The organism is Paenibacillus sp. FSL R5-0713 (genome assembly GCF_037973325.1).
GTDB lineage: Bacteria > Bacillota > Bacilli > Paenibacillales > Paenibacillaceae > Paenibacillus.
Genome location: NZ_CP150229.1, coordinates 6,053,849 through 6,111,519 on the forward strand (window position 1 = coordinate 6,053,849; position 57,671 = coordinate 6,111,519).

Genomic DNA, 57,671 nt, shown 5'->3' on the forward strand with positions numbered 1-57,671 from the left:
ATGTATTGATACAGTGCGGGTCTTTAACGTATTCAAAACCTTTAATGCAGTTGAATTCATGACCTATTTTCCGAAATCACCCTGTGTAAGGAATGCTGTGGACGTTTATTTATACCCGTTATTTTCCACAATGAAGCGACAAATTCTACAATACTGAAAATAAAAAAAAGGGCCCTCAGGGCCCTCTTCTTAGCTAAGTGACTATAATTTAGCGAATCTTCATCGCCAGCTCAATAATTTGAGCACGCATATTGGGATCACTATTCAATCTCAGATACATATCGTCAATTGGTTGTCTGTTCTCCCGGTATGTCTTCTCGTGCTTCATCGTAGTATGAGACCATTCAATCAATTCATTTTCAGCCAGAACCAGATTGTTATACGCATCATGGAAGCCGGTGGACTGTACGAGTCCTTCCATGACTTCCTGAGAGATCTCTTCTGTCTTACGTGTATCTTCCAACTTTTTCTCCAGAATGACTGCCTGCTTCTCGAATTGTGTCTTTGCCTTCATGTAGCCCAGCTGGGCTCTCGAATAAATCGGTTTCATTAGCTAACTTCACCCTCTAGATCATTGTGTATTTACCGTTATTGTATCTTAATCTCTAGCAAATTACAAAAATAGTTATTGGTAATAAACAGATTTCTTCTATTATAAATGAATTCTATATAAGCTGTTCTACAGTCATAAAAAGAACCCGCCCCTTTTAGCAAAAGGGACAGGTCCTTCCTAAAATTAACTCAGCTCAATTAGATTAGCTCAATGTTTTAGGGAATAGTTTCGTGCTCTTCTTAAGCAGTTCTACAGCAATCTTGGCTGCTTCTGCACGAGTCATATTACCTTTTGGATTGAACTGGAATTGCGTTTTGGCTGCACCTGGAATGTTTACAGGGCTTCCTTCCATGATTTTTGCTTTGGTAACCGCCACAATGGCTGGTCGTGCATAGAAATCGATCGATGTTGAATCCAGGAACGATTTGGCCAACGTAGCCGTCAGCTTACTGTCATTGGCTGCAAGCTTGGCATTCATCGCCCGTGCAATCATAACAGCTGCCTGCTCCCGTGTAACGGGCTGATCTGGTCCAAAGAAACCATCACTAAGTCCTTGAACAATACCTGCGCGTGCTGCTGTTTCGATCGCTTCATATGTCCAACGATCCGATTTGGTGTTCTCCGAAACGTCGGTGAAGGTTGTTTTACTTGGTTTAACCAATTGAATGTCCATACCTTTAACAAGCAAAGTAGCAAATTCACCACGAGTTGTCTGATCATCTGCACCAAATGCATTGGTTCTCAGCGGATTCATGATTCCTTTGGAATACATTGCATTCAGCAAGTTCCGTGCCCATGGATGATTCGTGATATCCGGGTAGCTTTGACTTTGCTTCATGACTTTGTAATAACCAAATTCATCAAACGGTACGGTAATGGTGTGACTCTTCGTATCCACTGCACCACCTATGGAAACCCATTTGCCTACATTAGAGTCATCCGAGTAACGATATACCGTAATCGTAGACCCTACGTCGTCGACAATGGATGGATCATAGCTCAGCGTTAACGTTCCGCGCTGGGATGGGGTCAGAATACGCTCTTGAGCATATCTCGTAAACTCTCCATCAATGGAATACGGCGTAATTCCGTTCGTTCCTGCCTTGTATCCGTTCGTACCACGATCACCCAGTTCACCCAGACCACCGTTGATCCAGTAAATATCAGATACTTGAGTGAAGTTGGCTGTATTAATCACCGAGGCGAAGAAACTCGACAACTCGGTAGGAATACGGATTACGCTGGCACCATTGGTGCTTCTGTCATCTGCATTAACACCGATAACATTACCGTAGTCATTCTTACGTTCTACAACGCCATCTTTTGGATCAGCGATACCAAACAGCAGTTTATTGTCTGGATAGAACTTCACCATGCCACTTGTTGTTGTCGATTGCAGTACTGTTCCTTTCGGGAATGAAAGCACCACATTTTTGTTAAACACAGTATATTTGTTGGCTACCTTAGGAGCCATGAACTGTGAATCAATCGCGATCGCACCTGTATAATACACATTGACTGTATCGTTAATCGTGCCGCCCTCACGTATAATCTGAATCTTGATTGCATTATTCTTGTCTGCTTTGAGTCCTACATAATCCAATACAAAACGGTTATTCATATCCGTACGTTTAACAGCTGGCTCTTTGCCAATTAATACTTGAGAAGCTCCTTCAGCTTCAATATCGAATCGAACAAAGTTTTTGTTCACCACGATGTTGTTACCTACCGTAGGTTGTGGAGACAAAATGCGGTAAGAGGAAGGTTCGCGTACAATCTCAAGACGTTGTGTCGTTCTCGCACCTGTGCTGTTGATCAGTTCGAGTGTGTACACATGTGTTCCGGGTACATCAAACTTCAGATTCTGAATCCGTGCGATAAACAGGTCACTATTACCTGTAATATCATAGCTAGGCAAGCCAGTTGTAGCTGGTTGATTCACTTCGAAAATCGTTGTACTTGTCAGTTCTTTAGTGAAAATTTTATCGGAACCAAAGTAGACGTTCACAATATCTGCACCACCGCCATTAATGACGAGGTCATAATTCTCTTCACTTGTTACATACTTGTCTTCTTTGAACGCAAATTCAGGTGTAACCGAGAAAATGCGCTTCATCTCGTCATCTTCATATTGCGTAATTGGTTTGTTAATAAATTGCTGACGTGAGTCCTTAGGAATCAGCGCAGGCATGAATGATGTCACTGTTGATTGATTCTGGTCAATGACATTAATCTTCAACGTCGTCGAGATGGTGATTGGAAGTTTGTTCGCATCCTCATCTGTAGCACGAATTAAAATTGTGTTCTCACCATAGACAATCGGTCCTGATTTCAAGACCGGAAGATCTACACTGAACGTTCCATCCTCTTTTTTCGGGAATGTGGTTGAAGGTGTGAATTTTTTACCATTTACAAGTATTTCCGCGACAAAATTATCCCCGTCTAGGGTTTTGAAACCAATGAAACGTCCTTTTAACGTAAGCTTCTGTTCGTTGCTCTTGGAGTTAAATGTATATGTCTGTCCATTCTGAAGACTTTCCACATAGATCGAACTTGCAGTTACATAAGAAATTTTCACGACCTTAGGCAAATTGGTCGGACTACCATAATAAAAACGTACTTGTTGATCTCCACCAAGGAAACCCGATATTTTATAGATTTTTTGGTTATCTTTCAGTTTCATCTCATCCACAGTATTGACAGGGTCAATTGTAAGCTTTGTAGTACCTGTTGGTAAGTATTCACCTACAAGCGTCCCTGAGATAGGTTCACTGGATTCTACCAAGATGTAGAATTCATCGCTTTGCAGCTTAGTGCCATCAAGCTTCGTTTGCGAATCAATGGCTTCGCCTTCTTTATAATCAGGCAAATAGTAGATCTCTGTGATATCCTGTGCCCCTGGAGAGAAGGTATAGCTCGCATTATATCCTGCACTGAAATTACCATATGCAAGACGAAGACGAAGCGTTTGATCCTTCTTCGGATCTGCGCCATCCATCTCCAAGTTGTAAGGGGTTGTAACCTTGAATTTCACCAATCGATACTCGATGGTTACACCATCCGATCCCGTGATTAGTACTTCTTCAGTCGGGTCCGTATCAAACACAAAATTAGTTGGTTGCGTCAGGTTGCCATTAGACAGCGTGATCTGACCATTTGTCGGACTAAATGGATTAGGGCTGGCTGAGTAAGGAAGCAGCACCTGTCCAGTCAAGGTTGCCGTGGTTTGACTAGCACCTGTAAAGGTAGGATTGCTCCCCAAAATAGACTTGTCCTGTCCACCCAATTGTACTTTCAAATCTGTAAAAGGTTGATCTTTATCAAAATAATAAATGGAACGTTCTGTTTCAATAGCATTGGATGCGCTTGAAATTTTAAACTTCAAATTGTTCAGTCCTGCTTTCAATGCTAGCTGAGGCAAGAAGAATGATCCATCTTGCAGCATGGAGGCATTGATTTCATCCCCGCCGTTCACTTTCACGCTTACAAGCGTAGAGTTCTGTACTTTACCTTGAATAGATACACGTTGGGTATCTACAACCGTGTTGGAACCTTCATTCAAGTTATAGGACTTGTTACCGCCAGTAGCGGAACTGTCCGTAAATACTTGGAAGCTCTCAATAAATGGAGCCTGATCGTACAATACATAGAATGTATCTGAGCGCTCAACTGATCCCTGGTTACCCGAGAAAGTAACCCGGTTGAATCCCGGGAACAGATTCAGGTTATTGGCTGTGAATTTGTTATTGCCACTTGGATCAGCAGTAACAGCAGTTGTGATTGATTTAGTGGAGTCCGGTACCCATTTGCTATCTGAACCAGATGTAACCAAATTCAGTTGTTCAACCTTAACCTTCAAGCTCGTATTGGATACAAACGCATAAGAACCTGTAATTGTAATTGATGAAGTTGAGGTTGTGTATGCATTCGAACGTGTCAAGAAGGCCTTGGTTGCATCTTGAACTATAGATAGAGCAGCGGTCTCCCGCAATGTTCTAAGATCTGGCGTAAAATATGTGGTATAAGCATTAGATCCTGGAGTTACCGGATCACCGTCTGCAGCTGAAGCAACAGCCCCACCGAATAGACCTTGTGGGAACAATGAGAACACCATGGTGACCAACATGATCCAGACCAACGGCCGTTTCTTTTGTTGCATTACGTATCATCTCTCCTCTTTTTAAGTCAGTTACCTTTATATATCGGCAAAAGGTTCCAATTATTTAGTAAAAATCTCAAAATAAACAAAAAACCTTATCCACGAGGGATAAGGTTGGGTCTGGAATAATATTCAAGAATAGCTATAAGCATTACATTTATCTATTTATGATTTCGAACGAGTCTCCGGATTCAGCTTGACGCGCATGCGCATCAGGAAGTTGATAACCGGTCTTCTCGTTTTGCTAACAAGTCCGATGACTTCTGCTCCCACTTGAAGGAAGAACATCATGATACAGATGACCACAAAAGTTACCCAGTTTGCTTCAAACATGGCAGCGGAAGATTGAATAATCGCCAGAACTCCGAAGAATGCGGCAATTCCGTATATGATCAGCACCGTCTGACGGTGACTGAATCCAAGTTCACGCAAGCAATGATGCAGGTGACCTTTATCCGGTGCGAAAATCGGTTTCCGTTGTACCGCACGACGAATGATCGCGAAGAAGGTATCCGAGAGCGGCACACCGATAATAATCAGCGGTGTAATAAAGGACACGATAGCAATTTGTTTGAATCCGAGCATGGACAGCATCGCCAGAGAGAAACCAAGGAATAGTGATCCCGTATCCCCCATGAAGATCTTGGCTGGGTGGAAGTTGAAGAACAGGAATCCGATAATACTACCCAGCAATACAAGACACATCAAGGCGATCATCATGTTACCCATCAGGAAGGACATCACGGCAATGGTACCAATCGCAATACCGGATACACCGGCTGCCAGACCATCCAGACCATCAATCAGGTTAATCGCATTGGTTACACCAACGATCCACAAGATCGTCAGCGGAATGGATACCCAAGCTTCGAGTGAAGAATAGGAATCCTGAAAAGGAATGTTAACGAAATCTACCCGGATATTAAATCCGAATACAACGACAGAAGCAGCAACGATCTGACCAAGCAACTTCACTTTGGCTGAGAGCTCAAACCGATCATCAAGTGCTCCAATCAATACGATAATTGTTCCACCAATCAGAAACGCACTGACAAAACTCATATCCCGAGTTGTGAACCATGCCGATACAAACGGAAGCAATGCAGCAACTGTAATAATAAAGGCCAGGAATATCCCCAGACCGCCAAGACGCGGCATGATCCGTGTGTGTACTTTACGTGCATTCGGCGTATCCATCGCGCCAATGCGGACTGCGAACTTTTTGACAAGCGGTGTCAGGGCAAGAGCCAGTCCCATTGACACGATAAATCCAATGATAAAGATCGCTACCATTTGAACATTCGACCCCCAATTATAATACCTGTACGAAATTATAAATCCCCTGATCTCTTTTTATATATAAAAATTATTGTTAGTCACTTTTGATGAAAAATGCCATTTGCACCAGAACGGAGAGGGCAGAAATAACCTGTAGAAGCGAAGCGTTCGCCTTTATCACGGGATTTCAACCTTGTAAAGGTTAGAAAAAGAAATCCAGGGATAACAGCGATCAAAAGGTTATTCTGACATCGAAGTGGCAACGTGCAACTTAAAGTTTCATTTGAGTGGCACACATGTAATCCGGAATGAATTATACGCCGATCCCACCCGAAAAGCTATCCTCAATTTCTAGCATAAACAAGCATTTATCTCTTAATTACCTGTTTTTAACGGGCTTTTGTCACGTTTTCTTTGTCACGCATCACCTTAACAGCGAATTTCGGAAGCGCAAGCATCCGGCCAGCCCGGCTTGGTTCACGCAATAAGCGATAGAACCACTCCAGTCTTAACTTTTGGAACAGCATAGGCGCACGTTTGGTTTTACCCGAAATCACATCGAAGCTGCCGCCAACGCCCATGGTTACGGGAACCTGCAGTGCATCTTTGTGTTTGTGAATCCAAGGTTCCTGTGTATCGGCCCCACGTGCTACAAACAACAGATCAGGTGAAGCTTCCCGAATAGAAGCAATAACCTGTTCATCCTCAGCCGGACCAAAATAACCGTCGCGATAACCCACAATACGAATCGCCGGATATTGCTGTTGTAACCGAACTGCCGTTTCTTGAATCACCTCAGGGGTGGAACCGAGTAAATATACACCCCATCGATAGTTTTCTCCAACACGCAGCAATTCATGTAAAAGCTCAAATCCCGGCACTCGCTCAGCTACTGGATCTCCACAATAGTTCGCCGCCCATACAACCCCTGTTCCATCAGGAACAATTAATTCCGCAGATTGCATGACTTCCATGATTGCGGGATTTTCCAGTGCAGCCATAACCATAATCGGATTGGCTGTAATGACTTGATGTGGTTGCTTGGACAGCACAGCTTCCTGGAGAACCTTTACCGTTTCTTTCATCGTCAGTTTGGAAAAAGGAATGCCGTAGATCGAAACGGTAGGTATGGATCCGGTCTGACTCATCTTTATCTCATCCTTTGCGGCCTAAATAGTTAATAATCTGCTGTGCAGGCACTCTGGCTTCCTGCTTCAATTCGGTGATGCCATCTTCATGTTCCTTCAGCCACTGTGATCGTTGATCCAGCAATCCAACGACAGTCTTGGCGAGTTTGTCGCCATCGAGTGAGCTCGTATCTCCTGCTGGTTCACTATCCAGTCGAAGCAAGAATTGATCGATTTTCGGATCATACGAGATGCCCACCGGTGGCACATATTGCGAAGCTGCATAGATCAGACTGTGCAGACGCATACCAATGACAAGATCACACTTGCTGACTTCCTCCAGCATAAGCTGAGGGTCGGTCAGATCCTGTGCGATGCTGATCTCACTGCCTTTACTGGTCACATCACCGAGCATTTCCATAAGGAATCGTGATGCCTGTTCATCTACTGGCAGATGAAATGGTAGAAAACGCAAGTGTACGGCTCTTTTGGAGCACAGCTTTTTCAATCCTGCGGCAATAGCCGTTAGCTCTTTACGATCAGACTCCCAGAACCGAACGGATATGCCGATCACAGGAAGCTCGGTATGTCCTCCAGGTAGGGGTTCCACTCGATTCGTCTGAGAAGTATCATTTGCTGAAACTGCAGCTGCTCCACTCTTTACTTTTGTCTCAGGTAATGGCAAGCCCATTACGGGGTCGGGTACTACATGGATCTGATTCCACTGTAGCCCAAGTCCACGCAGGTAATCCGCGGATTGTTCATCCCGAACAGATACATAGGTGCAGCCCTTAAAGACTGATTTGATCATCGGGTTAAAAATTTTTCGATTCACAGGGCCAATACCCTGTGCATAGATAAACGTTGGTTTTTTCAGCATCTGAGCCAGCTTGATCACACCCAGATAATAAGGAATGGATTTCAGTCCAGTTGCATCCTGCAATAGACTTCCTCCGCCACTGATTAGTCCGTCACTCTCCTTGAGTGCTTCACGGACTTCCTTCAATTTCATGCGATTCACGGAGCGCACACCGTACATGGCGGTTGTCGACTCGGGATCACCCGAAAGAACAATAGGTTCAATCGTAATGTTCGACCTTTGGCTTTCCTCTTCCAGCGCTGTCAAAATCGACTTTAGCACCGCTTCGTCTCCGCTATTGCGGAATCCGTAATACCCCGAGATGACTAACTTTTGAGAAGTGGTGACCATTTTTTCCAACATCCTTCCGCTACTTGCCACACACCCACAGCAATGATACCGAAGATTAAGCCAAGTCCCAATCCCATCACTCCACGAATGAGTGACAATACAGCCGGCGTATGGATATGCGCGAACGTATCCACCATGGACAACTGTCCAATCGCTGCAATAATGAGCACAAAGATGACTTTACGATATTTTAAAGCGGCGAACACGCCAACGATAAATAGCGGGTGTCCCAGCATAAATTCTTTGAATCTCGGACGTACACCGAACGTATCTTCCAGCGTAGTACGCAGGAACATCTCGAATGGTGTTACTGATCCCGAGTTGCCTGTACGGCTCAAGTAATAGTATCCAACAACGGCAGCAACGAGTGCCAATACAACCATTAACACATTAATTGGCATACGAAGCATTTCTTTAATTTTCTTAATAGAGAACGATCCAGAACCACGATAAAACACAATGTAGATCGCTACCAGTGCCATAGGTGCAAAGTGCAACAGACTTACGCCGCGGAACTGGTTAATGACCAGACTGTACGTAATGCTGTTAAGCAACGCAATGACAAATGGTACGGCCAGGAACGAAATAATTGACGTTCTTACATATAAAACTACAGTCTGTTTCAAACGACGACCCGCAGATGCGTCGGGTTGACGCTGTTGCTGATAGTTCACGGTACGAACGGCCAGCACCATCGCTATGGTCGGCGCCGCTATGGCCACAAGCAAGGCTATTCCTTGCTCCAGCAGCGTTGGTTTCAAGAGGAACAATCCTGCACTGCCCACCAAAGCAACCACAAATGCGATCAAGGTCAGTAGTGGGATAAAATAAGAAACCATAAGTGCAATCATCGCAATCGCACCAACGAGAGCAACCAGCTTGGCATAACGTTGAATCGACGAATCCTTCACTGTGAATGCTTCAGCTTGTCCGAGTTCGAAGCCATGCTTCGCCATACGTTCTATCGCATGACCCGGCTCACCTAGGCTGTTGATCAGATTCTCAATTGGATCTGTAATCATGGCCTTGGCTGTATTCCGACTTGGCGATGCATTCATATAAAGCATACGAATGTTGCGGTCTTTGGTTGCCAGTACAAAACGGTCAGCGATCGTGTCTACGTCCAGATTGGCATCGCCATCACTAAGCGAGTACAGACGCGTAACGTTGTAATCCGTTTTATAAGCAAGGGTCTGGAATCCAGACTGCGGTTTCTTCAAGTTCTCAATGGCTGCAAGACCAATATTGTGCTTGTTCAGCAACTGTGCGAATTGATCGAGACTTCTCATCTCTGCATTATCATTGTACCCTTTCACAGCATCACCATCAAACAAGATGCGCTTTACGCCATTCTCTTCGAAGAAGGTAAGCAAGCGCTCCATCGATTCCTGGCTGTATGGCACACTGTCTGAGATCCGCGGCAAAATGTAAAAACCTTTATCACGCAGCATCTTCACGGCAACCGGATCGGGCTGCAAAGGCTGCATGTTGGCATTCTCTGGAGGAGTCTGCAATATTAAGCCGCTACGACCTTCATATTCCCATGGTTGTACCGGAATCTGCCGATCAGCGAACGTTTGTTCAATAATAGGGGTATACGTCCGTGCGTTTTCCTCTGATGTAAATAACACATACGTGTAATTTGCGTTAGAAGGGATCACATCTTTGGTCAGGTTGGCGAGATCCTGGCCGTTGTATACCATCAGTCGGCGTGTCTTTCTCAGCTCGTCCAATGTACTTTCGAACACTGCCATCGTTGTTACGCCTGCGTCTTTTAGACGAGTCAATTGTTCATTCATGAAATCTTGCGGATGTGCCTGATACGCGGAGATATCCAGCAGACCCCGATAGTTGAAAACAAGCTCTACCTTTTTGGCAGAAGATTCTGTCTGCACCCGATCACTGATTACAGGGATGGACGCAACCAGACCGATAATAACGACGAGCCACAACCACTTCCGAGAAGCGTTATTCCAATAAAGCCATTTTTGACGCACTACATGTACCTCCTCAAGTGTTGGAACCAAATGCACGTTCAGCTCAAGTAATTCGTTCATTTAACATTCATACAATAGGTTACAAACAGCTTGTGTCAACAAGCCCTGATATATGCCAGTCTATCTACACTTTTATTTCAAAGAAAAACCCCTCCGCCAACCAACCTTACGGTGCGGAGAGGCCTTCTCATGTTCTTGCTCATTGTTGCATTCGTATTATTGTGCGTCTACACGCGACATTACGTTGGTCACCAGACGCTCGATCCGGCTTTCCGCATCTTCCAAACTCTCTCCACGAACGGCGAAGTATACTTTGATCTTCGGTTCTGTTCCTGAAGGACGCAAGCAGAACCATGAACCGTCTGCCAAAATGAACTTCAGTACGTTTTCCTTCGGAAGACCGTCCAGACCAAGGGAGTAGTCCAATACATCTTGTACAGCAATTCCCGCTACTTCTTGTGGCGGATTGGAACGCCAGTCCGTCATTTTGGCCTGAATCTGAGCTACGCCGTCTTTGCCTTTCAGCGTACGGGACTCCAGCTTCTCCAGGAAGTATCCGAATTGGTTGTACAGCTCTTGCAAGACATCATAGAGTGTCTTGCCTTGACTCTTATAATAAGCAGCAGCTTCAGCAATCAGCATCGAGGCAAGAACAGCATCCTTGTCGCGGGCATAGTTGCCTGAAAGGTAGCCATAACTCTCTTCATATCCGAACAAGAAGGTATGACTGCCTGTTGCTTCGAACTGGTTCATTTTTTCACCAATATATTTGAAGCCTGTCAGTGTGTTCATCACTTGTGCACCGTAATGTTCAGCAATAACAGCACCCATCTCACTAGTTACGATCGTTTTGACAACTGCGCCATTGCTTGGCAGTGTTCCTGTCTCTTGCAGGCGACTCAGCAGATAATGTACCATAATGGCACCAGACTGGTTACCAGACAAGACGAAATATTTGCCATCGTTGTCTTTCACGACAGCACCCATACGGTCTGCATCCGGATCTGTTCCGATCAAAATGTCAGCGCCCACGGATTCTCCCAGCTTCATTGCAAGCGTAAACGCTTCGCGTTCTTCCGGGTTGGGGGATTTCACAGTAGAGAACTCAGCATCTGGCTGTTCTTGTTCGGCTACAATGTGCACCTGCTCGAATCCGATCTGCTCCAATACACGACGTACAGGGATGTTGCCTGTTCCGTGCAGCGGTGTGTATACAATTTTGAAATCACGACCAATGCCCGATTGGATCAGTTCGCGGCTCAGACTGCGGCTTGCTACGGTATCCACGAATGCTTGGTCTTGGTCTTCACCCAACCAGATCAGGAGCCCCTGCGCTTCTGCTTCTTCTTGCGTCAGCTTCTTCACGTCAGCAAGGGAAGGCACTTCCTGGATGTACTGAATGACTTTTTCCGCTTCAGCTGGTACCAATTGACCACCCTCATGATTGTAGACCTTGTATCCGTTGTATTCCGGTGGGTTATGGCTCGCTGTTACAACGATTCCGCCAGTAGCCTTCTGATTACGCACTGCAAATGACAACTCTGGAGTTGAACGCAGGGATGGGAACAGCTTGGCTACAATGCCGTTTCCAGCCAGTACAAGCGCAGCATCCAGTGTGAATTCAGGTGAGAAATGACGGGAATCATGAGCAATGACCACAGAAGGTTTGCCTTCTTGGTCACCATGCTGCTCAAGCAAATAACGCGCAAATCCTTGCGTCGCCCGACCTACGGTGTAACGGTTCATCCGGTTGCTTCCTGCACCAATGACCCCGCGCAATCCCCCTGTACCAAACTCCAGGTTTCTGTAAAAACGTTCCTCTAGCTCTTTCGGCTGATCCTGCAAGTCACGAAGCTCCTGTTTCGTTGCTTCATCAATCGAAGCATCCTCCAACCATTGCTGCAACGTCTCTGATGCTGCTGTGCTTAACTGTTCCATTTCTGATAAACCCCTTCCGTCTATATAAATTCAGGTGTGCTGAGTTACTTCAGCATCGTGCATCATTCGGCCCGTCTATGTTCCGAAATGATGTCAATGCTCACGTATGTAATCAGCTTGGGTCAGACAGTGCAAACATAATCTCGCCTTCAGCGACTACTTTATCGTCCACTCGGGCAGTTGCCTTACCTTTACCAATGGAACCCTTCAAACGTGTAATCTCCACTTCCAGGATCAACGTATCTCCGGGCACGACTTGTCCACGGAATCGGAAGTTGTCCAGTCCCGCCAAAAAGCCGATTTTGCCTTTATTGCCTTCCATATTCAGAATGGCTACTGCACCAACTTGAGCCAGCGCTTCAGTAATCAGTACACCCGGCATTACCGGATACTCTGGAAAATGACCAATAAAGAATGGTTCGTTAATGGTTACGTTCTTCAGACCAACGGCACGTTTGCCATCCTCAATCTCTAGAATCTTGTCCACCAGCAAAAACGGGGGACGGTGCGGGATGATTTCTTGAATCTGTTTGATATCGAGCACAGTGTAATCTCCTCTCGGGATGTTTATATGAGCGTTCTTCATCGTAAAATTCTCATGTGCGCATAGGTGACCGTTACGGTTACGGATCGTTCTTTCGATCACTGTTGTTTCCTAATGTTTCTGAACTATATCTCAGATGGATAACATTAGGAAACAGCTTATGCTTTCGAAGCAGCTTTCTTTACAGTAAGCTTTTAGGCGAGCGCTTCGCTTCTTCTGAACGATTCCGTTCCCTCCACTTACTTCGGTGTTGCAAGGTCAACCCCCACATGACAAAGGCGAAGCTCATATAAAATGTTTTAATTTAAATTTTGTATGGAAAGCATATTTTCGGTTAACACTAGTTATATCCTTCATGACTGCAGTAGTGAAGGTTAAGATAAGGGGTCTCTCTTCGCGATGACGAATGTCTTTCGCAGGGGAGGCCTCTTTTGACGTCAAACGTCATCCATCATTATACTGTTTTCAACGTCAAAAAGAAAACTCCTGCCTACGCAGGAGTTTTCGCTTAACTCGTTACATTATGGAGCGAACACTAGATTATATACATGTTCCCATGTACTCCATTGCCATACGGAACCGATATCCTGTTTGCCCAGTACCACATATCCAGCTACCATTCCGCCAGCGAGGGCAAGAACAAGCAGGGCCGGGACCAGGAACCATCTAGCGATGCGCCATCCACTCTTCTTCTTCTTGACTTCCTTTTTCTCTGGCTTACTGTTCTGCTGCTGTGTTTCTGTCATCACATTCACCTTTTATGCTCTCATATTGTTGGCGAGACCCAACATGGAATCACTTGAAGTTAGCGCCTTGGCCGCCAGTTGATATGTCCGCTGTCCTTGCATAAGCAGAGTCATCTCCTGTGTCATATCCACATTGGATTGCTCCAGAAATCCTGGACGGATTAAGGCAGCTGCTTGACGTGTAGCTGCATTCGCGCCAAATACATCATCCTCGGTTAATCCCGCATCCAGGCCGAACAGGTTATCCGCATATTGTACCAGACCTTCAGGGCGTTCAATGTCTACCACTTGGAGTTGTGCCCCAATGATTGCGTTCGCCTCATTACCGCGTCGGATTAACAGGTTGCCATTTTCATCAAAAGCAACTTTGCTATTATTCGGTGCCGTAATGCGATTACCTTGACGATCCAGAGCAAAGTGACCTTCACCATTGACCATCACCATCATATCTGGTGCATTTGGATTAGCTTTTGGTCTTGTATCCGGTACAAAATGAAATGCACCCTGACGTGTCCACATTTTCTCCCCGTTCGCTTCAACTGCAAACATGGCATTTCCTTCAATGGCCAGATCAGTCGGAAGACCGGTCTCGTTCAAGGGGCCTTGAGACATATCCTTCGTCACATCCGCCAAACGAGCACCAAAACCGAGGTTATATCCCATCGGTGTGGAGCGTCCATCCAGTTTGTACTTGTCCGGTTGTTGTTGCACCCGGGTCAGCACATCCTCGAAGGCCGCTTGCTTGCTCTTATAGCCTGCCGTATTCACGTTGGCAATATTATCGGCAATGACATCCAGTCGTTGCTGTATGGCAGTCATGGAAACCTTGGCACTAATCATCGAATTATTCATCGGTGGTTACCCTCCCGCTGCGCGGTTATATTTAAACGTCGGCGTTATACACGCCCGACTTCATTGACGGCTTTATCCAAACTGCGGTCGTAGAACTGTACGACCTTCTGATTCGCTTCATACGCCCGGAATGCGGCGTTCATATCGACTGTTGCCTGTGAAGCATCAACATTGGAGCCTTCCAGATAACCCTGACGGATCTGCACATTATCACCAGCAGCCATCATCCGGGCAGTTGCCCCATTTTCATCACTGAGACTGAAATTGCCATCACCTTGACGAACCAGTTGATTCGGCTGGTCAATGACACTAATGCCGAGAGTAACCCCTGTCGGTGCACCGGTTGCTGCATCCACCAAACGACCTTGCTCATCCACTTTAAATTGCTCTACGGAACCTGTCAACACTACAGGTTGTCCATTATTATCCAACACTTGTGAACCTGTTGAGCTCAGCAGTTGTCCCGTTCCTGTAATCTCGAAGTGACCATCACGTGTATAACCGGTGTTACCTTCTGCATCCTGAACTGTAAAATACGCCTGAGGCTGATAAGTTACCGTGCCATCGGCCCGTACAAATTTGCCTGATGCATCAAAAGGGACAGGTTGTCCAGTCTGCGGATCATTGACCGTCATATTGGATGAAATGGAAAAATCATTTTTCTGCCCCGTCTCCATAATGGTCCCCTGCAAATTCATGGACAAACTCTCTTCCGCGAACACCCCCGTGTTCAGCTTGCCCAGCCGCTTTGTCGGGAGATTTGCATCTCCGCCTACCAAGGTAATGAGCATTTCCGGGAAGGAACGGCTTACGCTGTTGACCTGTTTATATCCCGTGGTGTTCATATTTACGATATTCTGTGTTGCTGTGTCATGGCGGCGTTGTTGCGTAATCATCCCCGCAGTAGCGGTGTACAGACCTCTTAACATGTATTAACCCCTCTCCTCAAGCGCTTGCACTGCATCGCAGGTTGGCTGCTTGTCCGTTCTGCTTTCCGAGCATGGCGAACCTTTGCTTTTTATATCGGCAGATTAGAACTTTTTCTTAACCACCTGATCCAAATTATTAAGCATTATGCCTGTCCCCTTCACGACACAGTGCATTGGATCTTCCGCAACCCATACCGGTACATGCAATTCATTGGACAAAAGCTCGTCCAGTCCGTTCAGCAATGCACCTCCACCTGTCAATACAACACCACGATCGATAATGTCCGCTGACAATTCAGGCGGTGTACGTTCCAATACCGACTTCGCTGCTACGATGATGGATTGCACAGAATCCCAGAGAGCTTCCTGTACTTCATTTCCCGATACCGTTACGGTAACAGGCAGACCGGATACCATATCGCGTCCGCGAATATCCATCTCGGTTTGACGTCCACCCGGATGTACGGAACCAATCGCAATTTTGATATCTTCCGCGGTCCGTTCACCGATCATAAGCTTGTACTTGGCTTTAATAAACTTGATAATAGCTTCGTCGAACTTGTCCCCTGCGACTTTAATAGAAGAGGCGGTGACCACGTCGCCCATAGACAGGACTGCAACGTCAGTCGTACCGCCGCCGATATCCACGACCATATTGCCGCTCGGCTGAAAAATATCCATTCCCGCACCGATCGCTGCCGCTTTCGGCTCTTCTTCCAGAAACACTTCTTTGGCACCGCTGCGTTCTGCCGCCTCGCGGATGGCCTTCTGTTCCACGGAAGTAATGTTCGTTGGTGCACAGATCAAAATCCGAGGGTGGCTGTACCAGCTTCTTGCACCCACACGATTAATGAAATGTCTGAGCATCGCTTCCGTAATCTCGAAGTCCGCAATAACGCCGTCACGCAGCGGTCTAATGGCAACAATGTTACCTGGAGTACGCCCCACCATACGACGCGCTTCTTCCCCAACAGCAAGGACACGCTTCGTATCTCTTTCAATGGTCACGACGGAAGGTTCATCGAGGACAACCCCACTTCCTTTCACGTGAATAAGCACGTTTGCCGTGCCAAGATCAATACCGATATCCTTGCTAAACATAAAAGAGCCCCCAAAGTGATATTATTTGGTCAGCGTATCCTGTGAAAAAGAGTCCCTTATCACGTCACCGCTCGTTCGACAAAGTGCAACATATATATGTAAAAATCGGGCTGATAAGATGTCATAATTCGATCCTGTACCAGCTTTTAACATATCATACTTCAGGGGAGGGATTCAATGCATGTGTGAGCTTTTTGACCTACGTCTTTGTGCAGATGCTTACGATTTGGCGGAAGCCAACACCTCACGTTTCTTGCCACTCGTTTTTTTGTATTTAATTTTGGTCGCTTCACCGCCCCGCAAATGGCGGATTGATTTGTGATACTCCAAAATGTGTTTCACCTGGTCAGCAAGATCAGGGTTGATTTCCGGCAGACGCTCCGTCAGATCCTTATGCACAGTACTCTTTGACACGCCGAATTCTTTGGCTATGGTACGGACCGTATTCCTCGTCTCAACAATGCAGCGACCAATTTTGATGGTCCGTTCCTTGATGTAATCGTGCACGCTCCCGCCTCCCTACTGTGTGGATAGTTTGGTACATTATATGAGGAGCATGCCTATATATTCGCGGTTTAGAGGTGTGACAAGCTTCGAAGGTCCCATTATTTTCTGAAAAGCACAAAAAGAGCAGAGGTTGAACCCTCTGCCCATCATGTTGCTGCGGTAAAAATCATTTATTTTTCCGGAAGATATCCTTGCGGGTTAACCGGCTGTCCATCTTCGTACACTTCAAAGTGAAGGTGGTTGCCAAGCGTTTTACCCAATTCATTGACACCAGCAGATGCAATCGCATCTCCCTGTTTCACTTCGTCGTCCTGTTTCACTTTGACGTCTGCCAAGCTTTGGTATACCGTTTTCAGGTTATCACTGTGTGTGATTTCCACAACTTGACCTGTGAGCGGATTTTGCTCAACCCGGGTAACTTTACCGGCAAGCGCTGCTTTGACTTCAAACGTTTTGTTATCCCCACGTGCCAGATCCACACCCGTGTTCGGGATGAATGTATCATTGTACTGCACCATTGCCGCTTCATGTTCCTCGGTTGAAGCTTCGCTATCATAGAAAGGTTTTACGACCGAAATTTCGGACGGTACCGCTACCGGCCATACAAAATTCTCCGACTTGGCAACAACTTCCACACTTTCTTCTTCTCCGCCTGCTGCTGTTCCTTCTGTACCCGCCGATGCACCTGTTTCTACTACCCCGCTAGCAGAGTCCGGGTTCATAGCTTTGTCGCCTGTTCCCTGATAGACCCACACTAAGGTTAGTATAATGCCTGCTGCTGCGATGTAGGCTGCCGGGAAGACCCAGCGTTTGGACATTGCTCTTTTCCATGAAGAGGGCTGGCTAGCCGGTACTCCTTGAGTTGTTTTAGGAGTTTCTTCTTGGACTGTTTTTTTGTTTTGTTCATTCATCTTGATCACCTCAGTAACAAGTGTTACCGGGTGCAACTCTTTTATACACGCGCGACTCTAATTATTTTCACGGAGGTTTCAAAGAGTGCTATATATGTGTGTGGGGGGAGTGATTAGTGCGTGCGCCGCTTCGGGGCCAGAAAACCTTTCGACCGCTGGTTACTACCGGATTTCTTCTATCACCTTCCTTCAAAGGTGAAATCCAGTAGTAAAGGCGGACACTTCGTTTCTTCAGGTCTTTTCTGTCCCCTGCGCTCTCCATACGTTAGCACTCTCCGCATATATAGCCAAGTCTTAAAACCTCCGGAAAGGGCGGTTGGTAGACTGGTCTGGATTGGCTGTAGAGACCAATCCTTCTATGAAGTGCATTTATCGGCTAAAGGCGAAATGATATAGGATGTGACTGGATACCGGCCGACTAAGGCTTTCCTGACGTCCTCATATGTCAAAGCATTTATCTATCCATCCTTGTTCATCTCACCTACTTCGATGCAAGCATCTTGGATGCCTGTCCGAATGAGATGCCGGTATAGTAGTGTTTGAGAATCTGGGTGGCTGTGTGTCCCTCCTGCGCCATGCCGTTTGCTCCCCATTGGCTCATGCCAACACCATGCCCGTATCCATACGTTGTAATCTGGACCTCATCACCTGTGGTCTTCCAACTGAACTGGCTAGATCTTAATCCAAGTAGCTTGCGCACCTCTGGACCACTGAAGGTTTCACCTGCAATCTGCATTTCCTTAATCCGATGTCCTTTGGTTGTAGACAATACCTCCATCCACGACCCACTCTTCTGGGTGGTAACCGGAATGGCATCCAGGTTCAGCTTCTGCAGAATCTCGTTACGTTTCATGGTAACGGTCTGTTTGTAGCCTGGGGCAAGGTTTTTGTCCCATGGACTGTCCACACTTTGCAGATACGGTACAGCGTTACCCCACACATCCTCCGCATTCTCGGTATACCCATTACTTGTGGAAAAAAAGGATGCGGTGATCGCCTTGCCCTGATATGTCATCACCGTATCTCGACTTTCGCGCACAGCCTGTTGCAGCTTCTCCCATTCCTTCGCCTTCCCTAGGCGAGTCCAATCTGCTTTTACCTGATCTGGCGGAATAAACACCTGATGGCTGACCGTATCCGTCACATCCGCCGCACCTGATGGAACACCGCTTGTATCACTAGCAGCAAGCCTTCGCACGATAAACGTGCGAGCCGCTATCGCCTGCGCCTTTAACGCCTCCAGCCTGAATTCCGCCGGCATCTCAGCAGCCACAACCCCCGTAACATAGTCTTCCAGCGGCAGATTCATTGTTGTGCCCGTTGCAGACAGGTATACGCGTACCTGGGGTTCTGGATAGGTAACAGGAACTGCTGGCACAGGAGCTGGAGTTTTTGTACTGCTGGCATCTGTTGGAGCAGGGTTCGGCTTGGGTGATTCGGTTGTCCGTGGCCATACCAGAATGACCGGAATCAGCAAAGCCATTGCCAATAAGGCAGATACAGCGGCAGCAGGTTGCCATCGTGTAGCGTTGCGTCCCCATCGGGGTTTTCGCCCGAATGTCCGCATTCGGCGACGCTTCACACGGCGGAATTGATCCAGCTCAATTACAGGTATATGAATATGCTCGGTTGCCTGCCGGTTCAGCTCATCTGTCGACACCCGTCCTGGGTTTGATAATCTTGCAGGCTGTGATGGAACAGTCCTCAGATTTAATGGGGCAGGCTTGTCTCTTTCCACTCCAGAAACGATATTCTCCTCCGGCTCTTGCATACCTGGACGAGGGATCAGGGGTACCTTTACCTGTACACGAGCTTCTTTCATTCGACTATAACCCTCCGTTATCTATGGCCGGTCATGTGCCGGTCGTGTTGTTCAAATCCATAGTTTAGGTTATGACCTAGCTCGATCTGATAGAACCTGATTTAAGAGAAACGAGGCCCTTTTCCTTCCATTCACTCACCTGCTTTTTTTGCCGTGTATCTCTTACAAATGCTGATTTGTCGCCATAAATAGGTGTTTATCCGTAAACCAAATTCTTAAAACAGGCGCTCTTTCATTTTGTTCAGACTTGGTACAGAATACGATGTTATGTTATATAAATTAGGACCAGCTATTAATAGAATCAGGTATCAAATTTCTCATCATCTTGTTAAAAGTAAACACAAAAAAAGCCAAGCCAGATGGCTTAGCTTTATCATTTTTTTTACAATATACGTTCCATCGCATTCATAACCACACAAGCGTGTCGTTCATCATAGAGGGACCATATTTTCACTATACAACCCAGTGTTAAGCCAAAGTTGGTTGCACCTTAAACATCGGTACTTCTTTCTCCACTTTTTCACTAGGAGCTTTGGTTGCTTCCAGCTTAGGCTCATCAACCGAGATCCGATAGATGTCAGCGCCAAGTCCGTTAAGCTTCTCAGCCAGATGTACATAACCACGGTCGATGTGATGAACACCGCCCACTTCCGTTGTACCTTCAGCAACAAGACCTGCAATAATGAGTGCGGCACCCGCACGCAAATCGGTAGCCGTTACTTTGGCACCCTTCAGTTTGGCATTACCTGTGATGATGGACGAACGTCCTTCAACTTTGATCTCCGCATTCATCAATTGGAACTCATCCACATGCATGAATCGGTTTTCAAAAACAGTCTCTGTCACAACACTTGTTCCTTCAGATGCGAGCAAGAGTGCCATCATCTGGGACTGCATATCTGTTGGGAATCCTGGGTATGGTAATGTTTTCACATCCACAGCCTTAAGAGGGCGATCTGCGATTACACGCACGCCATTCTCATCCGGTTGGATGGTTACACCCATCTCTTCAAGCTTCGCGATAACGGAGCCTAAATGATCAGAGATCGCACCTTCAATGTACACGTCACCACCAGAAATTGCAGCAGCAGCCATATACGTACCCGCTTCTACCCGATCCGGAATGACTGTGTGTGTAACGCCTGTGAGTTTCTCCACACCTTCAATGCGGATGACTCCAGTACCAGCACCACGCACGATGGCACCCATTCCGTTCAGGAAATTGGCAAGATCCACAATCTCAGGTTCTTTGGCAGCATTCTCCAGAACAGTTACGCCTTCGGCCAATGTTGCAGCCATCATAATATTTTGAGTGGCACCTACAGAAGCCACATCCAGATAAATTTTCGCGCCACGTAACCGTCCTTGGCTACGAGCTTCGATATAACCTTGGCCCAAGCTGATCTCTGCGCCCATGGCTTCAAAACCTTTCAAATGCTGATCAATAGGCCGTGTACCGATGGCACATCCACCAGGAAGTGAGATTCTTGTATGACCCATTCGAGTCAACAGAGGCCCCATGACCAGGAAAGACGCCCGCATTTTACTTACCCATTCGTACGGGGCTTCACAGGAAGTAAGCTTCTCCGCATTTACGGTAATCACTTCGTCCCGGTATGTAACTCCCGCTCCCAGCGATTCCAACACCTTGTTAATCGTCATCACATCGTCTAGAGGAGGCGCGTCAATAATAACGCTTTGTCCTTCTTCCCCTAAGAGAGAGGCAGCGATGATCGGAAGAACAGAATTTTTAGCGCCGCTAACTTTGACACTTCCGGTCAACCTTTTGCCACCGCGGACGATAAATTTGCTCATCATGGTTCCCTCCGCGCTTTTATTCCCTTTTCTTCATTCCGGAATACGTAAGCCCCACTGTGTGTAGAAAGGACTGTTGCTGTGTGTGGAATTTCGACATATTCTGGCATATTGCCACAGATGTCTGTTCAGAAAAGAATTGGTTTTTATAATCCATATCAATGATACCATGTGCCGTGCTTCTTGCTATTCAGCATGTAAAATTAGTGTCTTACAAGCCAGCAGAGCATCAGAACAGACAGAGTGGGATGGTTATTAGCCGGCATGAACCGGATATCCCGTTTATAACTACAAAATAAGTGAACAATTGTGAATTCCCTAACTTCCATCATAACATTGTTGAATTGTACGATACAAGCATTTTTACATAAAACATCTCAAATTCATCCAATTTTACGTCACATTTTTTTCTTAATTTCTTTACCGACAACTCATACTCTAATTGTTAACACAATTAATCGATGTTATTCGACAATGAGCTCCTTCAAGGGCCTAACAGATGATTAACCAACCATCTCAACATTAAAACAAATTACGCAACATTTGAGTCCATGACAAGTAGTCAATGACAAAGCCAGCAACGGCATGCCCCAGAATGATGGCGAGCAACAAATGTAACAGTCTTCCCTGAGCACCTCGTGGTTGTCTGATGATTAAATCCAGTTTGAGATTCTGCAAAGCCCACCAAGACAACGCAATACATAAAAGGGAGACGATGATTGAGACCAAGCCATTGGTGCTTAACGCCTGGTTCACCTGATTCGTCAGATCAGTATCCATATATTCTTTACCTCCACATTTGTTGCAGCGATCAGCATATCATATGCCCGGCACCCATAACTTGTTAGTATACTGGAATGTCTTGAGCACAACATACTGAGCGCACTGTCAGATTTACTCCTGCCAGGCAGGAATCTCCTGATACCCAAAGAACGAGCAGCAACAATCCGGCTGTGCAAGACTATGGAATCTACTACGCAGCTTCCTGCTTCTGCTGACTCTATGGAATATAGGCTCTTTCATCATACATTGTCAATTACATTGATTTCCACTTCTCAAATATTTTAATTTTAAATTGCCGGGATTTTGTGACTAAAACGACATAAAAGAGCGCTATTTCGATATCGATTCTGTCATTTCCTCGGAAATAATTTTAATTTTCTCATGAAAAAAATGGTTCTCTTTGTGGTAAATACGCCCACTACTTTAGTCCTATATTCTATGCAATTCCTCATCATTGGTGAATATTTTGCTTAAAATACTTCTGTTTACTGAAGGGATATGATGAGATTTTGTGGTCAGCCATTTTGATATATTCGATAAAACAATTCTATCAGACAAACTCAAAAAAGCCCGGCAGACTAAGCCGCCGGGCTTCCAAGAATCGTTTATTTGCCAAAAACGTTAATCCGGTTAACCGCTTTTTGCAGCGCAATCTCTGCACGACGGTGATCAAAGTGGTCCTGATTGCTTTGGCTTGCAAGCCGACGCTCTGCCCGCTCTTTCGCCGCACGCGCACGGTCCACATCAATGTTTTCCGGGAATTCAGCACTCTCTGCGAGTACAACAACCTTATCTTTACGTACTTCGATAAACCCGCCACCGATAGCAACTTGTTTATTTTCTTTTCCGTTACGAATATAGATTGGTGCAATCTGCAAAGGTGTAACCATAGGAATATGACCAGGCAGAATGCCCAGTTCCCCTTCAATACCACGAGCCGTGATGCTATCCACTTGTTCTGAATACACCAGACGCTCAGGTGTTACAATCTCCAACAAAAAGGTGCTCAATTCCATCCCTCCTGAAACTATCCGAAGGATAGCCCACATAAGGACAATCCTGGATTCAGACTAAACCAGTGTTTTGGCTTTCTCCACTGCCTCTTCAATTGTACCAACAAAGAGGAAAGCTGCTTCCGGAAGATCATCATACTTACCTTCGAGAATCTCTTTAAAGCTGCGCACCGTTTCTTTAACCGGAACGTATTTACCCGGAATACCGTTAAATGCTTCAGCAACGTGGAAAGGCTGGGACAAGAAACGTTGGATTTTACGAGCACGGTATACAAGCGCTCTGTCTTCCTCACTCAACTCGTCCATACCCAAGATCGCAATGATATCTTGCAATTCATTGTAACGCGCCAAGATACGTTTAACGCCTTGAGCTACGCTGTAGTGTTCTTCACCTACAACTTCAGGGGACAAGATCCGGGAGCTGGAAGCCAGTGGATCTACCGCAGGGTAGATACCCATCTCGGAAATTTTACGCTCCAGGTTCGTCGTTGCATCCAAGTGAGCAAACGTCGTTGCAGGAGCCGGGTCAGTGTAGTCATCCGCAGGCACGTAGATGGCCTGGATGGATGTTACAGAACCTTTTTTCGTTGATGTGATACGTTCTTGCAGTTGACCCATTTCTGTTGCCAGCGTAGGTTGGTAACCTACTGCGGAAGGCATACGTCCAAGCAAGGCAGATACTTCTGAACCCGCTTGGGTGAAACGGAAGATATTATCGATAAAGAGCAACACGTCACGGCCTTCTTCATCACGGAAGTATTCCGCCATGGTCAGACCTGTGAGGGCTACACGAAGACGTGCGCCTGGAGGCTCGTTCATTTGTCCGAAGACCATTGCTGTTTTGTTGATAACGCCGGAATCACTCATCTCGTGATACAAGTCATTACCTTCACGTGTACGCTCACCAACACCCGCGAATACGGAGATACCACCGTGTTCTTGTGCGATGTTGTTGATCAATTCCTGAATGGTTACCGTCTTACCTACACCGGCACCGCCGAAGAGACCGATCTTACCACCTTTAGCGTAAGGAGCAAGCAAGTCGATAACTTTGATTCCTGTCTCCAACATCTCTGCTTGGGTAGTCAGTTCATCAAATGCAGGTGCTGAACGGTGAATCGGGTTCTTGTGCTCAGCAGCTACGGCACCGCCAGTATCAATTGCTTCGCCGAGTACGTTAAATACACGACCCAGTGTTGCTTCACCGACAGGTACAGAGATTGGTGCTCCTGTATCTAAAGCTTCCATACCACGAACAAGTCCATCCGTGGAGGACATCGCAATACAACGTACTCGGTTGTCACCCAGATGTTTCGAAGCTTCGAGTGTAAGGTTTACACTAACGCCGCTCTCACTTACTGTAGTGATCGTAATGGCATTGAGGATTTCCGGCAGACCGCCGCGATCAAACTCGACGTCAACAACCGGACCCATGATGCTCACAACGCGTCCTTTGTTCATCTTAACGTTCCCCTCCTACAAGCCTGCTACTTTTGCAAAAATAATGTACCGTTCGTTTATCTTTGCTCTGCAAGCCTTCATTAATAAAAAAACGGTTAGCCTTGTGCTGCGTTGGCACCTGCCACAATTTCCGTAATCTCCTGCGTAATCGCCGCTTGGCGGGCACGGTTGTATGTCAATGACAAGTCATTAATGAGTTTAGATGCATTTTTGGTTGCATTACCCATTGCCGTCATTTTCGCACCCAGCTCACTCGCCTTACCGTTCAGAAGTGCACCATAGATCAGCGTTTCCGCATAACGCGGAAGCAAAACTTCAAGTACAGCTTCAGCAGACGGCTCGTATTCGTAGCTTGCCGTTGGTCCTTCCGCAGCAGTTACCTCAGGTGTTTCCATTGGAAGAAGTTTTTCTACCGTAGGAATCTGGGTCAACGCATTCACAAAGCGGTTATAACAAATGTACAATTCATCAAATTCAGCCAGTTCAAACCCATGAACAGCTTCGTGTGCGATGGATTTGATATCTGCAAATGAAGGCGAATCCGACAGATCCGTTGTTGTGGATGCCATCGCCATTTCACGACGTCTGAAGTAGTCGCGTCCCTTACGTCCAATGACGAACAATTCGTAGTCATCCTGGGAGTTGTGGCGCTCTTTGAGCGTCTGATTAACCTGACGCAAAACGTTCGCATTGTATCCACCCGCAAGACCACGGTCCGATGTAATGATCAGGTAAGCTGTCTTTTTGACGGGACGGCTCTCCAGCATCGGATGCTGTATGCCTTGCGTGCTAGATGCAATACTCGCTACAACTTCTTTCAGTTTCTCCGAATAAGGACGGGCTGCTTCCGCTTTTTCCTGCGCTTTACGCAGTTTTGCAGCAGCTACCATCTCCATTGCTTTGGTGATCTGCTTGGTGCTTTGTACGCTTTTAATTTGCCGCTTAATTTCGCGCATGCCTTTTGCCATGATTTCACCACCTTAAAGTTTTGACAAAGTCAAAACTACATCGTAAGCACAACCCTGTTTTGACAGAGTCAACGTATTACATGCAGACATGCGGAATCGGTTAGACAACTCCGCACCTGCAATCATTTATTTAGACAGAGACAGCAAAGCTCTTTCTGAACTTCTCGATTGCACCTTTCAGTGCATTTTCGTTGTCTGCAGTCAATTCTTTAGTATCACGGATGGATGCAAGAATCTCCGGATGGCTGCTCTCCATGAACGCAAGGAACTCACGCTCGAAACGAGTAACATCACCTGTTGGAATCTCATCCAGGAATCCTTTAACCGCAGTGTACAAGCTGACAACCTGTTGTTCTACAGGCAGAGGCTGGTTAACACCTTGCTTCAGGATTTCCATCATACGCGCACCACGATTCAGGCGGGCCTGAGTCGCTTTATCCAGATCGGAACCGAACTGGGAGAACGCTTGAAGCTCACGATATTGAGCGAGGTCGAGACGCAGGGAACCTGCAACCTTTTTCATCGCTTTGATCTGAGCAGAACCACCGACACGGGATACGGAAATACCTACGTTGATCGCCGGGCGTTGTCCAGCATTGAACAAGTCAGCTTCCAGGAAGATTTGTCCGTCCGTGATGGAGATTACGTTCGTTGGGATGTATGCAGATACGTCGGAAGCTTGTGTTTCAATGAACGGCAGTGCGGTTAAAGAACCACCACCAAGTTCATCATTCAGCTTCGCAGCACGCTCCAGCAAACGGGAGTGCAGGTAGAAGACGTCACCCGGATAAGCCTCACGGCCCGGTGGACGACGAAGCAACAAGGAAAGCTCACGGTATGCAGAGGCTTGTTTGGTCAAGTCATCATAAATGACCAGAACGTGCTCGCCTTTGTACATGAAGTACTCACCCATCGAACAACCGGAATACGGTGCGATGTACAAGAGTGGTGATGGATCGGAAGCTGCTGCAGTTACAACAATCGTGTACTCCATTGCGCCTTTACGACGAAGGGTTTCCACAACTTGAGCAACCGTAGACTGTTTCTGACCAATAGCCACATAGATACACTTCATGCCGCTACCTTTTTGGTTCAGGATCGCATCAATTGCGATGGATGTTTTACCTGTTTGACGGTCACCGATGATCAATTCACGTTGTCCACGGCCGATTGGAACCATGGCATCAATGGCTTTGATCCCTGTTTGCATCGGCTCATGAACCGATTTACGATCCATTACGCCTGGTGCTTTACCTTCAACCGGACGGAATTCCGTTGTAGCGATTGGCCCTTTGCCATCCACTGGAATACCGAGCGGGTTCACAACGCGTCCAATCAATGCTTCGCCTACAGGCACTTGCATGATTTGGCCCGTACGTTTCACTTGGTCACCTTCACGAATATCGTAGTAAGGTCCCAGGATAACGACACCGACATTGCTTTCTTCCACGTTCATGGCGAGTCCCATAACACCGCTTGGGAATTCAACCAACTCGTTGGACATGACGTTCTCAAGTCCGTAAACACGAGCGATACCATCACCAACCTCGATTACCGTTCCGACTTCGACTACATCGATATCGGTCTTGTATTGTTCGATTTGGCTCTTAATTAATGTACTGATTTCTTCTGGTTTGATACTCAAGTGTCCTCACCCCAATCTACTGTACTCGTCTGTTAAAAGACTGCTCAAGACGTTCGAGCTTGCCAGCCAAGCTGCCGTCATAGATCGTATCGCCGATGGCGACTTTCAATCCGCCCAGCAGAGTCGGATCAACAATGTTCTCGATACGAATCTTTTTATTCACACGGCCACCGAATTCACGGGCTACCGCTTCTTTTTCTTCATCATTCAACGCATAAGTCGAGTAGACACGTGCATCAGCGATGCCCAGCGACTCACCTTGGATCTTCCGATAATCATTCAGTAAGTCTCCCAGCAATTCAACGCGTCCGCGTTCAATCAACAACAAGACTGTACGAAGGACTGAATCGGATACCTTGCCATCAAGACTTGAGTGAATCACGTTCTGCTTGGCTTCATCAGAGATATTAGGGGATACGATAAATTTCTCGATATCTGCATCTCCGGTCAATGCACTGACTACTGCAACCAGTTCCTGTTCAACCTCAAGCACCTGCTGTTGCTGAAGAGCAACTTCGAACAATGCTTTCGCATAACGCTTGGCAACAATCGTATCGCGGCTCATTGTCGGCCTCCTACCTCATTGAGGTATTGGTTCACAAGCTCTTCTTGTGCAGGACCGTTCTCAACTTCTTTTTTGATCAATTTGGATGCAATCTGAACGGAAGCTGTACCCAGTTCGCTGCGAAGTGCTGCGACTGCTTTGTTCTTCTCGCTCTCGATTTCGCGTACTGCATCGTCTTTCAGACGATTAGCTTCAGCTTTCGCATCAGCCAAAATCGATTCAGCTTGTTTGCCACCCGTTTGTTTGGACTGTTCAATGATGTCGTAAGCATCTTTACGTGCTTGCTCAAGAGCTTGTTTTTGTTCCTCCACATAGGCAATGGCCTGTTCCCGAGTCTGTGCAGCCTCATTCATCTGCGTCATCACGAGTTCACGACGTTTTTCCATAATGGAGAACAAAGGCCCGAAGGCATAACGGCTAAGCAGCCAGTATAAAATTGCAAATGCAACAATCGCAAGAAGCGTATTTTCCCATATGAAACTCAATCTGTTCACTCCTTCCTGGAGGTATCCTTGAAACGTCATCCGTTAGAACGGACATTACCTAAAAAGAAGGCGCGGATGGCTATGGCCTTCCCCGCCAAACCTTTAAAATTTAATTAAGCCATACCGTAGAACATGAACGCGAGTACCACACCGATGATCGGCAATACCTCGATCAAACCTACACCGATAAACATTGTTGTTTGAAGAGTTGATTTTGCTTCCGGTTGACGGGCAATACCTTCCACCGTTTTGCTGATTACCATACCGTTACCAATACCTGCGCCAAACGCGCCCAGTCCTGCAACAATTGCTGCTGCGATTAATGCCATTGCTCCCATTTGTATATCCTCCTTAAAATGATAAATCGAATTTTTTATTGTTCAGCCTGGTGAAGAATTCTTCGTAGGGCTTGAAACTTAATGCTCGTCGTGCGTCTCGATGCTCTGTGAAATGTACACCATCATCAAGATAACAAACACAAATGCCTGGATCGCGCCGATAAAGATACTGAAGCCTTGCCACACCATTAATAGCGGAATTGCTGCGATAGCACCAAACACTTTGAATGTGGTCAGTTTCAGGATCGTTGCGATCAGTACCTCACCCGCGAAGATATTCGCGAATAGACGCATACCGTGTGTCAACAGCTTGGATGCCGTCTCAATCAAGTTGATTGGCAAGAACAAGGCGAATGGCTTAAGGTAATGCTGGAGATATCCTTTGGTGTTGCGGAACAAACCCAGTCCATGAGATACAAGGAACGCTACGAGAGCGAGTCCCATCGTTACAGACAAGTCGGCTGTCGGTGATTTCCACCAAGCCAGTTCAACGTGTGGGTGTGCTTCAGGGTCCTTGGCATGCGCTTCTTCAAACGCTTCCACCGCTGTAACAATCGGTTTACCGAACACTTGCGCATGTTCTGCGCTGTCCACTGCAGTTACCGCTTGGAACGGAAGTCCGAGCATGTTTCCTACAAAAATGAACATAATCATGGAAAGAGCGAGAGAGATAAAATGTTTACCTTTCTTCATATCCATTGTACTGGAAATCAGATTGCGGACGAATTCTACTGCCCACTCCATAAAATTTTGCAGCTTGCCGGGGTTTTCAACGGATAGTCTTCGTGTGGCCAGTACAGCAAAAATAAAAACAAGGGCACCTGTAACTACCAGCATCAACACAACCGATAGATCCAGTCGAAATCCGCCAAGCATAATAATTGGAGCTTCATGCATATTTTTCTCACCCCTTTCTCGACTTGAAAGCTGCAGCCCTTAACTTCATTCTGCTCTGCGGGAATGGACAATCCCTATAATCAGTAAGGAAAATTGTGCAATGACGAGACCGCCTGCAACCGCATATGTATTGAAGTACTGCGGAAAGCGCATCGATATGAATATACCGAGCACAGCGAGTGCCGCTCTTGTCAAAAATCCCAGGTTCACACGCTTCAAGTTACCTTCTGCCGCATCATCAGACATTTTCCTTACTTTGTAGCCCAAGTAAAATGCATTGATCCAGCTAATTCCTGTACCCAGGGCTAGTCCCAAAGCAATTGTCTCCACACGTGGCATAAAGGCCGCTGCGAGAAAACAAATCATAAGAAAGTACATGATGAAAACAGTCATCGATCTGCGGTATCTGGTTAGTTCACTCATCACTTTCCCCCATGAATTTTTTCGCGATAAAGTAGATGCTTACACCGCCAGCCGCAAGAAAAAAGAGAACGCTTACGGCGATCCATATTCCGTTACCTCCGATGGTCTTGTCCAACCAGGAGCCAGCGTAATATCCGGCAACAGCGAGAATGGCAATCTCGATCCCAAAAGCTGTCACGAGCCCCATCGCTTTCCATACATTATCGTCATGGTTACGGGATGAATTTGGTTTGTTCGAATCGGCCATTTTCCACGCCACCCTTGCAATCCCAGTTAATTTTACTGAATGATGAGAGCCTTTGTCAATTGAATGATTTTAGCGTTTTAAAGGGGAAAACGACGGGAATACAGACCCTCAAAGCCCATAAACCCGCGTAAACCGTACAGTTTAACTGTATGCTATGCCCTTTATAAATCCGTCAGAAAAATTGTATTATTTTTTGAATTTTCTGTGAAATGATTCCGGACGCTCACTATTTACACCAAAATGGTGCAGAATCGCATTGACAATTCTTTCCGAAGCATGTCCATCACCGTATGGATTAGCAGCCTGGCTCATGCTTGCATACAGGTTTTTGTCTGTAAGCAAAGCTTTGGTCCGTTCATATACACGTTCCTCTTCGGTACCTACCAGTTCCAGCGTTCCAGCTTCAATACCTTCCGGGCGCTCTGTCGTATCGCGCAATACGAGCACAGGCACACCAAACGAAGGTGCTTCTTCCTGCAAACCGCCTGAATCGGTCAAAATCAAGTGAGTATGCGGGTAAAAGTTATGCAAATCCACCACGTCTAGTGGATCAATTAATTGAATACGGGGATGATTCCCCAAAATCGCGTGAGCCGGCTCCTTCACAGCAGGACTTGGATGCACCGGGTACACGATGGCAATATCTTCAAATTCGTCGGCAATCCGTTTGACGGCCTGGAAAATGTTGCGGTGAGGCTCGCCTTGAGATTCACGGCGATGAGCTGTCATCAGCACAAGGCGTTTGCCTTGGGCCCAATCAAGTACCGGGTGTGTGTAGTCCTCCCGTACTGTATATTGAAACACATCTGTTACCGTGTTGCCTGTGACGTACGTACTAGACTCTGATTTATTTTCTTTGGCAAGATTGGAAGAAGACCAATCCGTAGGCGCAAAGTGTAGATCAGCCAGTACGCCCGTCAGCTGACGGTTCATCTCTTCCGGATATGGAGAAAGCTTGTTCCACGTCCGAAGTCCTGCTTCCACATGTCCTACCTGGATCTGCTGCAAGAATGCTGCATAGCTTGCTACAAAGGTAGTTAATGTATCCCCGTGAACCAGCACTATATCCGGCTTCGCTTCAGCCAATACCGGCTCCAGACCGCCTAATACACGAATCGTAATTTCATTCAATGTCTGACGGTCTTTCATCACATCCAGATCATAATCGGGATGAATGTCGAAAACTTCAAGAACCTGATCCAACATCTGACGATGCTGCGCAGTTACGCAAACAATAGATTCAATAGACTCGGGGTGTTTTTGCAATTCCAAAATAAGCGGAGCCATCTTGATGGCTTCCGGACGCACCCCGAAGATCGTCATGACTTTAATTTTCTTGGACATTCGAGCAAAGCCCCTTTTCTATAAGTTCCGATTACAAGCATGAGATATGCTTATTTAGTGCCGTATAGACGGTCTCCTGCATCGCCAAGTCCTGGAACGATATAACCATGATCATCCAGACGGTCGTCCAGTGCTGCGACATAGATATCCACATCAGGATGTGCATCCTGTACAGCTTTAACGCCTTCCGGTGCTGCTACCAGGTTCATCATCTTGATTTGGGTACAGCCACGTTTTTTGAGCACGTCAATAGCTGCAATCGCCGAACCGCCAGTTGCAAGCATCGGATCAATTACGATCAATTGACGCTCTGTCACGTCTGTAGGCAGTTTGGTGTAGTATTCTACCGGTTGCAGTGTTTCCGGATCACGGAACAGACCAACATGTCCAACTTTTGCGGCTGGCAACAATTTTACAACGCCATCCAGCATTCCGAGTCCTGCACGCAGAATCGGCACCAGTCCGAGCATGCGTCCAGAGATGACTTTACCTTGTGTTGCAGCTACAGGTGTCTGTACATCAATCGTTTCCAGTTCAACATCTCTTGTAATCTCATAAGCCATCAACGTTGCCACTTCATCCACCAATTCACGAAAATCTTTCGTATTCGTACGCATGTCGCGTATAAACGTCAGTTTGTGTTGAATCAAAGGGTGATCACATATTACTAATTTTCCCATCTAATTTGTCCCTCCGGTAAGTTCTTCATGTTCAGCATTTCCAAATATACCTAGCCACCATTCATGGGCTCGATAAATCCTGTATATTATATCATCACCAACAACGAATTACACCATCAAAGGGCACCCAATCATTACAGAATACCGAATCCTATAAAAAACAGGACCGGAAAATGATCCATCCGGTCCTGTTTTGCTCCTGCTGTTATGTCATTGAGTATGTTCAAAAACGTGTAAACACTAAAGATGCTCCGCAAACCGAATGACCTTCCGATCGCTGTTATCCCCTGATTTTTGTGATCTCCTATAAAAGGAGAAAATCAGGGGATAAAGGCGAGCGCTTCGCTTCTCCGGTTGCAATCTGCCAGCTTCGTCTTTTGTATTCCAATTTAAACAAACTCAAAAGAAAGCAGCATGAGCAAAGTTTTTTAGTATTTAAGGTCGGTATAGAGCGGGAATTGGTCTGTCAGTGCAGTCACTTCTGCACGAGCTTCATCCAGCTTCGCCGTATCTTTTGGATTTTTCAACGTTTTGGCAATGATCTTACCAATGGCAACCATCGCTTCTTCGTTCATACCACGGGAAGTTGCAGCAGGTGTACCAATTCGAATACCACTCGTTACAAACGGGCTTGTAGGGTCGAATGGAATTGCATTTTTGTTCACGGTAATACCGATGGAATCAAGTACATGCTCAGCTTCTTTACCTGTGATGTTCACACTGCGTGTGTCGATCAGCATCAAGTGGTTATCTGTACCACCGGATACGATGTTCAAGCCTTCAGCGATCAGTGTTTCAGCCAAAACCTGTGCGTTTTTCACAACGTTCTGTGCATATGTTTTGAACTCTGGTTGCAAAGCTTCTCCGAATGCTACCGCTTTGGAAGCAATTACGTGCATCAAAGGACCACCTTGGGAACCCGGGAATACCGCTTTATCAATCGCTGCTGCCCATGCTTTACGGCACAGAATCATACCACCACGAGGTCCACGCAACGTTTTGTGTGTTGTTGTTGTTACGAAATGCGCATGTGGAACCGGGTTTGGATGCAAACCAGCAGCAACCAATCCTGCAATATGAGCCATATCCACCATGAACAAAGCACCTACATCATTGGCGATGGAAGCCAGCTTTTCAAAATCAATGGTACGCGGATATGCACTTGCACCTGCAACGATCAGACGAGGGCGGTGTTTGAAAGCCGCTTTGCGCACTTCATCATAATCAATCAGGAATGTATCTTCCTGCACGCCGTATGCCACAAAGTTGTACAGTAAACCAGAAGCGTTAACCGGGCTACCGTGCGTGAGGTGTCCACCATGGGCAAGGTTCATACCAAGTACAGTATCACCAGGTTTCAACGCTGCAAGATATACTGCCATGTTCGCTTGTGCGCCGGAGTGAGGTTGAACATTCACGTGTTCTGCTCCGAACAATTCTTTGGCACGATCACGCGCAATGTCTTCAACTACGTCCACATGCTCACAACCGCCATAGTAACGTTTACCTGGATAGCCTTCAGCGTACTTGTTGGTCAGTACAGATCCCAATGCTTCGATTACTGCTTCACTCACGATGTTCTCGGATGCAATCAGTTCGATGTTGTTCTGTTGACGTTTCAGTTCAAGATTCATCGCTTCCAGTACTGCCGGGTCATTCTTGCGCAATTGTTCCATGATTAAATTCCTCCCAGTTATAAGTGAAGTTATAAAGCGAAACTACAGTGGTTACACTCCTCACTTCGATTGCATCACCATCTTCCGATCGCTGTTATCCCCTGATTTTTCTGAACTCCCTTATAATAAAGGGAAAATCCGGTGATAAAGGCGAACGCTTTGCTTCTTCAGATTGGTGCTGCACTCTCCGTTTTTGTGTAAAGTCTAATTTAGCTTTATATTGGTTGAAGATATCAGTCACAAAATGTTGAATCTGGTTGTTCTTCCATACGATACACCGCGCGTTCGCCGCCAATTAACTTCGGACGAGTCAACGCTGTGGTCACACGCGCATCTCCAACATAGCGGAGCGCTGTACGAAAAGGTACGGCTACATGCCGGAGATGCATGCCAATCATCGTCTCCCCAATGTCCAGTCCCGCATGGGCCTGCACATGTTCAGCCAGGCATGGATCGGTCAGCGAACGATATGCTGCGGATGCCATTGAACCTCCGGCCTTGGGCACGGGTACTGCACCAACCTCAGTCAATCCAAGACGAGTCAGCACAGAACGTTCCATGACCAGCGCACGGTTTAGATGCTCACAACATTGGAATACGGTATCAAAACCGAATTCCTCCTGCACTTCGCGTATACCCGCAAGAAGCTGTTGCGCCACTTCAATAGCACCACTCGTACCAATCCGTGCCCCTGCAACTTCACTTGTGCTTGTACCGATCACAACGATCTGTCCAGGCCCAAGCCGTCCGGCAAGCGCCAGTTCATGCAGAATGGATGCGGTCTGTTCCTGCAATCCGGGTTGTTCTGAATCTAACTCTATAGTCATCCTATCATCGCCTCCTGATAAAATCATGCCCGCTGTCTCTTGGCTGTCCTTCGTATTCTTGCACGGCATCTCAGGTACTATTATAGCGAATATTCAGATGAAAGACGAAAAAAAGAGCAGTCTGCGGGTAACGCAGAATTGCTCTTTTGCCCAGGCGACCGGCCGTTTGTTCCGGTGCTCCATCGTGGTTATGCCCACTTCGTCGCCAGTTACACCGGATCCCTGTTTTCCCCTTCATCATAAAACAACCCGCGTCTAAAATCAACGGTTAATTTACATCACGTGTCCTGTTTCTCTAACCTGCCCCGCAGGATCAGAATTATCCCAGCTTATCCAAAAGCCGGTCCAATGCCGTCCGAATCTCGGCCGCAGCGATATTATAATCATCACGACTCCCACCAAATGGATCGGAGATGTCAAAACTAGGAATTCGTTGTCTGATCTCAATGGCTCGCTCACGTTCCGATGCCAGGATCTCTTGCCCAAGGGCACGTTTCATCTCCAGCGTTGCAAACAGGCTGTCCAATTCCTGAACATCTCTTAATACCTGCTCGTCGTCCTCCACATACTCTTTCAATGTATAGGTTTTGTGGACAGAGTCGGGAAATACCTGCATGACATGCTGCTTATGACTCCGTGTTAATGTAAGAACCAGATCCGCCCAACCTACCAGGTTGGCGCTAAGTTGTGTGGAATGAGGTGGACCTTCAACGTTATGATCTCTCAGAACCGCTTCCGCATGACGGGAAATCGGCATACCAGACGTAGCTGCCACACCTGCGGAACGAACCTCTACCTGAATGCCGCGCTCCGATGCCAACTTTCGCAAAAGCCCCTCTGCCATGGGGCTGCGGCACGTATTGCCTGTACATACGAATAAAATATGTTTCATTGTGTTAGCCTCCCCATTTTACATATGATGCGAATGATAGGATATCTCAAGTTTTATTTTAAAATATAAACAAAAGTCCAAACGCAAGCAAGATTGCGCCACCAATGGCCTCACCATAATCCCCGAGATTCTGACTCACCCGACGGCCTAATAGCAGCCCCATCACCGACATCACCCCGCCACAAAAGCCAAAAGCCAGTACGGTTAAGATCAGATCACTGCTAAACATCCCTAAGGAAACGCCAACGGAGAACGAATCCACACTTACGCTGAGGGAGAACAGTATAACGCCGAGCAGGGAACGGTGGTCCACCAGCTTGGTATCGCCTTCACGGAATGCATTCAGAATCATATGACCACCCAGCAGAACAAGTAATCCACCTGCTGCATACGTCGTAATGTCACCGAGCAGCGAGCTGACGTATTTGCCCATATACATACCGATGAGCGGCATGATGATATGAAATAGCGCCGTAACTGTACTGATTCGCAATACATCCCTCAGCCGAATGCCCTTCATGCCAATTCCGATCCCGAGTGAAAACGCATCGAGGCCAAGCGCAACTGCCATGATCAAAATGGTTACCAACTGCCCTACATGGGCAGACACATCCCACATCCCCATACCCCCAAATCACGTAAAGGTTCTTGTACACGATATGCGGACAAGGACCTAAACATGACCGATGAAAGGTAAACGACGACGGATCTACTCCATCTCCATGATGCATAAGGCTAGATTGTAGGCAGGTGGATGCGATGTTTTAATTGATTTGTTTTGGAAAAGAGTGCGTAGCTCTCCTGACTGTATGATCAGGAGAGCTTAGGAGGGCTGTGGGTCGCCAACTTGGATGAGTTGGTTACCCGCGGCCTTGAGCAGCCGATTCATGACGGCTGCTCCCAGCCCTTCGCGTGAGCAGGCTTCAGCCACAATATATGTGGCGCCTTGCTCATCGCAGCTGCGCAGCGCGGCGTATAGCCTGCGCGCTGCTTCCTCCAGCTCGCTGGCGTCACCCAGCGAGAACACGGCATCGGCGCGGTACTGCTCCGCATGCTCGGCGAACGCCAGCACGGCGGTGCGCTCTCCGCGCTGCGCCGCCTCTGCGAGGGCGGCGCTGGTCCAGGCCGCCACCGCTGCGGGCGGCCCCTCCACCACGCACAGCGCCCCTGCGGGTGCGTAGTGCGTGTACTTCATGCCCGGCGAGCGCGGCGCCGGGCTTCCCACGCCAACGGCCCCCTCCGCGAGTAGCGCGGGGTCCGTGGCGACACGGGCGGCAACGGCGGACAGCTGTTCCGCCGTAATGCCGCCAGGGCGCAGGATGGTGACGGTACCGTCGTCACCGACCTGCACCACCGTGGACTCGACGCCCACCCCGGTGGGGCCGCCGTCCACGATGCCGCCGATGCGGCCATCCAGATCCTCGCGCACATGAGACGCGAGTGTTGGGCTTGGCCGCCCGGAGCGGTTGGCGCTTGGCGCAGCCACAGGGCATGCCGCCGCCGCGATCAACTGCAAGGCCACCGGGTGGTCCGGCATGCGCACGGCCACCGTATCCAGACCGGCGGTGACACGCGGGGACACCGCCCCCGGCCTAACCGGCAGCACCAGCGTCAGCGGTCCCGGCCAGAAGGCCGCCATCAGCGCTTCCGCTGTCTCATTCACTTCCGTGACCAGAGTGTCCAACTGGTCACGGTGCGCGATATGCACAATCAGTGGATTGTCGGAAGGTCGGCCTTTGGCGACAAATACAGCCTCCACAGCTGCCGTGCTACGCGCATCCGCACCCAGGCCGTAGACCGTTTCGGTCGGAAAGGCCACCGTCTGACCTTGACGAAGACAGGCTGCGGCAGCCTGCAAGTCGTCGAGCGCCCTTTGATGGGCGCTCCCCTTTTTCACATCCGCTAATTCAATATTACCCAATCCATGATCATTCTCATTGCTTAATAAAACGCGCACATCCCAATTGACTGTGACCATCTCTGCTGGAGTTCCCTTGTCATGAACCTCCATGTCATTTCTCATTTCTGAGGTGGATTGCACTTGCTCATTCTCTCTATTCATATATCCATCATTCCTAAACATCATAATAGGTTACTTGTGCACGTGAGAAATACACTTTAAACTCCATACACATCCTTGTTCACTTCGCTTCATACTCCATGTTCAATATAAGTAATTATAACATACCTGTCCCGCCTCGGATGCCCTTCATACTTCGCTCCACGCATGAGTCTCACTGTAGCTTCAACCCCAATTCATATCAAAAGGGCAGCTCCCTGAATTGAAGCCACCCACATCTATAGTATAAATCCGTTGTTATGAGAATAACCCAGTGACCCAACTCCATAGTTTCACAGCCATATCCCACAGAAAGAATCTCGCCTCCGGTGTCTCTCCCTGCACAGACGCCTCTGCATCTCCAGGTTCAGCCGCTGCGGCCGATACGTTTGAAGGTTTCGCCAGTGCATCCCCGGTCCCTGAATCAATGAAACACAGCGGCGGGAACAACACACACCACCAGTTCTGACCTTTGCCTTCGCCTAATGTAATCCGAACCGCTTCATAATCTCCAGCAGGATACACGGTGCCTCCATATAGCTTGGTTGGGAACGGAACCGAACCCAATTCCACCTGATACTCATACTTCAAACCGCGACTGGCCAACTCTTCTCCTACTCTATTTTCAATCTCGGACAAATGCTCACGAATGACATGGCGTGCTTCATCCAGACTTTGCGGATTCTCCAGTTCGGCTACCCACTCACCCATCTGAGCAACGACAGCATCCCGAATCTCGCGTTTCACCAATTGATCTCCCGGTGCATCCGAGTTTGCTAGAATACGCAAGCGAATCGATTGTTCAGGAATCGCTGTGGCCGCCACAGCTGCATCCGTTTTCTGACCTTCCCACATCATGATCATCATCATAAGACATACAATAATAAGTCCAATTTGCTTAACAATTCGTCTGTTCATTCCGTTCTCCCCCTCAGCTCTCTGATCACGCGACCTGCAACTCTCTCATGTCTATCAGTATGCCCGGGAGAGACGGAAGTAAACCTAGCATATACAATAAATCTACTAAATCGATTCTATGATATACACACGCTCACCAGTCATGTTAAAAAGGCTGATCCGCACCTGGTTACAGGGCAAATCAACCTCGTTATCCTTATGAACAATGAACAATCACGTTAGTCGCTCCACCACTGTGCTTTTCATTAAACTATTTCAGCAGTTACACAGCACTTTTCTCTTTCTTGAGCATATTCCATAAACGTTCCGACAACCGCGGTTGCTGCTCCCCCATGAGAAGTTCATCCTCCTCTTCCTGACCATATAACTTAATACTCATGACCACACCAATACAAGCCATGTTAATGAGCAGGGAGGTGCCCCCGTAACTGATGAATGGCAACGTAATTCCTGTGAGCGGCATCAGGCCGAGGAACGCCCCCACATTCTCAAACACCTGATACAACAACATTCCGATAATACCTACAATGATGACGGGTCCCGCGCGATCTCTGCAACTCAGAGCAATCCACACCATACGTTGAATCAGAATAAAGTACAACAGAATCAGTACGGATGCACCGACAAAGCCAAACTCCTCTGCGATCACGACAAAAATGGAATCCGAATACGTATAAGGGACTCGACCGCTCTGAACGGATGTTCCTTGCAAATAACCTTTGCCGATGATGCCCCCTGAACCAATGGCTAAACCTGCATTTTTCGTATGCCAGGACGCTTTGGAGGTAGCCTTTTCCGGCACAAGCCAGGGATCAATTCGCTCCGCCCAGTGCTCCCTTTTTATCTTTTCAAGAAAGGTGAATACTTCATCATGGTAGAACGTATAGGCTTTAACAAAACCAAAGAAGGTCACTCCAACAATCGTCAGTACAATTAATACGTGCTTCAGTCTCATATTTCCGATCCAGAATACCGCAGCCAGAATCACCACATACCCCAATGCATTGCCTAGATCATTCTGAGCCATAACCAGAGCAAATGGAATAAACGCCCAGCAGCCAATCGGCACAATATCTCTCCAAAATTGCAGCGTGCCTCGTTGTCTCTTCACAATTAAATGAGCAAGGAACAGAATCAGAATCATCTTGAACAGCTCTGCCGGTTGAAAAGAAAATTCCCCAAGCTTCAGCCAACCGTTGGCATTATTGATCGAACTGCCCAGGACATTAGCGAGGATCAGCAGTATAATTCCAAACCCATACAAATAAAACGCATATTTCACGTATAACTTGTAATTCACAAGCCCGATGACAAGCACCGCAATGAATCCAGCCACATAGAAATAAATCGTTTTGACATGGTGACTCGCCAGGTGAGCATCTGTTTGCGTTCCGCTGTAAATTGCAAATACACTAATAATCATGAGCAACAGCATGATGAAGAGAATCACACCATCCATCTTTTTCAACATTCTCAACATGACTCCGTCCATCCCCCTGAATCTAGCATTCTATGATTTCCAATTAAACTCAATATTTCCATTGTATATAATTGGATGATAAAATGGAAATCAGATTGCTTCAGGATGAATATCAAACAAATCAGCGGCCTATCTCCCACTGTAAAAAATAAAAACCCTGGAACAGATCATCCCTAAGTGAATAGGGCTGATCTGTTCCAGGGTTCTGTAGTTATATAAGTTAAACTAAGGATTATTTCCACTGACACTACGATAACAGAATAAACTTCCAATCGCTGTTATCCCAGATTTTTCAATTCCGAGAACGTTATTGTTCCTGCTGGGATGGCTTGCGTTTCAGCAATTTCATCACCAGATCGGTAATACTCGGTTGTTCCGCAGAGCCGAGAATATCCTCGTTTTCTTCCGTGTGAACCTTGATACTCATCACAATCCCCATACTGATCATGTTGAGCATAATGGAGGTACCACCCGAACTGATAAATGGCAGCGTAATCCCTGTAAGTGGCATCAGACCAATGAATGGACCAATATTAACAAAGATCTGGTAGAGCAGCATCGCTATAATACCTACAATAAGATAAGGTCCGGCGCGATCCTTACACTCCAGTGCAATCAGCACCAGCCTGTGAATCAGGATAAAGTATAGGAGAAGCAATACCGAGGCACCGATGAAGCCAAACTCCTCCCCGATCTGTACAAAGATCGAGTCTGCATAGGCCAGCGGCACCCGATTCGACTGAATCGTTGTGCCCTCCAGATATCCTTTGCCCGTAATACCGCCAGAACCTATCGCAAGCTTCGCATTATACGTCTGCCAGAGTACATCCCTTGAGGTCAGTTCTGGTACAAGCCAGGGGTCAAAACGATCCGCCCAGTGCGAACGTCCAATGTCATTCAGAAATTTAACGATCTCATCATGATAATGAATATATGCTTGTGTACCGCCGATAAAAGTCGCCACAGCAATAATAAAACCAATGAGGGCATGCGTAAATTTAATGTTGCCGATCCACAATAGGCCCACAAGAATGACAACATAACTTAACGCATTTCCCAAGTCATTTTGAAGCAATACCAGTAGTAACGGCGGCAGAACACAGAGTGAGATCGGAATAACATCACGTCCGAAATAGAGCGGACGATTCTTCTTTCGGGCCAAAAAGGCTGATAAAAACACAATTAGACATAACTTGAACAACTCAGCAGGTTGCAAACTGACCCCGAAGATGGACAGCCAACCTTTTGCACCGTAATACTCTTTACCAAAAAACATTACGAAAATGAGCAGCAGCATACCCACGCCATAGATATATAAATAATTTTTGATTATAAATTTATAATTGATCATCGACATTCCAAAAAAGACGATGAATCCAAAAATATAAAAAATCACTGCACTTTTCGGGAGTCCCTCCAGCTTCGGACGACCAAACGTTGTACTGTAAATCGACAAAATACTGATAACCATCAGAATAACCAGTATAAACACAATAGAATAATCTATCTTTTTAAATTTGTGCAGCATGTAATTATGTTCCCCCAAGCATTCAGAAATCTTCGGTATATCTCATTGTAGAGGATTTCACGGCAAAAAGAAAACCCGTGGAACCTTACATTTTCGTCACCTGTTCCGAAGTACGAACACCCAGGACATGCCGCTCGATTCCGGCAAGGTCCGGTACAATGATAATTTCCGGCCAATGTCCCGCCGTTTCAAGTAGAGCCGCGATGTCGCGAGCCTGCCCCTGGCCCAGCTCAAAACCAATGATCTGCGGCGGTGCAGGCAGCAGCGCCAGCTGCTCCAGCATGATCCGGTACGGTGCAAGCCCGTCCGGACCGCCGTCCAGTGCCATGCGCGGCTCATGATCGCGCACCTCTTGCTGTAACCCGGCGATATCTGCCGCCGGGATGTATGGCGGGTTGGACACCAGGATGTCCACCCGCGCCCCGGCGAACGGGGCCAGCAGATCGCCTTCACGGAAGTCGATCTGTACCCCGTTCGCGGCCGCGTTCCGCGCGGCCACTTGCAGGGCAGCCGCCGAGAGATCCCCGGCGCCGACCTGCCAGCGCGGGCGCAGTGAAGCCATCGTCACCGCGATGGCACCACTGCCCGTGCCAATATCGACGGCGAGCGGAGCGCCGTCAGGAAACACGCGGTCGGCTTCGCGCAGCACAGCCTCGACCAACAGCTCGGTCTCCGGCCGCGGAATCAGCACGGCCGGCGTGACCTCGAACGGCAGCCCATAGAATTCCTGGCTGCCGATAATGTATTGCGCTGGCTCACCCGCAGCCTTGCGCGTGACGGCGTCCTCCCAGCGGCTGCGATGCTCGCTGGGAAAAGGCTCCGGCTGCATCATGTAGTACGCGGCGCCATAGACGCCGAGTACATGTTCCAGCAGCAGCCGGGCATTGTTTTGCGGCTCGTACACGCCGCACTTCTCCAAAAAAGAGGAAGCCTCCACGAAGGCTTCCCGACAGCTCTGTTCCGGCGTCATGACAAACTGCGCTCGGGTCACAGATTATTCTCCTCTATCCATCATTTCAGTCTGCTGAGCAATGGTCAGTGCAGACAGAATATCTTCAATCTCTCCGTTCATCACCTGATCCAGCTTGTGCATGGTCAGGCCGATCCGGTGATCCGTCACACGGCTTTGCGGGAAGTTGTACGTACGAATCCGCTCACTGCGGTCACCCGTTCCCACTTTGCTCTTCCGCTCAACAGAGATCTTTGCTTCCTCTTCCATACGTTTCATATCGAAGATACGTGTACGCAGAACCTGCAACGCTTTTTCCTTGTTGGAGTTCTGTGATTTTCCATCCTGACATGTCGCTACAATTCCCGTTGGAACGTGCGTTACCCGTACTGCGGATTTCGTGGTATTAACCGATTGTCCACCGGCACCACTGGAACAGAACGTATCCACACGGATGTCTTTATCATGAATTTCGATATCGAAATCTTCGGCTTCAGGCATAACGGCAACCGTTGAAGTTGACGTATGAATACGTCCGCCAGACTCGGTTGTTGGAATACGCTGCACACGGTGTGCGCCGCTTTCGTATTTCATTTTGCTGTAAGCGCCGCGGCCGTTGATCAGGAAAACAACCTCTTTGAATCCACCGAGATCATTCGTGTTAACGTCCATCAGCTCTACACGCCAGCCTTGTGCATCTGCATAACGTGTGTACATCCGATACAGATCTGCTGCAAACAACGCTGCTTCATCTCCACCAGCTGCCCCGCGAATCTCAACAATAACGTTCTTGTCGTCATTCGGATCTTTTGGCAGCATGAGTACACGAATCAATTCGTCCAGTTCCTTCTGGCGAGTACTCAGTTCTTCAATTTCCATTTTGACCATTTCACGCATCTCATCATCCAGTTTCTCACCCTGCATTTCCTTTGCAGCTTCGAGATCCTGACTTACCTGTTTGTATTCCGTGTACGCTTCATAAGTCGGTTGCAGATCGGATTGCTCTTTCGAGTATTCCCGCAGCTTTTTGTTGTCACTTGCCACATCCGGGTCACACAAAAGCTCGCTCAACTTGTCATAACGGTCGGCTAACGCCTGTAATTTATCCAACATGTATAGTCACCTCACGCATTATTTTGTCCAAGCACATTACATTTTCAATAATGATTTCAATTCAACATTAATTACATTTATAATCTATATTCCACAACGCACAGGATTCTCAATGAATCCCCTGACCGCAGCATGTATTCACATTCATGTATGATCGACGTATAACATCGCTACAACGTCATCAAATCCTTTACTTTTAAAGTGATATCAAGAAATCGTGTACCCTGTATGAAACTCGCTTCGACTCATCGGTTACAGTGCGAATTTTAACGTGGTATACGACTCTTAATTATAGCATATTCTTATGGTTCTGAATAGTAACTGTTCCGCAAGCGGATGAACTATTTTTTGGTGCTGCAAGATACAAAATGAAATTGTTGTTCGATGTGGTTCCGAAATGATCCTACTGTGGTATAATACAAGTATAGCAAGTGTAAAATAAACAAAAGCCACGATGCGCTAACATCGTGACTTCTCCAACAAAGGCCGGTGGGCGACCACGGCGAATTTCAATCAAACGAATGAAAAACCACCGGATTGCAAGGCGACCAACCTAATCCCGGTGGTTTTTCTTGTTCCGCGCTGCTTTCCACGCACTGCATACGGCTATTAACCCCACTGCAATACTAATTAGCTTGTCGCTAATTTCTAGGAAATGCTGCACTACTGCAAGAAATGACACGGCGTCACCCCCTTTCGGGTAAGCATCACCGTATCGATTATCCACCGGTTACTTTGTCTCCTCTATTATACCATAATATGCCTATTCACATCTCTATCTCAGCAGTTGATTTTGATTATGAAAACAAAGAACCCGTTTCTCTTGGAAGACTACTCTCCGTTGTATCCTCATCTTCAGAGCTCTAAGTTAAAGACCCCACGAACTTCACGAAGAAGGTCGTAGGGTCATAATTTTAAGTCTACATATAAATGTGTAACAACTTAAACGTTGAAACGGAAGTGCATAACGTCGCCGTCATTTACAACGTACTCTTTACCTTCAAGACGAAGTTGTCCGCGCTCTTTGGCACCGTTCATGGAACCCGCTGCCACCAGATCGTCATAAGAAACTACCTCGGCACGGATGAATCCGCGTTCGAAGTCCGTGTGAATGACACCCGCTGCGCCTGGCGCTTTGGTGCCTTTACGGATCGTCCACGCACGAACTTCCTGTACACCTGCTGTGAAGTATGTGTACAGACCGAGCAATTTGTAGGCTGCTTTGATCAACAAGTTCAGACCGGAATCCTCAATACCGAGCTCTTCCAGGAACATTTGTTTATCTTCGCCTTCCAGCTCGGAGATCTCTTCTTCAACCTTCGCACTGATTGGCACTACTTCTGCGTTTTCAGCAGCTGCGAATTCTCTTACTTTTTGCACGTAAGCATTGTTCGCCACATCGCCGATTTCATCCTCAGCTACATTGGCTGCGTACAGAACAGGCTTCAGGGTAAGCAAGTGCAGATCTCGTATAATCAAAAGCTCGTCATCTGTAAGTTCCATGCTGCGTGCTGGCTTGTCATCATACAGAACAGCCTTCACTCTCTCCAACACTTCTACTTCTTGAGAGGCAGACTTGTTGCCGCCCTTCATGTTTTTCTTGGAGCGGTCGATTTTCTTCTCAACACTCTCGATATCGGCCAGGATCAGCTCCAGATTGATGGTCTGGATGTCGCTTACCGGGTCGATTTTGCCATCGACGTGTGTAATGTTCTCATCTACAAAGCAACGTACCACGTGTACAATCGCGTCTACTTCACGAATGTGGGCAAGGAACTTGTTACCCAGACCTTCGCCTTTGCTCGCACCGCGAACCAGACCTGCGATATCTACAAACTCAAACGCCGTTGGTACTGTTTTCTTAGGTACAACGAGTTCTGTCAGTTTGTCCAAACGCTCATCGGGTACTTCAACGATCCCCACGTTAGGGTCAATTGTACAGAACGGATAGTTTGCCGATTCGGCACCTGCTTGTGTAATTGCATTAAACAACGTAGATTTACCAACGTTAGGCAAACCCACGATTCCAGCTTTCAAAGCCATGTATATGACAACTCCTCATTGATTACTTGTTCGGTATGGATAATCCTATACATTATATATGACAAACCTCAAGGCATCAAGGAACTTCGCCAATTCGACCAGCGTCCCATCCGCTATCGGTTTACCCTTTGATTTCCTTGTACATCGTTAGATCCGTTACTTCATATCCCATCTTGCGATAAAGGCTACTCGCTCGCACATTATGTCCAAACACATGCAATCCGATGCGATCCACGCCAAGACTCAAGGCCGTCTGTTCAAGCGCCTCCATCGTCTCTGTTCCATACCCTTTACCGCGGTGTGCTTCTTCAACCACAATGTCCAGTAAAAATGCATCTTTACCACGACGATTATCCGTGATATTAAACCAGATATACCCCACATTTCCGTCCACAGGATGCACTAGATTGTAGAGATATGCTCCGGGTGTATTCAAACCTTCTGGCAGATAACGTTCATAAGATTCCTCGGCCAGTTGCTGCGCCTCTTCCTCCGCCCAAGTGCCTGCTTCTACTTTTTCCTGTGCAAAATCCTTAATCGATCGAATGCAAAAACTCGCATAATCTTCCTGATTCATTGGAGAAAGTTCCATTTATTCCCTCCTTATTTTGAGTGATCTTCATTATGTAGGATCCCTGTGCAGTCCTTATTGCACTGCTAGTATCTTATTGTATCCTGTTCTCCCGCTTGGCGCATGAAGTAATTCTGACGATTTGTACTTCAAATTTCATATGTATCCATTTTATCTATAACTTTTGATCTCCTCCCGTCGTTTATACCTCATAGGAAAGGAGTGCATTATCTTGTACACACATCGCCGATTCTCCAAAAAGAAAATCATTATCTTGTCCGCCATCGTACTCGTCATAGGTATCATCACCTCTAAGAGCTTGCTGAATGCAGTCGATCCCTTTCGCCACTTGAGAATCACAATCCACAATCAGTCTGACTATAACCTCACCAATATTCAGACTAACTTAGCCCAAGGCGACTCGTATAATACCAACGAGAGTGGCTCCACCTACGTATTCAAAAAGGATATTCCCAGCGGAGCAAAAGTGAAATTCGCCCCACAGCTGAAACTTTCCGGAGAGGGTACTGTCTCTTTAGAGTTTACAGACAGCCACGGTAAAACCTATAACAAAATGGTTTGCGGTTATACGGAATACTTGTCCGGCAATTCATACGTTACTGTAACCAATGAGAATGTCACTGTGAAAGAGGAATGTATGTAATCTTTCGGCAACACAATTATATAAGTAATTTGTACATCCTCATTACATACTAAAAGCATAGAGGAGGAAATTACATTGTCCTTAAACATAATTTTAGGCGCAGGCTTAGTCTTCTCTTTATTACTTTCTTCACATCAAGCTAGTGCTGTTAGATTAGAGGATAGAGTCAAAGATGCTTTTACTAACCCTCCAATCACTGTGGAGAACTCTAATGATCCGATTGTTACTCCATTGGACATACAACTTATAAGACCATTCAATTACAGTAGTTACAATGCATATGAAAAATCATTCACATTGGATTCTGACAATGGAGAGACTTCTAATCTTTGGATTAACAACACTAGTACGGATACTATTTATGTCAAGATCACTGTGGGCAATCTTTCTCCAATTGATATTTCAATCAAAAAAGGAACTCAAAAAACAACAAGAATAGGTGTTATAGGCACAACAAACGTCAAAGTTTATATCTATAGTTCAACAGGTCATAAAATGGATATGAATATAAGTGCCAGACAATTTTAATAAAATAAATAGTGTAGAGGATATTTCTTAATGAAGTATCTTCTACACTATTTTTGTTGCAGATTATAGTAGGAAGCAATATAAGTAGATTCAAAATATATAATGAAATAACTCCAATGAAGTTTATATCATTTTCATTTTAACCCTGCGCTTACCGCCGTTCAACCAGCCGCTCCGTCTGTTTCAAATCTTCAATCCGCCCTGCGCCAATGCCGAACATCACGGTACGCAGCTCGAATTCGACCTGTTCCAATCGCTCATTCAGAGCATCGTCGGAAGCGACTGCGGATTCGAGCAGAGATCGGCCAAAACCAGCCAGATTAGCACCGAGCGCGAGGGCTTTGGCTGCATCCACGCCCGTGTAAAGTCCGCCACTGCCAATCAGAGCACCCGCCGGATTCAGCGCTCGCACTTCCTGAATACACTCCGCTGTCGGAATGCCCCAGTCGGCAAAAGCTTCCGCAGCCGCCCGGCGTACCGGGTTGTTGTTACGGTATTTCTCTACCTGCACCCAGCTTGTACCACCAGCACCAGCTACATCGATAAACGCCACACCTGCTTCATATAAGCGTTGAGCCGTCACGCCATCGATGCCAAAACCGACTTCTTTTACGCCAACAGGCACGTCTAACTCACGACACAAGTTCTCAATCCGGTGAAATAATCCGCTGAAGTTGGTATTACCTTCCGGCTGGAAAACTTCCTGCAACGTGTTCAGATGAAGCACGAGCATGTCCGCACCCGCAATATCTACAGCACGCTGGAAGTCAGCCGTGGTGAAGCCATAGTTCAGCTGCACCGCGCCCAGGTTGGCAATGACCGGGATGTCCGGTGCCCAGCGACGCACATCGAAGGTACTTGCCAGTTCTGGCTGTTCCACGGCAGCCCGGATCGAACCTACGCCGAGCGCCCAGCCTCTGGCGTTCGCTACTCGGGCGAGGCGCTCATTGATGGCGCCCGTTGTTTTGCTTCCACCCGTCATCGAACTGATGAGCAAGGGTGTACGTACTTTTTTGCCAATAAACGAAGTCTCCAGATGCACCTCTTCAAAATCCAGCTCCGGCAGTGGGTGATGACGAAACGCATACCGCTCCATACCGCTGGTTACCCCTTCTCCTGCCACATTCTCCTCAAGACAGAGGCGCACGTGTTCCAGCTTCCGTTCTCCCGTAGCCACTTCGGGAAGCAGCCGTTCGCCGGCTCGCTCTTGTTCATTCATGATGAGACCTCCTATGTGAGAATCGTGCGGATCGACAGGATAACCTGCCCGTTCCTTGCTTCTATGTATAGATGTCCTATGCAAAAGACAAAAACATTCATCTAAATAAACATTGCAGCATAACTCTATCCAGTATAACGTTCCAATCCAGCTATGGAAAGGATGCTCCGAAACCAAATGTCTCACATAAATCTCGGAGCACCACTATCTTTTATGCCTTCTTATCTCAAGATTTCCGATGCCAACTGCTCACCAACAAGCTGCCCGGATAAGGTCACAATCGGGGTTCCGCCGCCTGGATGTGTTGTACCGCCGACGTACCAGAGTCCTTGGACATCTTTGCTTCGGTTACCTGGTCGCATGAAGGTCTGCTTCACCGAGTTGGACGAAATGCCATAGATCGAGCCTTGATGCGCCAACGTATCCCGTTCGATATCTCGCGGCGTGTATCGGATCAACACATCGGATTGGTTCAACCCGGTAATTCCCCGCGCTGCCAATTGTTCCAGTACAAACGCTCCGTAACGTTCCGTCTGCTGCTCCCAATTCCATGAATCTGACAAGTAGGGGGCATTAACCAGAATGAACAGATTACTGGCTCCCGCTGGGGCCATGCCCGCTTCGGAATAACCGGAATAACAGATGTAGATCGTGGGATCTTCGGGCATTTTACGGTCACGGAAAATATGGTTGAACTCCGGTTCATACCGTTCCGGGAAAAAGACGGTATGGTGCAGCAGTGCATCATATTGCTTTTGCACACCTGCCAGCGTCACAAATCCCGAGATGGATGGCTCATACTTCCGTATGCGGGCATCACTCATCTCTTTTCGGTGTTCCGGTGCGAGCAGTAGTCGATTCACGCTAAGCACATCTCCATTGGCAACAACCTGATCGGCTTCACGGAAGCCTTGATTCGTATCCACACCTGCCACTGCGCCATTCCGAACAACAATCTGCCGGACCTCTATGCCCGTAATGATCTGCACGCCTTTTTCCTGTGCCAGCCGAGTCATGCCCTCGATCAGTTGATAGGTTCCTCCTTTGACCCCGTAGATGCCCACCTCTGCTTCCACATGACCCATCATGGCAAAGATCGAAGGAGACTGATACGGCGATGATCCCACATAGGTTGCGTACCGCCCGAACATAGCGAGTGTATGTGGATGCCGGAAATACGAACGCAGCAGCTTATCCAGCTTCACCGTTGGCCTCACGCGGAGCAGGCTGCGCAGCATCTGAAGATTGTATTTGTCAGAAGGAGACAGCAACAACTTACCCAGAAAATGACGATTGGCTTCCGCATACAGCGCGGCAGACTCATCCATAAACGCATCATAACGAGCCGCATCCTCCGGACTGTACGCTGCGATCTGCTCTTTCATCCACCCGCGATTGCCTGACAAATCTACTACCGTGCCATCTGCAAATACATTACGCGTACGCGGCTCCAACTCATATAGCTGTACGTAATCTTCCATTGTTACACCTGCATGATCGAAGACGGAACGAAAGGTGGATGGCATCGTGATCGTGCTCGGTCCCCGATCAAAATGATAACCGTCTCGCTCAATCTGCTGCAGCTTACCACCTACATGATCCTGCCGTTCCAGAATGGTCACCTGCACACCTTGTGAAGCAAGTCGGATCGCACACGATAGACCTCCGAATCCTGCACCGATAATGATGACGTTACCTCTCAACTGTACCGCCTACCTTTCCATACATACCCCTTGCCGGAGCGACCCGCCTGCCAGGAAGCAAATCCAATGGCAATGACACATGCCATGCTAACTGGTTGCAAAAGTGCAAGCCACCAAGGTTGTCCGCCAGCATGATCTGCTACTCTTTTCACAGCCATCCCCAGTAATGTTCCTAACAATCCATACAGAATGGACATCGAACTACCTGTCATGAGTCCAAAAATTAATCCCAGCGGAGGCACAATATACATCAGCGTATACATCAACATCGTGCCAAGCAGCAGTACGTCTTTACGGCCCATACCTTCGTACATGTTTTTCTTGTATCCGTTCCACACTTCTGCACCGTTCTGATACATGCGGGTATTCGTTACGTCATGCACGTCAGTCAGCATCACCGGATGACCTGCACGCTTGACCGCCTTGGCTAGACTCATGTCATCTACCAGATGGGCCTGAATGGCAGCATGACCACCGGATGCTTCGTAACTGGAGCGATGAATCAGCAAAAAAGCCCCTGTAGCGGCCACAAACATCGGACTGGATGATCTGCGAATCATGAAAATGGGCAGATGACTGATGATGGTGAAGACCATCATCGGTACGACAAGCTTTTCCATCCACGTCTTCGTTACCTGATAAGGAAAACCGGTTACCAGACCACCGCTCTGCTCACACCCTGCCGCAAGAGTCTGCCGAATGGCACTTGGCTCCAGGCGCACATCCGCATCCACGAACATATACCATTCTCCCTCGGCCTCCTGAACCAATCTGTGACACGCATGGGATTTCCCCATCCAGCCCTCGGGTAGATCGACACCATGCAGCAGACGCACACGCGCATCACGATCGGCAATCGCCTGAACCATGGCCGCTGTCTCATCTTCGGAGCGATCATCCAGCACCAGCACTTCCATCCGGAATCCCGATGTGTCACTCGCGAGTACACTTTCCAGACATCCTTCGATATGTAGTCTTTCATTTCTGGCCGGAATCAGCACCGAGACCAGCAGGTCCGGTGGTTGTATCTTATCTGCTCGGAATGAACGTACTTTGGGCAGACAGGAGACGTTCCATAGAGCGAACAACAGTTGTATTCCCAATATGCTTGTCAGCACAATCCAGAAGGTTTCAGATGCACTCATTCTAACGGTTCACCCGCTTTCGCGCAGCGTCGTATTTTTCACTGGTCGAACGTACATGACGAATCAGCGGAAGCGCATCTGGCAAGCTCCCCTGTCCCATTCGTACAAGCGCTGATCTGTGATCGTCTAACTGCTGTTCCAACACAAGACCGAGTCTGGAGGCAATCTCTTCACTCTTGAGCGTCTTCCAATCTTCCATCACAGGAGGGCCCGCCTGCATCGATATCTCCGGTAAATCGTGCTGGACCATCCCGTGGCACAAGGTTACCGGTACTGCGATGGCATTCGGAGAGCGACGAAGCAGCAATCCGATGCCTGGACGGAACTGAATCGGTCTGGCCTCCTGATGCAGAATTTCTCCTTGGGGAAAAATCCATACCCTTTTGCCCGAATCCAATAGTTCACTGGTGTACTGTAGAGAGGTCCGAATACCGGACGCACTCTCTTTATTGATTGAATATGCACCCAGTTTACGAAAAAAGGCATATTGCTGAAGTTGCTGTTCCTCCATCATCACATAATGATCTCCCCGTGATGTCTGCCTGGCCGCATGATAGAGCAGCAGACCATCCCACCAGGAGCTGTGGTTCATGAAGTAGATCACCGGGCGATTGGAATCAATCCGGGAGTTGTCCCTGGTATCCACCTGCGGGTCCAGTGACCCCGATAGCGTAAATGAACGGAAGCGCCGACGCAGCAGATAATAATGATTATATAAGGCAAAAATTCGATTAAAGGGTTTTGATTTTACGGCGCGAATCATAGAGCCAGCTCCCTTCGGCAAGAAGCATTCCTGCAATGGCGATGATAAAGCTGCCTGTAATTCCTTCCTTCAGGGCGAGTAAGCCGAATAGAAGAATAAAGAGCTGATACAGCCATTTTGCACGCAGCAATGAGCTACGGTCACCAGGCATGGCCGGAAGGAACAGGGACAGGAATGCGCCCATGATAAACCAGCTTATGTAATTGGTCCACGGGACCCCGTAGAATCCACCTGGAGCCTGCCACTCCCAGAATCCTCTTGCATGCGCGACAGGATCGAGCACCAGATCAAGAACCACCGCCCAGAACCCGGTCTTCACGGCTCGAAGTAGCTTGCCAGCCCAGGTTGAACCCCCGCCACTTAACAGCGCCGAGTTACCCACCACTGCAATCCAGGCGAAACCCAGCGTAACAGGCACACTGAACAGATGAATCCCGAAAAAGTCAGAGTAAGCATACTCACCAAAGGGCCAATGCGTATGCACCCCTACCCACTCCACGCCCATACCACCCAACCAGATGATCACGGAAGCGATCCACAGCCCGGGTTTCAACCAGATGACTGACTGGTCGGACAGACCTGTCCGATTGCGCCCCTGGTAGATCAGATCCAGCACATACAACGCATAGAAGATTAAGAATAAACCATTGGAAAAGGACAACACGTCCGGCACGCCGATCGTCAACATCAAGGTTGCTCCAATGACATACCAAGCCCAGTAAAGCCACTGAATCATCAGGATACCGCCGTTCGGGAGGCTTGATAGGCCAGCATCGGGTAACGTTTCACAATCGCACCCAGCATCTCCAGTTTCAATTCATCACTAACATATGCCCGTTTGGTATATACGTCATAGTCGTTACGCTCAACCGCGTGTAGAATGGTGGAGTAAAAGGCTGCTGCCAGTTCAATCGAAAACGCACTTTCCGTCGGATAAGTATCCAATCGATCCATGCCAATACGGAACCAGTTCAATGCTGCTGCTTTTAACTCATGAATAATGGCAATAAAGCGTTCGTCCACGATCCCATCTTCAAAGTCCTGCTCCGAGTAACCATGCTTCTCCATGATCTCCAGCGGAACATACCGGCGCACTCTGGCCCGATCTTCACCTACATCCCGAATAATGTTAACGATCTGCATTCCTTTACCCAAAGCAATCCCATTTACGGCTACTTCCGCGCCATTATCATCCCGCAATACAGGCAACAACATCTCGCCTACGGTTCCAGCCACCAGATAACAATAATGCTCCAGTTCCTGCATCGTTGCATAATGCGTTACTTTAAGATCGGTGAGTTGCCCTTCCATCTGGCGGAAGAATGGCCCCTTATCCAGATGAGGGAAACTGCTAAACAACCATCTCAGTGCTGGCCAGATAAAGTGTCCTTCCGCTTCGTCCAGTCGATCAAATAAATCATGGATCTCATGAATCGTATAGGCCGATTGTTCCGGTTCATCCACACTGTCATCGATCATGCGGCAGAAGGCATAAATGACATATACCGCTTCCCGACGCGGACTTGGCAACCCTCTAAAGGCCTGATAAAAAGAGGAAGAACCCTTTTGCATCAACTCTTCGCACCTGCTCAAAATCGCTTCATTCATGTTCCCATCTCCTTCGTGAGTTGATTGACGGCCATACGTGCACTCTGCATCACAATCGGCACTCCGCCTCCAGGATGTACAGATGCCCCTGCGGCATATAATCCCTTGATATTCGGGAATGGTTTGGGTTGCGGTCGGTATACACCGGACTGGAACAACACTGGCGCAATACCGAAGCTTCCGCCCCCATAGAGCCCGTCTCGCTCTGCGTCAGCGGGTGTGCGCACCTTTTTCCACTTGATCGCTGCACGAAGTCCCGGGAATCCACGTTGCTCCGCTTCTTCCAGTACACGTTCTGCCAACGCCTCGCTCTCCTGCTCCCAGTCGACACCTTCGGCATCGGGTACGGGAATGAGGAAATACAATACACTCTGTCCTGAAGGCGCTGCCGTCTCATCCAATGCGACCGGATTAAATACGTAAAATGAGGACTTTGCCGGAATGCGTCGCTGATTGAACACTTCCTGTAAACTGCCTTCAAGACTTGGTGGCAGGAAGAACTGGTGCGTCGTTGTATCTTCCCAGGTTTTGTCCACGCCCACATAGAGCAATACACATCCGGAAGAGGGACGATACGGCTTTCTTTTACGCGCTACCTCTGATGATTGACCAAGCAAACCCGAAAGATGGGGGAAATCGCCATTGTAGATAACTGCATCCACATTTTCTGCGCCTGCTGCCGTTTCTATACCTTCACATACACCATTTTTAATCGTGAGCCCTGTAACTTCCGCATTCAGTACAACACGTCCACCACGTGAGATCAGTTCCTGTTCCAGAATAGCCGGTAATGCTGCATACCCGCCCTTCACCATCCAGATTCCATATTCATGCTCTGCATAGGGAAGCAGGGAGTAGATGCCTGGCGTCCCGAACGGCGATCCACCGATGTATAGACTTTGTAGCGAGTAAGCATCAAGCAATTCCTCATGCTGAAAATAATCACCCACCGCTTTCCGGACACTTTTGTGTGCACGTAATCTGCCCATGAGTGACATGAGAGATGGTGTGAAGAAATCCCTTTTGCGCGGAAAAGCCCGTTCCAGAAACGCCGCCCGGCCTGCAGGAAACAACGTGTCCATGTCTTTCATAAACCGTGTGAACCCTCGGCTCTCTCCTGGGAACAAACGCTCAATCTCCGCCGTCTGCTCCTCACGTGACGTCATCTTGGTCATGACACGACCACTGTGATAATGCACTCTATATAGGGGATCACAGCGAAGCAGCTCAATCTTCGAACGATCTACGCCGGCTTCCTCCAGTATGCCAAGTAACATCTCCGGCAGAAGCACGATGGTCGGCCCCTGATCAATCCGGTACTCTCCTTCCTGCTCATATCCAATACGTCCGCCAACGCGCGATCCCCGTTCATACACGGTGACATCCCATCCCTGACGGTTCAACAACAGCGCCGAAGTAAGTCCGCCAATCCCTGCCCCTACAATAGCGGCCCGCTTCATGAATGCCCTCCGGCTTCTGCCGTCTTCACATAAGAGGATGGCTTGGAGCGCGTGCGCGCGTCCTCTTCCTGGATCAGCCTCACGCTGATTCGAGCAGATTCAAAGATCGTTGGCAAACCGCTGCCAGGATGTGTTCCTCCGCCTACCAACCATACACTTTTCAACTCTTCAAACTGGTTATGGGGACGCAGATACATCATCTGACCCAGATTATGCGCCATGTTGAACGTTGCTCCGCGGTACACATCCAGTTCATTCTCCCAATCGAGTGGCGTGAACAGCATACATTCTTCAATCCTGCTGCGAATGTCTGCCAGCTCAGGAATGCCTTCCATGCGCTTCATCATGGCCTCCTGCACATTCTCACGTTCTGCTTCCCAATCGATGTCTGCGGTAAGGTTAGGCGTAGGCATCAGAACATATAAAGCAGATTTTCCTTCCGGTGCCAGTGTCGAATCGAGTCTGGAAGGGTTATGAATATATAGAGATGGATCGGCTGACAACATTTTGTGCTTCGTAATCTCATCAACGTTCAACCGGTAGTCCTCTGGAAAATAGATCGAGTGATGCGGCAGGTCCACTTCACCATCCACACCCAGATACAGCATCGCTGTAGAGCAGGAGTACTTTTTGCGTTTCATTTTCTCCGGGGTATATTTCTTAAGTACGCCCGGTTCGAACAAATGGTTCACCGCATGTGCAAAGTCGGCGTTCACGACCACATGGTCCGCTTCGATGCGTTCACCGTTCTCCAGCAACACACCTTCTGCACGACCCTTGCGAACGATGACCTGTTTCACCGGGGTGGAAGTATGTATCCGTCCTCCGTATTCTTCCACGACATCAGCCATGGCCTGGAAGATCCGATTCACACCGCCAATCGGGTGGAACAATCCATAGTGATGCTCGATGAACGATAGTATGGTAAAGGTACCCGGACAATCCCAGGCAGACATGCCAAGGTATTTGGATTGGAATGTGAATGCCCAGCGTAGACGCTCGTCTGTAAAATAGCGGGACAAGATTCCATAGACTGTATTGTGGACATCAAGCTTGGGTAGAGCTGACACCGCATCTTTACGCAAATAGTCCGTAAGCTTGCCAAAAGGACGGCGGAGCAAAGGCATGACTTTGCCAAACTTCACTTCTTCTTCTTGCATGAACCGAAGGTAATGGTCTTCATTGCCCGGGAACAATTCCTTAATCTGCGCAGCTGTATCTTCCCGATTACGAGAAGGTGTGAACACCTTGTCACCAAAGTTCAGTGCGTACAGTGGGGTTAACTCTTTCATATGCACATAATCGGATAACTTGCGACCCACCACGTCGAACATCTCTTCAATCAGCTGAGGCATCATCAAAAATGTAGCGCCCCGGTCGAATCGATATTCACCCAGTTCCAATCTGGCAGAACGCCCCCCGATGACTGGCTGTTTCTCATATACATCTACTTCGTACCCCTGACCGGACAATAGCATCGCTGCTGCGAGTCCACCCGGACCCGCGCCAATCACAGCTGCACGTTTGCGTTGTTGATTCGGTATCATGCCACTCACCTCTCTATGTAGGGAATTCCTATAGTTCTCTAGCCCCTAGCCTATTATTAAACCGCCCAAGAACACTTTAAGCGTTAACCAGCAAAAACATTATACAAATATAATACAAATATTATACGACCTTGTAAACCAAAAAATGACCCATCGGTCAAATTACGAGAATACTCCAATCAAAAACGCAAAAAACACCCCTTGATCACTTTCGTCAAAGGATGTCCTGTATACACTAGCTTATTCATTGTCATTTAAGATCATACTCAATTATTTGCCTGTCCAAACCTCGCACCAGGTGGTTGCTCTGTGAGATACTCACGTTCTATCCATGACTGCCAATCTGCTGAATCCTCTGGCATGATCCATTGCGGGTAACGAGCATGTTCTGCACGCTCATAGCCTTTCCCACCAAGTACGAAGCGAATATGTGGAAATTCATTTTTAATCCGCTCTATAAGTTGATCGCACCGTTCAAGCAGCCCCGGACTTGTGATCGAAAGGCAGACCAACTTGATCTTTTGCTCCCGGATAATCGGGAAAATGCCTTCTTCCGGCGTGTTCGCACCGAGATACAGTACTTCTGCTCCATTTTTACGCATAAAGAGAGAGAACAACAGCAACCCAACCTGATGATGCT

At 47.6% G+C, this 57,671-nt stretch carries 53 protein-coding genes and 1 riboswitch (1 of these 54 cut by a window edge); of the genes, 2 read left to right on the forward strand and 51 right to left on the reverse strand.

Annotated elements, in window-relative coordinates:
• Positions 1 to 208 precede the first annotated feature (208 nt).
• The 42 genes from MKZ12_RS27030 to MKZ12_RS27235 all read right to left on the reverse strand — a co-directional run bounded on the left by MKZ12_RS27030 (position 209) and on the right by MKZ12_RS27235 (position 46,415).
• Positions 209 to 550 carry a hypothetical protein gene (locus MKZ12_RS27030; protein ID WP_017691958.1) on the reverse strand — a complete coding sequence of 114 codons (342 nt, stop codon included), beginning with the start codon at positions 548 to 550 and terminating at the stop codon, positions 209 to 211.
• Between the two features lie 205 nt (positions 551 to 755).
• On the reverse strand, positions 756 to 4,712 hold the full coding sequence (locus MKZ12_RS27035) for an S-layer homology domain-containing protein (RefSeq protein WP_339257679.1): 3,957 nt from the start codon (positions 4,710 to 4,712) through the stop codon (positions 756 to 758).
• A gap of 165 nt (positions 4,713 to 4,877) precedes the next feature.
• Entirely contained in the window at positions 4,878 to 6,005 is a 1,128-nt protein-coding gene (locus tag MKZ12_RS27040; RefSeq protein ID WP_036612523.1) for an MraY family glycosyltransferase, read from the reverse strand.
• Between the two features lie 374 nt (positions 6,006 to 6,379).
• On the reverse strand, positions 6,380 to 7,138 hold the full coding sequence (locus MKZ12_RS27045) for a WecB/TagA/CpsF family glycosyltransferase (RefSeq protein ID WP_339238173.1): 759 nt from the start codon (positions 7,136 to 7,138) through the stop codon (positions 6,380 to 6,382).
• A 7-nt stretch (positions 7,139 to 7,145) separates the two neighbouring features.
• On the reverse strand, positions 7,146 to 8,327 hold the full coding sequence (csaB, locus tag MKZ12_RS27050; protein ID WP_339257680.1) for a polysaccharide pyruvyl transferase CsaB: 1,182 nt from the start codon (positions 8,325 to 8,327) through the stop codon (positions 7,146 to 7,148).
• Positions 8,303 to 10,324, reverse strand: a complete 2,022-nt coding sequence (locus MKZ12_RS27055; RefSeq protein ID WP_339238177.1) for a DUF5693 family protein — start codon at positions 10,322 to 10,324, stop codon at positions 8,303 to 8,305. The genes csaB and MKZ12_RS27055 overlap by 25 nt, the downstream gene beginning before the upstream one ends.
• Before the next feature lie 216 nt (positions 10,325 to 10,540).
• On the reverse strand, positions 10,541 to 12,262 hold the full coding sequence (locus MKZ12_RS27060) for a phospho-sugar mutase (RefSeq protein ID WP_339257681.1): 1,722 nt from the start codon (positions 12,260 to 12,262) through the stop codon (positions 10,541 to 10,543).
• A 112-nt stretch (positions 12,263 to 12,374) separates the two neighbouring features.
• On the reverse strand, positions 12,375 to 12,806 hold the full coding sequence (fabZ, locus tag MKZ12_RS27065; protein ID WP_145324406.1) for a 3-hydroxyacyl-ACP dehydratase FabZ: 432 nt from the start codon (positions 12,804 to 12,806) through the stop codon (positions 12,375 to 12,377).
• A 521-nt stretch (positions 12,807 to 13,327) separates the two neighbouring features.
• Positions 13,328 to 13,552, reverse strand: a complete 225-nt coding sequence (locus tag MKZ12_RS27070; protein ID WP_210109216.1) for a DNA-directed RNA polymerase subunit beta — start codon at positions 13,550 to 13,552, stop codon at positions 13,328 to 13,330.
• A gap of 12 nt (positions 13,553 to 13,564) precedes the next feature.
• Positions 13,565 to 14,404 carry a flagellar hook-basal body protein gene (locus tag MKZ12_RS27075; protein WP_339238184.1) on the reverse strand — a complete coding sequence of 280 codons (840 nt, stop codon included), beginning with the start codon at positions 14,402 to 14,404 and terminating at the stop codon, positions 13,565 to 13,567.
• A gap of 44 nt (positions 14,405 to 14,448) precedes the next feature.
• The gene (locus MKZ12_RS27080) at positions 14,449 to 15,333 is read right to left on the reverse strand and encodes a flagellar hook-basal body protein (protein ID WP_339257682.1); all 885 of its coding nucleotides are present in this window, start codon (positions 15,331 to 15,333) and stop codon (positions 14,449 to 14,451) included.
• A 102-nt stretch (positions 15,334 to 15,435) separates the two neighbouring features.
• Positions 15,436 to 16,434: a rod shape-determining protein gene (locus MKZ12_RS27085; RefSeq protein ID WP_253441322.1), complete on the reverse strand. Its 999-nt coding sequence runs from the start codon at positions 16,432 to 16,434 to the stop codon at positions 15,436 to 15,438.
• Between the two features lie 219 nt (positions 16,435 to 16,653).
• Positions 16,654 to 16,941, reverse strand: a complete 288-nt coding sequence (spoIIID, locus tag MKZ12_RS27090; RefSeq protein ID WP_024632710.1) for a sporulation transcriptional regulator SpoIIID — start codon at positions 16,939 to 16,941, stop codon at positions 16,654 to 16,656.
• Between the two features lie 170 nt (positions 16,942 to 17,111).
• A complete protein-coding gene (locus tag MKZ12_RS27095; protein WP_253441323.1) occupies positions 17,112 to 17,852 on the reverse strand; it encodes a M23 family metallopeptidase in 741 nt (246 codons plus the stop codon).
• Positions 17,853 to 18,333: 481 nt separating this feature from the next.
• Positions 18,334 to 19,674, reverse strand: coding sequence for a stage II sporulation protein D (gene spoIID, locus MKZ12_RS27100; RefSeq protein ID WP_339257683.1), 1,341 nt, complete (start codon positions 19,672 to 19,674; stop codon positions 18,334 to 18,336).
• A gap of 468 nt (positions 19,675 to 20,142) precedes the next feature.
• The gene (murA, locus tag MKZ12_RS27105) at positions 20,143 to 21,489 is read right to left on the reverse strand and encodes a UDP-N-acetylglucosamine 1-carboxyvinyltransferase (RefSeq protein WP_082762960.1); all 1,347 of its coding nucleotides are present in this window, start codon (positions 21,487 to 21,489) and stop codon (positions 20,143 to 20,145) included.
• Between the two features lie 522 nt (positions 21,490 to 22,011).
• Positions 22,012 to 22,269 carry a DUF1146 family protein gene (locus tag MKZ12_RS27110; protein WP_124116534.1) on the reverse strand — a complete coding sequence of 86 codons (258 nt, stop codon included), beginning with the start codon at positions 22,267 to 22,269 and terminating at the stop codon, positions 22,012 to 22,014.
• 608 nt (positions 22,270 to 22,877) lie between these two features.
• Positions 22,878 to 23,282, reverse strand: coding sequence for a F0F1 ATP synthase subunit epsilon (locus tag MKZ12_RS27115; protein WP_062836965.1), 405 nt, complete (start codon positions 23,280 to 23,282; stop codon positions 22,878 to 22,880).
• A gap of 60 nt (positions 23,283 to 23,342) precedes the next feature.
• Complete coding sequence (gene atpD / locus MKZ12_RS27120) at positions 23,343 to 24,746, reverse strand: F0F1 ATP synthase subunit beta (protein WP_047840699.1); 1,404 nt, start codon at positions 24,744 to 24,746, stop codon at positions 23,343 to 23,345.
• Positions 24,747 to 24,841: 95 nt separating this feature from the next.
• Positions 24,842 to 25,714, reverse strand: a complete 873-nt coding sequence (gene atpG, locus MKZ12_RS27125) for an ATP synthase F1 subunit gamma (protein WP_076209796.1) — start codon at positions 25,712 to 25,714, stop codon at positions 24,842 to 24,844.
• 130 nt (positions 25,715 to 25,844) lie between these two features.
• Complete coding sequence (gene atpA / locus MKZ12_RS27130) at positions 25,845 to 27,359, reverse strand: F0F1 ATP synthase subunit alpha (RefSeq protein WP_047840700.1); 1,515 nt, start codon at positions 27,357 to 27,359, stop codon at positions 25,845 to 25,847.
• Positions 27,360 to 27,375: 16 nt separating this feature from the next.
• Positions 27,376 to 27,924: a F0F1 ATP synthase subunit delta gene (locus tag MKZ12_RS27135; protein WP_036612565.1), complete on the reverse strand. Its 549-nt coding sequence runs from the start codon at positions 27,922 to 27,924 to the stop codon at positions 27,376 to 27,378.
• The gene (gene atpF, locus MKZ12_RS27140) at positions 27,921 to 28,409 is read right to left on the reverse strand and encodes a F0F1 ATP synthase subunit B (protein WP_339238194.1); all 489 of its coding nucleotides are present in this window, start codon (positions 28,407 to 28,409) and stop codon (positions 27,921 to 27,923) included. The genes MKZ12_RS27135 and atpF overlap by 4 nt, the downstream gene beginning before the upstream one ends.
• Before the next feature lie 113 nt (positions 28,410 to 28,522).
• Entirely contained in the window at positions 28,523 to 28,747 is a 225-nt protein-coding gene (atpE, locus tag MKZ12_RS27145; RefSeq protein WP_017691934.1) for a F0F1 ATP synthase subunit C, read from the reverse strand.
• Between the two features lie 78 nt (positions 28,748 to 28,825).
• Positions 28,826 to 29,644, reverse strand: a complete 819-nt coding sequence (gene atpB / locus MKZ12_RS27150; protein WP_339238196.1) for a F0F1 ATP synthase subunit A — start codon at positions 29,642 to 29,644, stop codon at positions 28,826 to 28,828.
• 45 nt (positions 29,645 to 29,689) lie between these two features.
• Entirely contained in the window at positions 29,690 to 30,067 is a 378-nt protein-coding gene (locus MKZ12_RS27155; protein WP_062836961.1) for an ATP synthase subunit I, read from the reverse strand.
• On the reverse strand, positions 30,060 to 30,314 hold the full coding sequence (locus MKZ12_RS27160; protein ID WP_024632723.1) for an AtpZ/AtpI family protein: 255 nt from the start codon (positions 30,312 to 30,314) through the stop codon (positions 30,060 to 30,062). The genes MKZ12_RS27155 and MKZ12_RS27160 overlap by 8 nt, the downstream gene beginning before the upstream one ends.
• Positions 30,315 to 30,500: 186 nt before the next feature.
• Entirely contained in the window at positions 30,501 to 31,658 is a 1,158-nt protein-coding gene (gene wecB / locus MKZ12_RS27165) for a UDP-N-acetylglucosamine 2-epimerase (non-hydrolyzing) (protein ID WP_339257685.1), read from the reverse strand.
• Between the two features lie 50 nt (positions 31,659 to 31,708).
• Positions 31,709 to 32,338 (reverse strand): uracil phosphoribosyltransferase, encoded by a 630-nt coding sequence (gene upp, locus MKZ12_RS27170; RefSeq protein WP_017691929.1) that lies wholly within the window; start codon positions 32,336 to 32,338, stop codon positions 31,709 to 31,711.
• Positions 32,339 to 32,766: 428 nt separating this feature from the next.
• The gene (gene glyA, locus MKZ12_RS27175) at positions 32,767 to 34,014 is read right to left on the reverse strand and encodes a serine hydroxymethyltransferase (RefSeq protein WP_253441329.1); all 1,248 of its coding nucleotides are present in this window, start codon (positions 34,012 to 34,014) and stop codon (positions 32,767 to 32,769) included.
• 233 nt (positions 34,015 to 34,247) lie between these two features.
• Entirely contained in the window at positions 34,248 to 34,841 is a 594-nt protein-coding gene (locus MKZ12_RS27180) for a TIGR01440 family protein (protein ID WP_339257687.1), read from the reverse strand.
• 141 nt (positions 34,842 to 34,982) lie between these two features.
• Positions 34,983 to 35,064: riboswitch (ZMP/ZTP riboswitch) on the reverse strand.
• 96 nt (positions 35,065 to 35,160) lie between these two features.
• On the reverse strand, positions 35,161 to 35,733 hold the full coding sequence (locus MKZ12_RS27185) for a low molecular weight protein arginine phosphatase (protein ID WP_339238201.1): 573 nt from the start codon (positions 35,731 to 35,733) through the stop codon (positions 35,161 to 35,163).
• Between the two features lie 58 nt (positions 35,734 to 35,791).
• A complete protein-coding gene (locus MKZ12_RS27190) occupies positions 35,792 to 36,352 on the reverse strand; it encodes a manganese efflux pump MntP family protein (protein ID WP_339238203.1) in 561 nt (186 codons plus the stop codon).
• Between the two features lie 204 nt (positions 36,353 to 36,556).
• Positions 36,557 to 37,795, reverse strand: a complete 1,239-nt coding sequence (locus tag MKZ12_RS27195) for an L-threonylcarbamoyladenylate synthase (protein ID WP_339257690.1) — start codon at positions 37,793 to 37,795, stop codon at positions 36,557 to 36,559.
• A gap of 255 nt (positions 37,796 to 38,050) precedes the next feature.
• Complete coding sequence (spoIIR, locus tag MKZ12_RS27200) at positions 38,051 to 38,710, reverse strand: stage II sporulation protein R (protein ID WP_339257692.1); 660 nt, start codon at positions 38,708 to 38,710, stop codon at positions 38,051 to 38,053.
• A gap of 262 nt (positions 38,711 to 38,972) precedes the next feature.
• Complete coding sequence (locus MKZ12_RS27205; RefSeq protein WP_339257694.1) at positions 38,973 to 40,190, reverse strand: FtsW/RodA/SpoVE family cell cycle protein; 1,218 nt, start codon at positions 40,188 to 40,190, stop codon at positions 38,973 to 38,975.
• Between the two features lie 307 nt (positions 40,191 to 40,497).
• Positions 40,498 to 41,718, reverse strand: coding sequence for an FtsW/RodA/SpoVE family cell cycle protein (locus MKZ12_RS27210; protein WP_339257696.1), 1,221 nt, complete (start codon positions 41,716 to 41,718; stop codon positions 40,498 to 40,500).
• An 85-nt stretch (positions 41,719 to 41,803) separates the two neighbouring features.
• A complete protein-coding gene (gene prmC, locus MKZ12_RS27215) occupies positions 41,804 to 42,688 on the reverse strand; it encodes a peptide chain release factor N(5)-glutamine methyltransferase (RefSeq protein WP_127549115.1) in 885 nt (294 codons plus the stop codon).
• Positions 42,689 to 42,712: 24 nt separating this feature from the next.
• Positions 42,713 to 43,780 carry a peptide chain release factor 1 gene (gene prfA / locus MKZ12_RS27220; protein WP_339238213.1) on the reverse strand — a complete coding sequence of 356 codons (1,068 nt, stop codon included), beginning with the start codon at positions 43,778 to 43,780 and terminating at the stop codon, positions 42,713 to 42,715.
• Between the two features lie 553 nt (positions 43,781 to 44,333).
• Complete coding sequence (locus MKZ12_RS27225; RefSeq protein WP_301290198.1) at positions 44,334 to 44,462, reverse strand: hypothetical protein; 129 nt, start codon at positions 44,460 to 44,462, stop codon at positions 44,334 to 44,336.
• A 260-nt stretch (positions 44,463 to 44,722) separates the two neighbouring features.
• On the reverse strand, positions 44,723 to 45,823 hold the full coding sequence (gene ychF / locus MKZ12_RS27230) for a redox-regulated ATPase YchF (protein WP_076332544.1): 1,101 nt from the start codon (positions 45,821 to 45,823) through the stop codon (positions 44,723 to 44,725).
• A 121-nt stretch (positions 45,824 to 45,944) separates the two neighbouring features.
• On the reverse strand, positions 45,945 to 46,415 hold the full coding sequence (locus MKZ12_RS27235) for a GNAT family N-acetyltransferase (protein ID WP_339257698.1): 471 nt from the start codon (positions 46,413 to 46,415) through the stop codon (positions 45,945 to 45,947).
• Between the two features lie 211 nt (positions 46,416 to 46,626).
• Here MKZ12_RS27235 and MKZ12_RS27240 point away from each other — a divergent pair, with 211 nt between their 5' ends.
• Both MKZ12_RS27240 and MKZ12_RS27245 read left to right on the forward strand, forming a co-directional pair.
• The gene (locus MKZ12_RS27240; protein ID WP_339257700.1) at positions 46,627 to 47,058 is read left to right on the forward strand and encodes a hypothetical protein; all 432 of its coding nucleotides are present in this window, start codon (positions 46,627 to 46,629) and stop codon (positions 47,056 to 47,058) included.
• Between the two features lie 75 nt (positions 47,059 to 47,133).
• Entirely contained in the window at positions 47,134 to 47,586 is a 453-nt protein-coding gene (locus MKZ12_RS27245; RefSeq protein ID WP_339257702.1) for a hypothetical protein, read from the forward strand.
• 151 nt (positions 47,587 to 47,737) lie between these two features.
• On the opposite strand, the gene fni is transcribed toward MKZ12_RS27245, so the two are convergent.
• From fni to MKZ12_RS27290, 9 genes are all read right to left on the reverse strand, one after another.
• A complete protein-coding gene (gene fni / locus MKZ12_RS27250; protein WP_339257704.1) occupies positions 47,738 to 48,805 on the reverse strand; it encodes a type 2 isopentenyl-diphosphate Delta-isomerase in 1,068 nt (355 codons plus the stop codon).
• 221 nt (positions 48,806 to 49,026) lie between these two features.
• Complete coding sequence (gene crtI, locus MKZ12_RS27255; protein ID WP_339257705.1) at positions 49,027 to 50,508, reverse strand: phytoene desaturase family protein; 1,482 nt, start codon at positions 50,506 to 50,508, stop codon at positions 49,027 to 49,029.
• Positions 50,505 to 51,653 carry a glycosyltransferase family 2 protein gene (locus MKZ12_RS27260; protein WP_339257706.1) on the reverse strand — a complete coding sequence of 383 codons (1,149 nt, stop codon included), beginning with the start codon at positions 51,651 to 51,653 and terminating at the stop codon, positions 50,505 to 50,507. Before MKZ12_RS27260 ends, crtI (MKZ12_RS27255) begins: the two co-directional genes overlap by 4 nt.
• Before the next feature lies 1 nt (position 51,654).
• Positions 51,655 to 52,416 carry a lysophospholipid acyltransferase family protein gene (locus MKZ12_RS27265; RefSeq protein WP_339257707.1) on the reverse strand — a complete coding sequence of 254 codons (762 nt, stop codon included), beginning with the start codon at positions 52,414 to 52,416 and terminating at the stop codon, positions 51,655 to 51,657.
• Positions 52,385 to 53,152, reverse strand: a complete 768-nt coding sequence (locus MKZ12_RS27270; RefSeq protein ID WP_339257708.1) for a carotenoid biosynthesis protein — start codon at positions 53,150 to 53,152, stop codon at positions 52,385 to 52,387. Before MKZ12_RS27270 ends, MKZ12_RS27265 begins: the two co-directional genes overlap by 32 nt.
• Entirely contained in the window at positions 53,152 to 54,024 is an 873-nt protein-coding gene (locus tag MKZ12_RS27275; protein ID WP_339238232.1) for a phytoene/squalene synthase family protein, read from the reverse strand. The genes MKZ12_RS27270 and MKZ12_RS27275 overlap by 1 nt, the downstream gene beginning before the upstream one ends.
• The gene (gene crtI / locus MKZ12_RS27280) at positions 54,021 to 55,484 is read right to left on the reverse strand and encodes a phytoene desaturase family protein (RefSeq protein WP_339257709.1); all 1,464 of its coding nucleotides are present in this window, start codon (positions 55,482 to 55,484) and stop codon (positions 54,021 to 54,023) included. Before crtI (MKZ12_RS27280) ends, MKZ12_RS27275 begins: the two co-directional genes overlap by 4 nt.
• Positions 55,481 to 57,031: a phytoene desaturase family protein gene (gene crtI / locus MKZ12_RS27285; protein ID WP_339257710.1), complete on the reverse strand. Its 1,551-nt coding sequence runs from the start codon at positions 57,029 to 57,031 to the stop codon at positions 55,481 to 55,483. The genes crtI (MKZ12_RS27280) and crtI (MKZ12_RS27285) overlap by 4 nt, the downstream gene beginning before the upstream one ends.
• A 266-nt stretch (positions 57,032 to 57,297) precedes the next feature.
• Positions 57,298 to 57,671, reverse strand: the final stretch of a protein-coding gene (locus MKZ12_RS27290; RefSeq protein ID WP_339257711.1) for a MerR family transcriptional regulator. It continues 613 nt past the right edge of the window; only the last 374 of its 987 coding nucleotides appear in the window; the start codon falls outside the window, past its right edge; its stop codon occupies positions 57,298 to 57,300.

Coding starts and splice junctions, on each gene's coding strand:
- MKZ12_RS27030 (WP_017691958.1), bottom strand. CDS start 550: ATGAAACCGATTTATTCGAGAGCCCAGCTGGGCTACATGAAGGCAAAG.
- MKZ12_RS27035 (WP_339257679.1), bottom strand. CDS start 4,712: ATGCAACAAAAGAAACGGCCGTTGGTCTGGATCATGTTGGTCACCATG.
- MKZ12_RS27040 (WP_036612523.1), bottom strand. CDS start 6,005: ATGGTAGCGATCTTTATCATTGGATTTATCGTGTCAATGGGACTGGCT.
- MKZ12_RS27045 (WP_339238173.1), bottom strand. CDS start 7,138: ATGAGTCAGACCGGATCCATACCTACCGTTTCGATCTACGGCATTCCT.
- csaB (WP_339257680.1), bottom strand. CDS start 8,327: ATGGTCACCACTTCTCAAAAGTTAGTCATCTCGGGGTATTACGGATTC.
- MKZ12_RS27060 (WP_339257681.1), bottom strand. CDS start 12,262: ATGGAACAGTTAAGCACAGCAGCATCAGAGACGTTGCAGCAATGGTTG.
- MKZ12_RS27070 (WP_210109216.1), bottom strand. CDS start 13,552: ATGACAGAAACACAGCAGCAGAACAGTAAGCCAGAGAAAAAGGAAGTC.
- MKZ12_RS27075 (WP_339238184.1), bottom strand. CDS start 14,404: ATGAATAATTCGATGATTAGTGCCAAGGTTTCCATGACTGCCATACAG.
- MKZ12_RS27080 (WP_339257682.1), bottom strand. CDS start 15,333: ATGTTAAGAGGTCTGTACACCGCTACTGCGGGGATGATTACGCAACAA.
- MKZ12_RS27085 (WP_253441322.1), bottom strand. CDS start 16,434: ATGTTTAGCAAGGATATCGGTATTGATCTTGGCACGGCAAACGTGCTT.
- MKZ12_RS27095 (WP_253441323.1), bottom strand. CDS start 17,852: ATGAATGAACAAAACAAAAAAACAGTCCAAGAAGAAACTCCTAAAACA.
- spoIID (WP_339257683.1), bottom strand. CDS start 19,674: ATGAAAGAAGCTCGTGTACAGGTAAAGGTACCCCTGATCCCTCGTCCA.
- murA (WP_082762960.1), bottom strand. CDS start 21,489: ATGAGCAAATTTATCGTCCGCGGTGGCAAAAGGTTGACCGGAAGTGTC.
- MKZ12_RS27110 (WP_124116534.1), bottom strand. CDS start 22,269: ATGGATACTGATCTGACGAATCAGGTGAACCAGGCGTTAAGCACCAAT.
- atpD (WP_047840699.1), bottom strand. CDS start 24,746: ATGAACAAAGGACGCGTTGTGAGCATCATGGGTCCGGTTGTTGACGTC.
- atpG (WP_076209796.1), bottom strand. CDS start 25,714: ATGGCAAAAGGCATGCGCGAAATTAAGCGGCAAATTAAAAGCGTACAA.
- MKZ12_RS27135 (WP_036612565.1), bottom strand. CDS start 27,924: ATGAGCCGCGATACGATTGTTGCCAAGCGTTATGCGAAAGCATTGTTC.
- atpE (WP_017691934.1), bottom strand. CDS start 28,747: ATGGGAGCAATGGCATTAATCGCAGCAGCAATTGTTGCAGGACTGGGC.
- atpB (WP_339238196.1), bottom strand. CDS start 29,644: ATGCATGAAGCTCCAATTATTATGCTTGGCGGATTTCGACTGGATCTA.
- MKZ12_RS27155 (WP_062836961.1), bottom strand. CDS start 30,067: ATGAGTGAACTAACCAGATACCGCAGATCGATGACTGTTTTCATCATG.
- MKZ12_RS27160 (WP_024632723.1), bottom strand. CDS start 30,314: ATGGCCGATTCGAACAAACCAAATTCATCCCGTAACCATGACGATAAT.
- wecB (WP_339257685.1), bottom strand. CDS start 31,658: ATGTCCAAGAAAATTAAAGTCATGACGATCTTCGGGGTGCGTCCGGAA.
- upp (WP_017691929.1), bottom strand. CDS start 32,338: ATGGGAAAATTAGTAATATGTGATCACCCTTTGATTCAACACAAACTG.
- glyA (WP_253441329.1), bottom strand. CDS start 34,014: ATGGAACAATTGCGCAAGAATGACCCGGCAGTACTGGAAGCGATGAAT.
- MKZ12_RS27180 (WP_339257687.1), bottom strand. CDS start 34,841: ATGACTATAGAGTTAGATTCAGAACAACCCGGATTGCAGGAACAGACC.
- MKZ12_RS27185 (WP_339238201.1), bottom strand. CDS start 35,733: ATGAAACATATTTTATTCGTATGTACAGGCAATACGTGCCGCAGCCCC.
- MKZ12_RS27190 (WP_339238203.1), bottom strand. CDS start 36,352: ATGTGGGATGTGTCTGCCCATGTAGGGCAGTTGGTAACCATTTTGATC.
- MKZ12_RS27195 (WP_339257690.1), bottom strand. CDS start 37,795: ATGAATAGAGAGAATGAGCAAGTGCAATCCACCTCAGAAATGAGAAAT.
- spoIIR (WP_339257692.1), bottom strand. CDS start 38,710: ATGAACAGACGAATTGTTAAGCAAATTGGACTTATTATTGTATGTCTT.
- MKZ12_RS27205 (WP_339257694.1), bottom strand. CDS start 40,190: ATGTTGAGAATGTTGAAAAAGATGGATGGTGTGATTCTCTTCATCATG.
- MKZ12_RS27210 (WP_339257696.1), bottom strand. CDS start 41,718: ATGCTGCACAAATTTAAAAAGATAGATTATTCTATTGTGTTTATACTG.
- prmC (WP_127549115.1), bottom strand. CDS start 42,688: ATGACGCCGGAACAGAGCTGTCGGGAAGCCTTCGTGGAGGCTTCCTCT.
- prfA (WP_339238213.1), bottom strand. CDS start 43,780: ATGTTGGATAAATTACAGGCGTTAGCCGACCGTTATGACAAGTTGAGC.
- ychF (WP_076332544.1), bottom strand. CDS start 45,823: ATGGCTTTGAAAGCTGGAATCGTGGGTTTGCCTAACGTTGGTAAATCT.
- MKZ12_RS27235 (WP_339257698.1), bottom strand. CDS start 46,415: ATGGAACTTTCTCCAATGAATCAGGAAGATTATGCGAGTTTTTGCATT.
- fni (WP_339257704.1), bottom strand. CDS start 48,805: ATGAATGAACAAGAGCGAGCCGGCGAACGGCTGCTTCCCGAAGTGGCT.
- MKZ12_RS27260 (WP_339257706.1), bottom strand. CDS start 51,653: ATGAGTGCATCTGAAACCTTCTGGATTGTGCTGACAAGCATATTGGGA.
- MKZ12_RS27265 (WP_339257707.1), bottom strand. CDS start 52,416: ATGATTCGCGCCGTAAAATCAAAACCCTTTAATCGAATTTTTGCCTTA.
- MKZ12_RS27270 (WP_339257708.1), bottom strand. CDS start 53,152: ATGATTCAGTGGCTTTACTGGGCTTGGTATGTCATTGGAGCAACCTTG.
- MKZ12_RS27275 (WP_339238232.1), bottom strand. CDS start 54,024: ATGAATGAAGCGATTTTGAGCAGGTGCGAAGAGTTGATGCAAAAGGGT.
- crtI (WP_339257709.1), bottom strand. CDS start 55,484: ATGAAGCGGGCCGCTATTGTAGGGGCAGGGATTGGCGGACTTACTTCG.
- crtI (WP_339257710.1), bottom strand. CDS start 57,031: ATGATACCGAATCAACAACGCAAACGTGCAGCTGTGATTGGCGCGGGT.